Here is a 56,294-nt window from a genome sequence, read left to right on the forward strand (position 1 = left end):
GCGGTGCCGGCGCGCTCGACGAGCTCGTCCACCGCCTCCCGGCTGCCGAGGTCGAACGAGACGGTCACCTTGGAGGGGGTGCCGGGGCCGCCGATCAGGTCCTCGGTACCGCCGACGCTCGCGTACATCTCGCGGCTGCCGAGCATCACGTACTGGTCGGGCGCGATCGCGAAGCACGACACGTTGTCGTCCGACATCTCTGCGTTGAGGGTCCACCCGAGCGCGGTGTAGAAGGCGGTGGCCCGGTGGACGCTCTCGACCGGGCAGGTGATGAAGAGGCTCATGCGCTGATGCTTGCAAAATACAAGTGGCGGGTCAAGGGGTCGGACCGGTCTCACGGCCGGCAGTCGAAGCGCACCGACACGAGCTTGGGGTGCGGCGGTCGCCCCGGCTCGGGCAGCAGCCGCGCGACCTCGTCGCTCCAGGACACCCGGGTGTCGTGGGTGCTGTGGTCCGCGTAGACCGAGCGGACCACCCACTCGACCTGCGCCTCCCCCGGCCGCACGATGCCGTAGGAGCGGTACGAGCCGTGGAAGCCGCCCGAAGCCCCGCTCATCACCACGCGACAGCCTGCCCCGCTGGTCGGCTCGAGCACCCGATAGGACTCCTGCGACAGCCAGATGCCGAGGTACGCCGACGCGGCGGCCAGCACCGTGCAGCCCAGCAGCACGGGGCTGATGATCCGCACCGCGACCGCGCTCGCGCCTCGGCCGGTCCACGGCCCGAGCGTCGGCGCCACGAGCAGCGCGAGCAGCCCGAGCAGGAAGCAGACGAAGGCCACCTCCCGGATGTTCGGCACCCAGTCGCCGAGCACGATCGTGACCGCTCCGAGCGCCTCCTCTCGCAGCAGCCCCGCGGGCCAGCCCGCGTCGAGCACGATCGGCACGAGCAGGAGGCCGACACCGACCACGCGCACGACCCGAGCCGCGAATGGCCAGCGACGGGGATCGGCCGGCTCGGCCGCGTCCGTCTCGGCGACGCTGCCTTCGGCTCGAGGATCGCTCATGGAGTCATGATGCCCGCTCTGAGGCCGAGCGTGGCGGAACGGCGCTTCCGCAGCGAGCCCCGAATGAGCCATGCTCGTCTCATGAGACCGATCCTCGTCGCGCTGGTGCTCGGCGGGCTGCTCGCGTCGAGCGCGTGCGCGACAGCCGCGGTGGAGAGCGAGGCCGAGCCTGCGACGACCGCGCAGCCCTCAGCGTCGGCACCCGCTGCCGCGACCGAGACGGCCGAGCCGCTGCCTGCCGGCCCGCCTCCCAGTCCGTTCGAGGCGCACAGAAGCGGCGGCGTCGCGCACCTGACCTCGTTCGACGGGGCGGGCGACGCCGTCGCGCATGAGGTCGTCGCCACGGTCGGATCGGACGGCTGCCTCTACTTCGAGACCTCCGGACCCCATCCTGGGCCGGAGACGCAGACGTGGCTCGGCGTGATCGGCAACTCCGCGATCGAGGTCGGCGCCGAGGGCCTTCGGGCCGGCTCGACAACGATCCCCTACGGCACGCCCTTCGCTGCCAGCAGCACCGCGATCCCGCCGTTCGACGAGATCCCGACCGAGCACGCGCATTCCTGCGGCGGCGCCGACCAGGCGTGGTCGATCGACATGGATCTCGCACCGTGACGCGCCGAACAGAGACTGAGCTCGTGAGCGGCATCGCGGCTCCCGCGCCCAGGAACGGCATCACCACGCCCCTCGTCCTGGTGATCGCGCTCGCCGACGTCATGCGCGCCGACTTGCCCGGGTTCGCGAGCGCCGCCGCGCCGAGCGAGGCCGCGTGCGGCGATCGGCGCGGATGCGTCGAGGGCGTCGTCGGCGACGGCATCGCCATGTATCGGTTCGCGTCGCTCGACCTCGCGCGGCAGTCCGTCAGCCACGGCGACGCCGACGTCTACCGGTCGGACCGCCTCGTGCTCGAGCTCGACGAGGGCCTGACCGCAGACGAGCGGCTGCTGCTCGTCCAGAACGTCGAAGGGACCTGGACGGGGAGCAGCGACTGAACTCTCGGAACGATCCGTGCATGCTGCATGCCCCCAGGCGTCTGGCGCGCGGCAGTTGCGGGCGACGCCGACGGCACGTGCGGCGCCGAGCGTCAGCGCCTGCGCCTAGCCCTGTGCGTCGACAGCTCCGTCCGGCCCGATCCGAAGCCAGCGGCCCGCCGAGACGACGACCGGATCGGCCTGCGGGTCACGCACGAGCAGCGCCGACGCGTCGTCGATGAACCAGACCGTGGAGCCGCTCCGCGCCGCGCCGCGCGCTGCCCACGTCTCGCCATCGTGCGGCATCCAGTCGGCCCCGAGGTGCCCGAGGAAGATCCAGTCGAACAGCGGCACCGCCGGCTCGACCGCGGCGAGGCCGAACAGGTCGAGCTCGTCCTGGTCGTCGAAGCTCTCGGCCCAGCGAGGGAGGGCACGCGTGAAGATCATCGAACCGGCGCTCCAGCCCACGTAGACCTTCTCCTCGAGGAGCTCCCCCAGCACGGGCGCGAGCCCCGTCGCCGACCAGGCGTGCGCGAGCCACAGGTCGCTGCCGCCGTAGCCGAGGATCACGTCGGCCGAGCGCAGCCGCGACGCGACGAGCTCGCGCGGCCCGGCGAAGAGCGACGCCACGTCGAATTCCGCCCAGCCGAGCGAGCGCAGCGACTCGAGGTGCTCGACGAGGGTCGAGCTGTCGCCGGGGAAGCCGAGGATCGCGTCGATCACCACCACGACGCGGGATTCTCCGATCGGTCGATCGAGCAGGTCGACGAGGGCGTCGAGCACCACGGGCTCCGAGAGGCCGTTCGACGTCAGCAGCATCCGCATCCCGGCAGGCTAGCGAGACGCCCGATCGCTCCGGTTGCGTGGCAGTGGCGAGGGATCGACGCGGCGCCCCGTGCTCGCGGCGCTGCGAGGGATGCGTGAGCGTCGTGAGGACGGGCGTGAGGAGTTCGTGAGGCTGCGCGCCCGCAACCCATGATCGGAGTGAGATCGAGCGTGGCCCGGATCGGGCCCGGCTGCCGCGAGCGGCACCGCATGCACCTCGATTGGACTCCACATGCTCGACCTCGTCGTCGTCGCCGGCACGATCGCGATCTTCGCGCTCCTCGGCCTGCTCGTGAAGGCTGCCGACTCGCTGTGATCGCGTTCGACATCATCGCGATCGCCCTCGGCATCGCCGCCCTCGGCCTCCTCCTCCGCACGCTCGTGCACCCGGAGGGATGACCGCCGTGGACACGACCACGATCCTCGCCGGGCTCGGTCAGATCGCCGCCCTCCTGCTCCTGCTCGCCCTCGCCTGGAGGCCGGTGGGCGACGCCATGGCCCGCGCGCTCTCGAGCGAGCGCCACCTCGCCGTCGAGCGCGGCGCATACCGCCTGCTCGGCGTCGACCCGGCCCGCGAGCAGTCGTGGCAGGCCTACGCCAGGGCGCTGCTCGCCTTCTCGCTCATCAGCGTCCTGCTCGTCTACCTGCTGCAGCGCACCCAGGCGCTCCTGCCGCTCTCGAACGGGCTGCCCGCCGTGCCCGAGCCGCTCGCCTTCAACACGGCCGCATCGTTCACCACGAACACGAACTGGCAGTCGTACTCCCCCGAGCTCACGATGGGCCACCTCGTGCAGCTCGGCGGCCTCACGGTGCAGAACTTCGTCTCCGCAGCGGTCGGCATCGTCGTCGCGGTCGCGCTCATGCGTGGCATCGCCCGCGAGCGCACCGGCACGATCGGCTCGTTCTGGGTCGACCTCACCCGGGCGTGCGTGCGCATCCTGCTGCCGATCTCGGCCCTCATGGCGCTGCTGCTCGTGCTCGGCGGCGTCGTGCAGACGCTCTCGCCCTTCGGCACGACGGAGAGCCTGACGGGCGGTCAGGCGACGGTGCCGCTCGGGCCGGTCGCCTCGCAGGAGGCGATCAAGCTCCTCGGCACGAACGGCGGCGGCTTCTTCAACGCCAACTCCGCGCATCCGTTCGAGAACCCGACCGCCTGGACGAGCCTGCTGCAGGTCTTCCTGCTCATGCTCATCCCGGTCGCGCTCACCCGCACCTTCGGCACCATGATCGGCGACCGCCGCCAGGGCCTCGCGATCCTCGGCACGATGGGCGTCCTCTTCGCCGTCTCGCTCGCCGCCGCCTCGGTCGCCGAGAGCATCGGCGCCGGTACCGCGCCCGAGCTCGCCGGCGGCGCCATGGAGGGCAAGGAGGTGCGCTTCGGCATCCTCGGCTCGGCGCTCTACGGCACCGCGTCGACCCTCACCTCGACCGGCGCCGTCAACTCGATGCACGACTCGTGGACGGCGTTCGGCGGGATGATGCCGATGCTGAACATGATGCTCGGCGAGGTCGCCCCCGGCGGCGTCGGCGCCGGCCTCTACGGCATGCTCGTGCTCGCGGTGATCGCGGTCTTCGTGGCCGGGCTGCTCGTGGGCCGCACGCCCGAGTACCTCGGCAAGCAGATCGGCCCGCGCGAGATGAAGCTCGCCGCGCTCTACATCCTGGTCGGCCCCGCCCTCGTGCTCGTCGGCACCGCGCTCAGCTTCGCGATCCCCGGCGTGCGGGAGTCGGTGGTCGGCACCTCGATCTGGAACCCGGGCCTCCACGGCCTGTCGGAGGTGCTGTACGCCTTCACGTCGGCGGCCAACAACAACGGCTCCGCGTTCGCGGGCCTCACCGCCTCCACCGACTGGCTCGCACCCGCGCTCGGCGTGACCATGCTGCTCGGCCGCTACGTGCCGATCGTGCTCGTGCTCGCCCTCGCCGGCACGCTCGCCGCGCAGGGGCGGCGCCCCGTCACCGTCGGCACGCTCCCCACCCATCGGCCGCTGTTCGTCGGCCTACTCGTGGGCGTCACGCTCGTCGTCACGGCGCTCACCTACTTCCCCATCCTCACCCTCGGACCCATCGCGGAGGGCCTCCTATGACCGTCACCCAGCACACCCCGACCGACGCGGACACCGCGTCGAACCAGCCCCGCGGCACGCGCCCGAACCGTGCGCTCACCCCTGCGCAGCTCTGGGCCGCCGTGCCCGGCGCGCTGCGCAAGCTGCATCCGAAGCACATGCTGCGCACGCCGGTCATGCTCATCGTCGAGGCGGGCGCGGCGCTCACCACCGCGATCGCACTGGCGCAGCCGTTCCTGCCCGCGGCCGAGGGCCAGCCCTCGCTGCTGTTCACCTGGGCGATCGCCATCTGGCTCTGGCTGACGGTGCTCTTCGCGAACCTCGCGGAGTCGGTGGCGGAGGGCCGCGGCAAGGCGCAGGCCGACTCCCTGCGGCGGACGCGCACCACCACCGCCGCGCGCCGCCTCGCCGGCTGGTCGCCCGCCGACCGCGGCGCCGAGGGCGCGCCGCTCGAGGAGGTCGCGTCGAGCGACCTTCGGCTCGGCGACCACGTGGTCGTCGTCGCGGGCGAGGTCATCCCCAGCGATGGCGAGATCGTCCACGGCATCGCGAGCGTCGACGAGTCGGCCGTCACCGGCGAGTCGGCGCCGGTCGTGCGCGAGTCGGGCGGCGACCGCAGCGCCGTCACCGGCGGCACCCGGGTGCTCAGCGACCGGATCGTCGTGCGCATCACGACGAGGCCGGGCGAGAGCTTCGTGGACCGCATGATCGGCCTCGTCGAGGGCGCCGACCGCCAGCGCACCCCCAACGAGATCGCCCTCGAGATCCTGCTCGCGAGCCTCTCGATCGTCTTCCTCGTCGTGACGCTCACGATCAACCCGGTCGCCGGCTACGTGGCCGGACCCGTGAGCGTGACGGTGCTCGTGGCCCTGCTCGTGTGCCTGATCCCCACGACCATAGGCGCGCTGCTCAGCGCGATCGGCATCGCCGGCATGGACCGCCTCGTGCAGCGCAACGTGCTGGCGATGTCGGGGCGCGCCGTCGAGGCAGCGGGCGACGTCTCGACGCTGCTGCTGGACAAGACCGGCACCATCACGCACGGCAACCGCCGCGCGGTCGCGTTCCTGCCGCTGCCGGCCGTCGACGTCGCCGAGCTCGCCGAGGCCGCCGCGGCCGGGTCGCTCGCCGATCCGACGCCGGAGGGCGCCTCGATCGTCGACCTCGCGCGCAGCGAGGGGCACCGCGTGGGCGAGACCGAGGGCACGCCGGTGGAGTTCACGGCGCAGACCCGCATGTCGGGCGTCGACCTGCCGCACGCCCACGGCACCCGCGAGATCCGCAAGGGCGCCTCGAGCGCCGTGCTCGCCTGGCTCGGGCAGGACGCGGATGCGCCGCTGCAGGAGCTCGTCGACGGCATCGCGCGCTCGGGCGGCACGCCGCTCGTCGTCGCGGAGCGCGTGGGCGAGCTGGCTCGACCGCTCGGCGTCGTCCACCTCAAGGACATCGTCAAGGGCGGCCTGCGCGAGCGCTTCGCCGAGCTGCGCGCCATGGGCATCCGCACCGTCATGATCACCGGCGACAACCGGCTCACCGCCCAGGCGATCGCCGAGGAGGCCGGCGTCGACGACGTGCTCGCGGAGGCGACCCCCGAGGACAAGCTCGCGCTCATCCGGAAGGAGCAGGAGGGAGGCCGGCTCGTGGCGATGACGGGCGACGGCACGAACGACGCCCCCGCGCTCGCGCAGGCCGACGTCGGGGTCGCGATGAACTCGGGGACGTCGGCCGCCAAGGAGGCCGGCAACATGGTCGACCTCGACTCCGATCCGACGAAGCTCATCGACGTCGTGCGGATCGGGAAGCAGCTGCTCGTCACGCGTGGCGCCCTCACGACCTTCTCGATCGCGAACGACCTCGCGAAGTACTTCGCGATCATCCCCGCGATGTTCGCGGTCGCGCTCCCCCAGCTCGCACCCCTCAACGTCATGCAGCTGTCGTCGCCCGCATCGGCCATCCTCTCGGCCGTGATCTTCAACGCGCTCGTCATCGTCGCGCTCGTGCCGCTCGCGCTCCGCGGCGTCCGCACCCGCGCCGAGGGCGCCTCCCGGATGCTCTCGCGCAACCTGCTCGTCTACGGGCTCGGCGGCGTCGTCGCACCCTTCATCGGCATCAAGCTCATCGACCTCGTCGTGAGCCTCATCCCGGGCCTCTGAGCTCGGAACGGAGCCATCATGCGCACCCTGCTGCAGACCCACCTCACCGCCCTCCGCGCCCTCGTCGTCGCCACCCTGGTGCTCGGCCTCGGCTACACCCTGCTCATCACCGGCGCCGCGCAGGCGCTGCTGCCCGCGCAGGCGAACGGCTCGCTCGTGCGCGAGCCCGAGGGCCGTGTCGTCGGCTCGGCGCTCATCGGCCAGTCGTGGTCCGACGAGCAGGGCGAGCCGCTGCCCGAGTGGTTCCAGTCGCGTCCCTCCGCGGCCGGCGACGGCTACGACGGCGGCGTCTCGAGCGGCTCGAACCTCGGCCCCGAGAACGAGGACCTCATCGCCTCGATCGAGGAGCGACGAGCCGCGGTCGCCGCCTTCGAAGGCGTCGATCCGACCGACGTGCCCGCCGACGCGCTCACCGCCTCCGGCTCCGGCCTCGACCCGCACATCAGCCCCGCGTATGCGCAGCTGCAGGTGGCTCGCGTCGCCGAGGCCCGCGGCCTGCCCGAGGCCGAGGTCGCGGCGCTCGTGGAGCGTAGGATCGCGGGGCGCGACCTCGGGTTCCTCGGCGACCCGAGCGTGAACGTGCTCGAGCTCAACCTGGCGCTCGACGAGCTCGCGAGGGGGTGACGGCATGGCCCGAGGCGCGCTGCGCGTGCTGCTGGGCGCCGCTCCCGGCGTCGGCAAGACCTTCGCCATGCTGGAGGAGGGGCACCAGCTGCGCGCCTCGGGTCGCGACGTCGTCGCGGCCGTCATCGAGACGCACGGCCGCGAGGCCACAGCCGCGCTCGTCGACGGCCTCGAGGTCGTGCCGCGCCGCGAGGTGCGGCACCGCGGCGTCGATCTGCACGAGATGGACCTGCAAGCGGTCCTCGACCGCGCTCCCGACGTCGCGCTCGTCGACGAGCTGGCGCACACGAACGCGCCGGGCGTCCTGCACGAGAAGCGCTGGCAGGACGTGGAGGCGCTCCTCGCGGCGGGCATCGACGTCGTCTCGACCGTCAACGTGCAGCACCTCGAATCGCTCGGCGACGTGGTCGAGCAGATCACCGGCGTCCGGCAGCGGGAGACCGTGCCGGACGCCGTGCTGCGCGCCGCCGACCGCATCGAGCTGGTCGACCTCCAGCCGCAGGCGCTCCGCGCGCGGCTCGAGGCCGGTGTCGTGTACCCGGCGGCGCGCGTCGACGCGGCGCTCTCGAACTACTTCCGCCTCGGCAACCTCACGGCCCTCCGTGAGCTGGCGCTCCTCTGGCTCGCCGACGAGGTCGATCAGGCGCTGCAGCGCTACCGCGAGCAGCAGGGCATCGACGCGGCGTGGGAGGCGCGCGAGCGCGTCGTCGTCGCGCTCACGGGCGGCCCCGAGGGCGAGACGCTGCTGAAGCGCGGCGCACGCGTGGCGGCCCGCTCGGCCGGCGGCGACCTGCTCGCCGTGCATGTGCAGCGCCAGGACGGGCTGGTCGACCGCGATCCCGCCGCGCTCGCAGCGCAGCACGCGCTCGTCGAGCGCCTCGGCGGCACCTTCCACACCGTCGTCGGCGACGACGTGCCGAGGGCGCTCGTGCAGTTCGCCCGCGCGAGCCACGCCACCCAGCTCGTCATCGGCGCGAGCCGCCGCGGCTGGCTCCAGACCGCGCTCACCGGACCCGGGATCGGGCAGGCCGTCGTGCGGGAGTCCGGCGACATCGACGTGCACATGGTCGCCCACGCGGCGGCCGCGTCGGGCCGCCGCCTGCCCTCGCTGCCCGACGCCCCGCTCTCGCGCGCGCGGCAGCTGGCCGGGTGGGCCACCGCTGCCCTCGGCATCCCCCTGCTCGTCTGGGGCCTGTACCTCGGCGCCGAGGCGGCCTCCATCGCCGCCGACGCGCTCCTGCTGCAGCTCGGCGTGGTCGTCGTCGCCCTCATCGGCGGCATCTGGGCCGCGTCGTTCGCCGCCCTGCTCTCGGGCGCGCTGTTCCTGTTCGTGCTCGTCGACCCGGCGTTCAGGCTCGCCGTCGCCGAACCCTGGCACGTGGTCGCCGTCGTCGTCTTCTTCGTGTCGGCGCTGCTCGTCTCCTGGGTGGTCGACCGCGCCGCCCGCACCACACGGGCCGCCGGCCGCTCTGCGGCCGAGTCCGAGCTGCTCGCCGCGATCTCCTCGGGTGTGCTCGGCGGGCAGGACTCGATCGACGCGATCGTCGCGCGCACCCGCGAGGCGCTCGGGCTGACGGGCGTCCGGCTCGTGCAGGGAGAGCACGCGATCGCGCTCGACGGCCTGCCCGTCGACGGCGCGGGCGAGAGCGGGCGGGAGCCGCTCTCGATCGACGTGGGCGGCGGTGCTGTGCTCGAGCTCCACGGCCGGCTGCTCGACGCCGACGAGCGGCGCGTGCTGGAGGTGGTCGTCCACCAGCTGGCCGCCTCGCTCCAGCATCGCTCGGTCGCGGCCGTCGCGAGCGAGCTCGAGCCGCTCGCCGAGCAGGACCGCGTGCGCGCGGCCCTGCTGCGCGCCGTGAGCCACGACCTCCGCCGCCCGCTCGCCGCCGCGGCGGCGTCCGTCGGCGCGCTCCGCTCGGCGTCGATCCCCCTCGGCGAGGCCGAGCGCGCCGAGCTGCTCGAGACCGCCGACGAGAGCCTCGCGACCCTCGGCCGCCTCGTGACCGACCTGCTCGACGTCAGCCGCGTCGAGGCGGGCGCGCTCGCCGTCGCCGCCCGCGCCGTCGACGTGGACGCGGCGATCCTGCCCGCGCTCGAGGAGGTCGGCGCCGGCCCGGTCGCCGTCGCGCTCGAGCTGGAGGCGGTGCCCGCGGTGGTCGCCGACCCGGTGCTGCTGCAGCGCGTGCTCGTGAACCTGCTCACGAACGCGGTGCGGCACAGCCCCGCAGGGCGGGCCGTGACCGTCGCGACGAGCGCGTTCGGCGGCCACGTCGAGGTGCGCCTGACCGATCACGGCCCCGGGATCGCGCTCGCCGACCGCGACCGGGCGTTCGTGCCGTTCCAGCGGCTCGGCGACACCGACAACGACACGGGGCTGGGCCTCGGCCTCGCGCTCTCGCGCGGCTTCGCCGAGGCCATGGGAGGCTCGCTCGAGGCCGAGACCACGCCCGGCGGCGGCCTGACCATGGTGGTGCGGCTCCGCATCGCCGATCCGGAGGTGCTCGCGTGAAGGTGCTCGTCGCCGACGACGACCCGCAGATCGTGCGGGCGCTGCGCCTCACCCTGCGCAGCGTCGGACACGAGGTCGTGGCCGCCGCCGACGGCGCTGCGGCCGTGCGGCTCGTCGCCTCCGAGCATCCGGACGTCGTGATGCTCGACCTCGGCATGCCGCAGCTCGACGGCATCGAGGTGATCCAGGCGCTCCGCGGCTGGAGCGAGGTGCCGATCCTCGTCGTCTCGGGCCGCACCGGCTCCGCCGACAAGGTCGAGGCGCTCGACGCCGGCGCTGACGACTACGTGACCAAGCCGTTCGACATCGAGGAGCTGCTCGCGCGGCTGCGCGCGCTCGGGCGGCGGCGCGGCGCGGCGGAAGCGGATGCGGCACCGGTGCTGCGCGTCGGAGCGGCCGAGATCGACCTCGCTGCGAAGGCGGTCGTTCGCGACGGCGAGCGTGTGCGGCTGACCCCGACCGAGTGGCGGATCCTCGAGCAGCTCGCGCGCTCCGAGGGCCGGCTCGTGACCCGCGCGCAGCTGCTCACCGAGCTGTGGGGCACCGCCGAGGTGCGCGACACGGGATACCTGCGGCTGTACGTCTCGCAGCTGCGCAAGAAGCTCGAGGCCGACCCCGCGAACCCCGTCCACCTGCTCACGGAGGCGGGGATGGGCTACCGGCTGGTCGCGTCGGCGTAGCGCCGGCTGCGCCTCGGCACACGTCGTGGTCGCGTCCCGCCGGTAGGCCGTGAACCGAGGAACCCCCGGTCGCTGTGACCGGGGGTTCCTCGTCGTGGTGGATCTGGGGGGACTCGAACCCCCGACCCCCTGTCTGGGTGCCTTGTCTCAATTTCCGCTTCTTTCCTCTGATCTGGGAACCCGTTCCGTCCCGCTCAGTCCCACGCTAGCCCTGTCGAGCCCCTTTCAGCCCCTTTCAAAGTGGCGGGGTTTGTGGCGGGCTGGTTCTGCGGCAAGACGCGCCTCGACCCTCCCGCTCGATCCCTCACACCGCCCGTTCGAGCCCGTTCAAAGTGGACACATTTCTGGACACCCGCGCGCGCACTCGAAGGGAAAGCCACGAGCTCGAGCCACAGATCAGGCATCGCAAGTGCTGGCCGGGCCGGCTGGAACCTTGGAGCGGCCGATCCTCGTGGCTTGTCGGTGACGAGCTCAATGAACTCCTTCAGAGCCGCCTCCAACGAGAGAGCGAACCGGGGTGGCCTCCACCATCGCGAGCCAACGCGGCGCGATGCCCCGCGAGGCGCCCGCCACGAGGATCCTCTTGTCATCCAGTCCCCCATGAGTAGCCCGCCGTCGTTGACGCGTAGGGCGACAGCTCGGCCGGGAGCCTCCGCGGCAGGAGGACCTTTGCCCAACGGCCCTGAGTGGCAGCTTCTTGAAGTTCGAGGGTCGACGGCGGTAAGCATCGATCCGGAGGACCTTCAGCGTCCTTGATCGCGGCGACGGGGTGCTGGAGCTGATGGCGGGCACACCGGCTCGTTCAAGCTTATCGGCTCGACCTTCAGCTGGCGGAAGCGATCGATGGTCAGGACGCGAGATCGCCGCCTGATAGCGAGACACGACCAAGGAACCTAGACCGGGCGTCGCTGATCGAATCAGCATTCATCCAGACGCGTCCTTCGCCGTCCCATCGAGCGCCGCGCACCACTAGGCGTCCGCCCGAGAGCAATTTGGTGCGGTGCAGCGTGACGTGCCCTCCTGAATCAGCGTTCAGAACCGAGACATTAACTATGCCCCCCTCTGCAAGGCCGCCTCGCAGCGACAAGAGCCCTCTTGCTTCAACCTGCGCGGCAGTAATAAGCATCGTGCTCGACTCCCCTGCCCGCCAATGATCGATATCCAACCGCCCACGAGCGCTGACACGTGGTTTACCTACCTCCACGTGTGCCTGGTCCTGCAACCTCAATCCCCTGAGATCCACGAACCCGCGAACGCTAGGGCTTCCGATCAGTACCGATGCGCGGTCGCATGCCCGCGCCCCGCTAGCGACTAACCGGCCCTGCGACGTCACTACAGCTCGATTTATCACCAATTCTGCGTCATCTCGAAGGATCAGTCCTTTCGCCACTAACTCGCCACCTGCAGAGATAGTGGGACCCCCCAGCAATAGGTCACTGTTTCCCTGGAGAACCGCATCTGAAAGAATCAGTCGACCGTTTCGCGAGACGTCGACTCCGACAGCAGTCATCCGCGCATCGTTGCGCAACTGCGCCTCCTGCAGGTGCACTTCGCCGCCGTCTAGCACCGAAGCGCCGTTCAAACTCAGTACGGAGTCGTCGGCGACTCTGATACCCGGGAGAAGAAGCCGCCCATGCGCAAGCACCTCGATGCGCTCGAGATTCAGCTTAGTTGAGCCCTCGCAACGAATCCTGGAGAGATTGACGGTGTAGTCGATCCTGAGGCCTGTGAGGTTGAAATGCAGCCCTGCCCACAGGGGTCCGCCCTCGCCGCTATCAGTGAGGTTCGTGCGAATCTGTTCGAAACCCGCGACGCGGACCTGACGCTCGAGAAGGGCGCTCGCTTCATCATCGACCCTCGGCGCGGCCCGCAGATAGCCGCAGAGCACATCGACACATAGCTGCGCCTCTCTCGAGTTTTCCCGAGCTTTCCACTCCGAAACTAGGCCCGCTAGGAGGAACAGGCCTGTCATGCGCTTCGTTGCCGATGCGTCGGATGCCAGCAACTCGACCGCCGTCACCAGCCGAGCGCGAAGGACGCTTTCCGCATCCGCTTCCCGCCGGTCTCTCATCTCCCGCAGCCGACTGGCCTCCTTGTCACGGTCCAAGTGGTACAAGCGCTGTTGTACGAGCGAACGAGCTCGGTCGCGGTCCGCCGCCCGCAGTTCTTCGCCATGCCGAGCACCGCTGAGTGCTATTCCGGCTATCGCGATGACTCCGCCCAGGGAGAAGAGGACCACCTGCGCCGCTGGCCACAGACTCGCTGCCCGCACGTCATCGCTGACATCTGGAAACCAGTTGTTCAACAACTGGTTTGGCACCACGACGAGGATCGAACCGCCCAAGACTATGAAGAGAACGGCTGCAATCGTGAAGCAGACGGCCCAGCGCGACCGCTTCCACCAACTTTCGTCGCTTGGCAAGAAATCCGCGTCATCATTCGCCGATTCATCCGTCCCAATGTCCACGTTGAACAACCTACCAAGGCGCCCAAACCGGATGAACAGAGCGCCGATCTACCGCGGTCGCAGGCGCGGCAGGGCGTTCCGACCGTGGGTCATCGCGGAGACGGATTGCTCCTCGTGAGCCGCACTCCTGGCGCGAGCTCAACTGAAGGTGCACGAGGCTCGCTCGGCGCCAGAAGCGGGGTCGGCGGTCACGCGAAAGGCATCACGACACAGGGGTGACGCAGAGCCGATCGCCATCTCGATCTGACTTCTCCCAACTGAGCGCCGCCACCCCTCATTGAGCCCAAATGCTGGGATTGCTGGGTTCGGAACCTCCGCGTCGCACCCCGCGATGGATACAGTCACGCTGTGGACGAGGAGAAGTTGCGCTTCGAGCTCGAATTCTCCGCTCCGGAGGTCGCGAGCCTGACTGCGGCGGCCAGGCGCGCCAGCCGGCCGGTCGAGGAGTACGTGCGTTACGCCGCCTTGCGCGTGGCTGCTCAAGACACCCGCCTCCCAGACGCTGGGAGGGCAACTTCCGAGGAGCCCCTCTCCCGACGCTCGCTTCGCCCGCTTCGATTCGAGGCGAGGATGCCGACACATGAGATGGTGCGGCAACTCACCATCCACCTCGGCATCCGACTGTTAGCCCTGACGCTGGCCGCCGACGCTGAGGTCGTCGGCACATGGGCCGATGAGCAGAACCCTCCCCCGGAGCCGTACGAGCGCAGGCTGCAGGTGGCGCACGAGATATGGCAGCTCGTCTGCAGCGTGGAATCGCCGCCGACCACGCGGGCATGGTGGATGGGGATGAAGGATGGGCTCGGCGACCTCTCACCTGCTGAAGCCATCGCACTCGATCGTTATCAAGACGTGCGCGCCGTGGCCCGGAACTTCTTGGAAGCCGGGTAGGCGGCTTCAACTCCGAGCCTCACTCCGGGCCCGCGCCGCGACCTGTTCATCACGAGTCACGAGGCGGGTGAGCCCGGGCGAGCGACGGAGAAGCCGTCGCGGGCACGAACAACTACGAGCGCGCGATCAGCGCCCTCACCGCTCCGTACGACGAGCGCGGCGATGATCTCGTGGCACCGGCACAGGCGAACAACGGAACGCTGTTCGAAACCAGGCAACTCAAGGACGGAATTCCCGCAACGCTCCAAGCGACCATACGTCCGTCTTGGTGTCGGCGGGGTAGACCCCGCTGGACACTTTCCACGCGCCTCGCAGCACTGTCCAACGATGTTGGAGATACGCTGACTGGACATATCCGTCGAGGGGTCTAGACGTGGCTGGACACAACAAAGGGCAAACCGTCGGCTACGTGCGCGTCTCCTCCGACGAGCAGAATGTCGCCCGCCAGCTCGAGGCCATTGGCACTGTCGATCGGACCTTCACCGACCGCATCTCCGGCAGGAGCCGCAGCACGCGTAGGGGGCTCTCGGAGATGACGGCCTACGTGCGTGATGGCGATACCGTCCTCGTCAGTTCGATGGACCGCTTGGCGCGATCCCTGCGCGATCTCGATGACATCGTCTCCGAGCTCACTGGTCGCGGCGTCACGGTCCGCTTCCTCAAAGAGGCGCTGACCTTCTCTCCCACCGGCAACGACCACTTCGCCCGCTTCCAGATGCAACTCATCGGCGCCGTCGCCGAACTCGAGCGCAATCTCATCCGTGAGCGTCAGGCGGAGGGCATAGCTATCGCGAAGACGCGAGGCGTCTATCGTCGGACGCCGAAGCTCACGCCCTCCGCGGTCGCGGCCGCGCAAGAGCGAATCGACCAGAAAGTGCCCCTGGCGGTGATCGCTCGCGAACTCGGGGTTTCTCGTCAGACGCTCTACACCGCACTCGGGCGCCAGCAATCATCGACTGGCCAGTAGCGGGCAGCCTCTTCGCATCTCGACGTCCGTGGGCCTCGAAGCGCGATAATTGCGCGTACACACCGCCGATCGAAACGCAGCCGGCAAAGAACCGGCTCGAAGAGCGAAGCGACCTCCGGTAACGAGCGGCGCTGGGTTCACGCCCCGCTACGAAGCCATCGGGGAAGTTATCGGCTCGAAGCGACGATGCCGGCCGCTCGCGCCGCAGAGGCAAAGGCTCACGAGGATTGCTGGTCGCCGTCCAACCGCAGCCCACGCATGAGCAGCAGTGATGCGGCGACGAGCACCCCCACTGCCGCGAGCGAGGTTCCAGCACCGAACCCGGCGAGAGCCCCTGCGGCGGCCGGGATTGCGAGCTGGCTGAGGCGGTTGCCCGAGAGCCGCAGGGCGAGCGCGCGTCCGCGTTGGCCCTCAGGAGCTTGCTCGACCAGCCACGACATCGTCAGCGGCTGACCGACACCGAGTCCGAGTCCGAGCACGACAGCGATTGCGACCAGTGCCCAGAACGGGAGCGGCGCCGCGAGAGCGATCAGTCCGATGGACGACACGATTAGGCTCGTGACCATCAAGCGGCCGCGACCGAGGCGCCGCGCGAGCATCCCGAGGAGCAAGCGAGATGCCATCGACGCGACGGCGCGCGCTGCCAGTACGGCGCCGACTGCTGCCGCGCTCAGTCCCAGCTCAGCTCCGAGGGCGGGGACGTACACGACCGTCAAGTCGACTGCGGCGACGACGATGGCGCTGGTCGCAATCGCCCGTGCGACGCCTGGTGAGCGCAGCAGCATCCAGGCGGAAACACCTCCGTGCGCGTCGAGGCCCGAGTTCGCGAGGGATCGCCGCTCGATCGCGAACGTCGTGGGCATCAGCACGAGTGCGAGCACTCCGCCGATGATGAAGAGCAGCCTCGTGTCGGGGCGTACGCCGTCCCCGCCCAGGGTGAGCAGGAGGGGACCGATCGCCTGTCCGAGCGAGGCTGCGAACGTGTAGTAGCCGAAGAGCGAGTCGAGGCCGCCCGCCGAGGCTGAACGCGCGACGACGGCCTGCTGGCCCACGATGCAGCCGAGGTGGCCGGCGCCGAGCAGCGCCGTGCCGACGAGGAGCCCGACGATGGCATGCCCCCACAGCGCGAGCGCGACGCAAGCGACGATCGCGAGCGCAGACCCTCCGAGCAGCGCGACCCGCTCGCCGCGACGGTCGACGAGTCGCCCGACCACGAGTGCGAGCAGCAGCGGAACGAGGGCGAAGGCTGCTCCGATCGCTCCGACCGAGACGGCGGGCGCGCCGAGGTCGAGCGCCGCGTAGCTCACCGCGGGGCGCACGAGGAATGCGATGACCTGGATCAGGAGAGAGTGCAGGAGCAGCGCGACCAATGATGCGCGCTTCACGCCCGGTCCCTCCTGAGCACGCGCGCGCCGCGTGGACGGGCCCGCACGACGCTGCTCCGTCGATGCGGGCCCGATGCCATCGCGTGGCTCAGAACGCGGTCAGCACGTTCTGCACGTGCTCGACCCGGGGTAGCGACTCCACGTGCGGCCCGATGAGGGCGCGCCACTGCTGGAAATCCTCCGACGAGCGGAAGTCGACGGTGTGGTCCTCGATGTGCTCCCACGAGACGAAGAGGCGGTAGCGCCGGGGCTCCTCGACCGAACGCTCGAGGGTGAGGGTACGGGCGCCGTCCGCGCGCTGGAACAGCGGCGCGGCCTCGCGCACGGCCTGCTCGAAGCCGGCCTCGTGCCCCTCCTTGACGTCGACCTCAGCGATCTCGGTGACACGCGTGCGCTCCCCGGCTTCCGAGCCGGCGCTGCGCTCCGCGTCGATGCGGCCGGTCTCGCCGGTCTCGATCATAGTTCGCGTCGAGTCGACCGAGCCGTAGGTCCACAGGATCCGCATCTCCTCGGTGTCGGAGAGGTTCTCGAAGTGGTGCGGCACGTTCGCGGGCACGAACGTCGTGTCGAAGGTATTCAGCTCGTGCCGCTCGCCGTCGATGTCGACGATCGCGCGGCCGAGGATGACCATGACGGACTCGGCGACGTTGTGCGAGTGGTGGCCGATCTGCGCGCCCGGCGCGAAGATCGTCATGCCGTTCAGGTACGTCGTCGCGCCGCGCTCGGACGTCACGAGCGGCACCGTCTTGGCGCCGGCCCCGCGATCCTTCGACGGCAGGTCGTTCGGGCGGAGGACGTGGCTCGCCTGGGAGGAGATGGTCGTGGTCACAGTGCGGGTCCGATCCAGATGGTCTTCGCGTTCATGAACTCCCGGATGCCGAGGGCTCCGAGCTCGCGTCCGTAGCCGGACGCCTTGATGCCACCGAAGGGCAGTCGCGCGTCGGAGGCGACCATGCCGTTGATGAACACGGCTCCGGCGTCGATGTTGCGCGCGATGTCGCGGGCGGCCGCGACGTCGGCCGTCCAGATGGCCGCGCCGAGGCCGAACTCCGTCTGGTTGGCGAGGCTCACGGCCTCTTCGACGCCGTCGCAGCGGATGACGGCGGCGACGGGGCCGAAGGTCTCCTCGACGAAGGCCGTGTCGTCGGGCGACACCGAGTCGAGCAGCGTCGGCGCGTAGTAGGCGCCGTCGCCGGGAATCGGGGCGCCGCCGAGGACGAGCTCGGCGCCGCCGGCGGCGAGCGTCTCCTCGACCTGGCGGTGCAGGTCGTCGCGCAGGTTGCGACGGGCCATTGGGCCGATGGTCGTGCCCTCGACGAGCGGGTCGCCGACGGTGAGCGCCTGGATGCCTGCAGCGAATCGCGCGACGAACCGGTCCGCCACGGCCTCGTCGACGATGAAGCGCTTCGCATTCACGCAGCTCTGGCCGTTGTTGGTGAAGCGGGCCTTCACCGCGACCGCGGCAGCGGCTTCGACATCGGCGTCGGCGAGCACGATGAACGGGTCCGAGCCTCCGAGCTCGAGCACCTGCTTCTTGAGCGCCTTGCCCGCCTGCGAGGCGACCAGACGACCGACCTCGGTCGAGCCGGTGAGCGTGACCGCGGCGATTCGGTCGTCCTCGATGAGCGACTGCACGCGCGACGCCTCAATGAGGAGCGTCGTGAAGAGTCCCGACGGGGCGCCCGCTTCGGTGACGGCCCGCTCGAGCGCGATCGCGCACTGCGGCACGTTGTTGGCGTGCTTCAGGATCGCGCCGTTGCCCGCGGCCAGCGCGGGCGCCAGGAACCGGACGAGCTGCCAGTAGGGGTAGTTCCACGGCATCACGGCGAGCACGACGCCCAGGGGGTCGTAGACGACGCCGGACTCCGCCGCGTTCGAGGCGATCTCCTCGTCGGCGATGTAGGTGCGCGCGTGCTCGGCGTAGTGGTCGAGCGTGACGGCGCACTTCTCGATCTCGGCGCGCGCCTCGGCGAGGGGCTTGCCCATCTCGAGGGTGATGAGGCGTGCGTGCTGCTCGGCATCGCGGCGGAGGATGGCGGCGATCGACCGGAGCAGCGCGCTGCGCTCGTCGTCGTTGGAGCGTCGCCACTCGCGCTGCGCGGCGACGGCGGCGTCGAGCGCGGCGTCGACCGCTTCGGGCGTGTGGGCATCGAACGTGGCGAGGATCTCGCCGTTCGCGGGATTGATCGAAGTGATCACGTTCCGTCCTTCCGGTTCAGAACAGGGGGTATGCGAGGGTGAGTCCCCCGACGATCAGCATCACGACCGCGACGATCGTGCCGCGCCAGATGACCTTCTTGAAGTGCTCGCCGAGGCTGACGTTCGCAAGCCCGATGAGGAGCAGGAACGACGCCACGAGCGGGCTCGACTGGTGGAGCGCCTGGCCGACCAGCGACGCCCGCGCCATCTCGATCGTCGAGATGTCGAAGTGCGTGGCCGTCTCGGCCAGGATCGGCAGGATCCCGAAGTAGAAGGCGTCGTTGGTCATGATGAACGTGAACGGGATGCTCAGCAGTCCGACGATCACGGCCATGACGGGACCGAGGTCGGAAGGGATGACGGTGACGAGCCACTCGGCCATCGCCGACACCATGCCGGTGCCGTTCATCACGCCCGTGAGCACGGTCGCGGCGAAGATCATGCCCACGACGGAGATCACCGAGTCGGCGTGGGCCTTGATCTGCTCGGACTGCTCACGAACCTCCGGGAAGTTGATGACGAGCGCCACGGCGGCCGCGACCATGAAGACCACAACGGGCTCGGTGAAGTCCGCGACCAGCACGGTCATCGTCGCGAGGGTCAGCACCAGGTTGACCCAGATGAGGCGCGGGCGCGCCTTGGGACGCACGGCGAGCATGTTCTGCGTGTCGAGCGGCACGGAGAAGTCGTCGCGGATGGCGACGGAGGAGCCACCGGCCCGCGCTCCGCTCGCGGCGGCGCCCACCGCCACCGGCTCGCGCTCAGCGAGCACGCGCCGGTCGTCGAGCGAGAGCGTGCCGATGCGCTTGCGCTCCGAGATGCCCATGAAGTAGGCGAAGACGCAGACGGTCAGCAGGCCGGCCACGATGGCGGGGATCATCGGCACGAAGATGTCGATCGGCGACAGCTGCAGCGAGGCGGCGGCGCGGGACGTCGATCCTCCCCATGGCACGGTGTTCAGCACGCCGTTGGACATCGCGGCCGTCACGGTCAGCACCACTGGGCTCATGCCGAGCTTCAGGTAGATCGGCAGCAGGGCCGAGGTCACGATGATGAACGTCGTCGAGCCATCGCCGTCGAGCGAGATGACGGATGTCAGCAGCGCGGTGCCGACGACGAGCTTGACCGGGTCGTGCCCGACGAAGCGGAGGATCAGACGGATGAGGGGGTCGAACAGACCCACGTCGATCATCGTGCCGAAGTAGATGATCGCGAAGAACAGGAGCCCAGCGGTCGGCGCGAGGTTGAGCACCGCTTCGACGATCATGTCGCCGATGCCGAGGCCCGCCCCCGCGAAGAGTCCGAAGATCAAGGGGACCAGGATCAGCGTCACGATCGGTGTCGCGCGCTTGGTCATCACGATCGTCATGAACACGGCGATCATGACGAAGCCGAGGACTACGAGCATCGTTGCTCCTCAAGAAGTAGGCGGGAGTGGTGCGCCGACGAACATACCTGTCGGTATACCTGGATGTCAATGCTACCGTCGACCCATGAGCCTGGACACCGCCGTCGCCACGCAGGGCAAGGCCGCTGCCGCGTATGCGCAGCTCAAGCGCGAGATCGAGCACGGCATCCTCGCCCCGGGCGCGACACTGCCGGAGACCGATCTCGTCGCCCGCACAGGGGCGTCCCGCACCCCGGTGCGTGAAGCGATCCGGCGCCTCGCGGCGGAAGGCCTCATCGTGCTCGAGCCACGCCGAGCCCCGATGGTGTCGCGCGTCTCGATCGCTGGCGCTCGAGCGCTGTTCGAATTCCGCCGCCTCATCGAGCCGGCGGCCGCCGCTGCCGTCGCGAGGTCGCTGGTCACCGACCGAGCGGGTCGCGCCAGCGCGTTCCGAGGGCTTCGAGAGCGTCTCGCACAGCTGCACACCTCCCAGCTGTCGGCAGCGTTCGAGACGCAGTTCGGCGAGCTGACGTCCGAGTTCGACGACCTGCTCGTCGCGGCGACCCCGAACGAGCACCTGGCCCGCTCGATCCGCGAGCTGCGTCCGCACACCCGCCGCCTGCGTCTCATCGCGCATGCTGACACCGACCGCCTGCACGACTCGCTCCGCGAGCACATCGAAATGTGCGACGCGCTCGTCGGAGGGGACGAGCAGCGCGCCGCCTCGGCCATCACGCTCCATCTCGTGCACGTGGAGCAGGCGATCTTCCACCGGCTGTGGGACTCAGAGCCCGGGTCGCTCAGCGCGGTCGAGCTCAGCTGAGGGCGACGGGAGCGCCCGCTCGGCCGTGGTGACCACCTGCGAGCCCGGCACCACCGTCGCAGCGACAGCGGCCTTCCACTCGGCGTAGTGCGGAGCGCTGCGGTGCTCTTCGAAGAAGGCCCGCGCGTCTCGGTAGATCTCGTAGAACGCCCATCGACGACCCGACTCGTCGAGCCGAAGGACGTCGAAGAACCAGCACCCCGGCTCGTCGTCCAACGAGGCACGCTGGTTGCGTGCGATGGCGTCCAGGAACGCCGATTCCTGACCCTCGAGCACCTCGAGCTCGACCCAGACCGACAGCATGATGACCTCCTTAGGTATACCTGTTAGTATATCGATGACGCGTCGGCGTCAGATTGCGAGGACGACATGGGAGTCGATACGTCGATCGCCACGGAGCTGATCGAGCTCCGCGGGCTGCTGCAGGGCGCGACGGACATCGCGGAGCGCGCGGGCATGCCGCGACGCGACGCGCAGCTCCTCGCCGACACGCTGCTCCAGGCGGAGCTGTGGGGCCACCGTTCGCACGGCCTCCTCCGCCTCCCCTGGTACATCGCCCGCATCGAGTCCGGGGCGATGCAGGCACGCACCGAGCCCGAGACGCTCCTCGACACCGGCCCCCTCATGCTGATGGACGGCAAACGGGGCGTCGGCCAGGTGCTGGCGCAGCAGGCGACCCAGCAGGCCGTCCACCGCGCGAAGAGCTTCGGGGTCGGCGTGGTCGGCGTCCGCGACTCGAACCACTTCGGCACGGCGATGTACTTCACCCGCCAGGCCGCCGCCGAGGGCTGCGTGTCGATCCTCACCACCAACGCCTCGCCGGCGATGGCGCCGTGGGGTGGTCGCACGAAGGGCATCGGCACCAACCCGTGGTCGATCGCGGCCCCCTACGGCGACCGCGTCGTCGTGCTCGACATCGCGAACACGGCGGTCGCCCGAGGCAAGATCTACCTCGCGCGCGAGCGCGGCGAGCAGATCCCCGACGGCTGGGCGATGACGGCCGACGGTGCCGCGACGACCGACCCGAGCGCCGCGATCGACGGCGTGATCCTGCCGATGGCGGGGCACAAGGGCTACGCCATCTCGTTCATGATGGACGTGCTGTCTGGAGCGCTCACGGGCAGCCACGTCGGCAACCGCGTCGGTGGCCCCTACGAGGCGGGCCGCGTCTCGGGGGCGGGGCACCTCGTGATCGCGATCGACGCGGCGACGATGGACGTCGACGGCACCTATGCCGGTCTGATCGAGGAGCTCGTCGCGCAGGTCCACGGCACTCCCCTGGCGGTCGGCTCCGACGAGGTCGTCTACCCGGGCGAGCTGGAGGACCGCGCCGAGGCGGCGGCGCGCGCCGCCGGCGGCATCGCGCTGCCGGACAAGACCATCAAGGACCTGCACGACCTCGCCGCGAGCTACGGCGTCTCGCTCGGGTTCTGACCCGACCGCCCCGATGCCCCCGGCCACCCAGGGCGGGGGCATCAGGCTTCGCCGCCACGCGACGGAGGCGGCCCCTCGAGGCGTGCCAGGACCGCGTCGGTGAACGCGTCCGTGCCGAGGGCCCCTCCGATGTCGCCGGTGCGGGTCGACGGATCGGCGATCGCCGCGTCGATGGCGGTCTCGATGGCGCGCGCAGCCTCGGTCAGGTCTGGCCGCTCACCGCGCCGGCCGAGCCACTCGAGGAGCATCGCCGCCGAGAGGATCAACGACGTCGGATTGGCGATGCCTCGCCCAGCGATGTCCGGCGCGGACCCATGCTGGGCCTGCGCCGCAGCGATGCCGTCGCCCGTGTTGAGCGACCCGCCGAGGCCGAGGCTCCCGGAGAGCTCCGAAGCCTCGTCCGAGAGGATGTCGCCGAACATGTTGGTCGTCACGATCACGTCGAAGTCGTCGGGCCGCTTCACGAGGGCAGCGGCGGCAGCGTCGACGATGAGCTCGCTCAGCCGCACGTCCGGATACTCCTCCGCGACCTTCCGGACCTCACGGAGGAACAGCCCGTCCGAGAGCTTCACCACGTTCGCCTTGTGCACCGCGGTGACATGCTGACGGCGGTCACGGGCGAGCTCGAACGCCGCTCGGGCGACGCGGTTCGAGGCGGCAGCGGTGATCTTCCGAATGCTGAAGGCGCTGTCCGCGTCCGGCATGAACTCGCCTGAGCCGGCATGCATGTTGCGGTCGGAGTAGAAGCCCTCGGTGTTCTCGCGCACGATGACGAGATCCATCGGTCGCCGGAGGATCGACAGCTCCCCCCGAGACCGGCACGGTCGGATGTTCGCGTACAGGCCGAACCTGGTGCGCAGCTCCCCTGACGGGTTGATGCCGCCCTCGGCTCGCGGCGGGTATTCGTAGTGCGAGACCGGGCCGAGCAGCACCCCGTCGACCGCCAGCACGCGCTCGAGCACCGCATCGGGCAGGGTCGTGCCCTGCGCCGCGAGGCTCGCGAGACCGATGTCGGCGTGCTCGAACGAGAGACCGAGATCGAAGGCCCGGTCGACGTGATCGAGGACTCGAAGCGTGGCATCGGTGATCTCGGGCCCGATGCCGTCGCCCGGCAGCACGAGGATGGTCGTGGTCATGGTGTGGCTCCTGACACGGATGCGACGATGCTCCAGCCGGCAGGCAGCGCGACACCGAGGTCGTCCGCCAGCGTGCCGAGCTCCGCGATGGTCTGCTCGGGCAGCTCCACGCCGCCCGCGGCACGAGCGGCCGCTTCGGCGAGGTCCTCGAGCTCCCCGGGGTGGTGGATCCTGTCGTGGCCGACTGCGAGGGGCGTCTCCCTGACCTCGCGCACCATGGCGTCGACGCGCGAGTCGTAGTCCTCGACCGGACCCAGCGCCGCGACGTCGATCGCGATCATCAGGTGGCCGGCGCCGCTGCTGCCGTCGGGCATATACGGGCCGATGACGCCCGTGCCGACGGCGCTCCCCGTCAGGGCGCCCGAGAGCAGGTCCATCATGAAGCTGATCGCGTAGCCCTTGTGGCCGGCCATCGGCATGATGGTGCCTGCGATCCCGGCGACCGCATCGGTCGTCGGCGCACCTTCGCTGTCGAGCGCCCAGTGCGACGGGATCGGCTCGCCACGCTGCTTCGCGAGGTACAGCTTGCCTCGCGCGACCGCCGTGTTGGCGATGTCGAGGGCGACCACCGAGTCGCGCCAGGGGCCGGCGATGGACCAGGGATTCGTCCCGACCCGCTTCTCCTTGCCGCCCCATGGCGCCATGGCGGGAGACGCATTGGTGGTGAGGAGCGCGACGCAGCCCTCGCGTGCCGCACGGCGCGTGAAGTACATCGCGGTGCCGAAGTGGTTGGAGTTGCGCACGCCGACCGCTCCGATCCCGTGCACGCGCGCACGTTCGACCGCGAGGTCGCGAGCGCGCTCGGCCATCACCTGCCCGAGACCGTCCTGCCCGTCGAGCAGCACGAGCGCGCCCGTGTCGATGAGGACCTCGCCGGCGGCGGTCGCCTTGGTCGCACCGCTCCTCAGGCGTGCGACGTACCACGGCAGACGCAGCAGCCCGTGCGAGTGGTGCCCCCACAGCTCAGCCTGGACGAGGCTGTCGGCGACGAGCGTCGCCGAGGCCCCAGGGACGCCGACCGCCCGAAGGATGTCGGAGGCGAGCCGGAGCAGCGCATCCGGCTCGAAGCGGCGCGCGCTCACCGCTCGCGCCGCTCGTCGGCGCGGTCGTCCCGGTCGGCCTGGTCGCGCTCGTCGTCGTGAACCGCAGGGATCATCGCGGTCGCGAACCCGCGATCGATGTCGTCGGCGCCCACAGCCTCGGCCGTGCGCCGCTCCCATCGCTTGAGGAAGCGAGGGACGATCGCGACGAGGATGACGAGCACGTAGCAGACGATCGAGAAGGGAGATGCGACGAGCGCCGACGCGTCGCCGTCCGAGATCGCGAGCGCGCGGCGGAGCTGCTGCTCCGCGATGGGACCGAGGATCACCCCGATGATGAGGGGCGCGATCGGGAAGCCGTACTGGCGCATGAAGTACCCGAGGATGCCGATGACGAGGAGCGTGAACACGTCGAAGATCGAGCCGCTCACGGCGTAAGCGCCGAGCAGTGCGAACGTGACGATGCTCGCGTACAGGTACGGCGTCGGGATCTTCAGCACCTTGGCCCAGACCCCGGCGAGCGGCAGGTTGAGCACGAGCAGCATGAAGTTGCCGATGAGGAGCGCTGCGATGAGCCCCCAGACGAGGTCCGGCTCAGTGCTGAGCAGGCGCGGTCCCGGCTGGATGCCGTACTGCTGGAAGGCGATGAGGATGACGCCGGCGGTCGCCGACGTGGGAACGCCGAGCGCGAGCAGCGGCATCAGTGCACCGGCGGCGTTCGCGTTGTTGGCCGCCTCCGGCCCGGCGACGCCCTCGATCGCGCCCTTGCCGAACTCGTCCTTCCGCTTCGACAGCCGGCGTTCGGCCGCATAGGACAGGAAGGTCGGCACCTCCGAGCCCCCGACCGGCACGGCGCCGAGGGGCCAGCCGATCGCGGTCCCGCGCAGCCACGCAGGCCACGAGCGTCGCCAGTCGTCGCGAGTCATCCAGAACTGCCCCTTGGGGAGGTCCATGACCTGGAGCTTGCCCTTGCGCATGCGGGCGGCGAGGTAGATCGCCTCACCCATGGCGAAGAGGGCGACGATGACCACGACGCTGTCGATGCCGTCGAGCAGGCGGGGCACGCCGAAGGTGTACCGCGCGACTCCGCTCTGCGAATCGAACCCGATGAGCCCGATGACGAGGCCCACCGCGACGGCGGCGAAGCCACGTGCCGCGGAAGCGCCGAGCAGCGCACCGACGGTCATGAAAGCGACGACGATGAGTGCCAGGTAGTCAGCGGGGCCGAGCAGGATCGCCACGCGGACGACATAGGGCGCGACGAAGGCGAGCAGGACGGTGGCGATCGTGCCGGCGATGAAGGAGCCGATGGCTGCGGTCGCGAGCGCTGACGCCGCTCGACCGGAGCGTGCCATCTTGTTGCCGTCGATCGCGGTCATCATCGAGCCGGACTCGCCGGGCGTGTTGAGCAGGATCGACGTGGTCGACCCGCCGTACATCGCGCCGTAGTAGATGCCGGCGAAGAGGATGAGGGCCGCTTCCGGAGCGACCGTGTAGGTGAGCGGCAGCAGGAGCGCGATGGTGAGCGCGGGTCCGATGCCGGGCAGCACTCCGACGAAGGTGCCGGCGACGACGCCGACGAACGCCCAGAGCAGGTTGATGGGGGTCAGCGCGAGGGCGAAGCCGTCGATGAGCCCCTGGATGCCTTCCATGGCGTCCCTTTCAGAGGATCCCCGCGAAGACGCCCTCGGGCAGGTAGATGCCCAGCGTCTTGGCGAAGAAGAGGTAGACGAGCACCGGCAGCACGATCGAGACGAGCGCCATCGCCCACCACCGTCGTGCGCCGAACGCGAGGAGGAGGCCGAAGAACGCGAGCGGCGCCGCGATCAGGTAGCCGAGGGGGTCGAGCAGGACCGCGAATCCGATCACGGACGCCAGGAGGATCGCGACCCGCACGGCGTTGAAGCGCTGCGTCGGGTCGGTCAGCTCCGACTCCTCCGGCGCGACGGAGTGACCTCGGAACAGCTCGATGATCGTCCATCCCGCGGCCAGGATCAGGAGGCCGCCGGCGAAGTGGGGCATGAACCGAGGCCCGACGTTGCTCGACGCGAGCGGAATCGGGATGAGGGCGGCCTCGATGACGACGAAGATGCCGAGGGCGAGGAGGAGCCCGCTGAACGCGAGCTCCCCCTTGCTGTGCGCGGTCAGCTTCACACCAGACCCAGGTCCTCGAGCAGCTGACGGGTGGACTCCGTCTGCTCCTGCAGCTCGGCGGCGAACTCCTCGCTGTCGAGGTACTCGTCGGACCATCCGTTGGTCGTGCGGATCTCGTTCCAGGCGTCCGACTCCACGAGCGTCGCGAAGCCCTCCTCGAGCGTCGCGAGGTCCTCGTCCGAGATGCCCGGGGGCGCGAAGATGCCTCGCCAGTTCACCAGGGCCGAGTCGGGGTACCCGGCGTCGGCGATGCTCGGCAGGTCCGGCGCCACTTCGAGGGGCTCGTCCGAAGCGGTGGCGAGGACGCGCAGCTCGCCGGTCTCGATCGAGTCGGCGAACTCGCCGTACCCGGAGATGCCGGCAGCGACCTGGTTGCCGAGCAGGGCGATGAGTGCCTCGCCGCCGCCGTCGAACGTGACGAAGTTCACATCGGTCGCCTCGAGGCCCGCATCCTGGGCGAGCAGCCCGCCCCACATGTGGTCGTAGCCGCCCTGGTTGCCGATGGCGATCGGATTGTCGCCGGGCGACTCCGCGAGCGCGTCGAGGAAGTCCTGCAGCGTCTCGTAGGGGCTCGCGTCGGGGACCACGATGACGTCGTACTCGCCGATGAGGCGGGCCACCGGCGTGAGCTCCGTGAGGTCGTTCGGTGCGTCGTTCGTGATGCTCGCGCCGACGAGCGACAGGCCACCGATCATGAGGTCGTCCGGCGAGCTCATCCCGACGAACTCCGCGAGCGCGACCGTCCCGCCGGCACCTTCGGTGTTCGTGACCTGCACCCGCTGGGCGAGGCGCTCTGAGGTGAGCACCTGCTCGATCGCTCGCGCGGTCTGGTCGTACCCGCTGCCGGCACCCGAGGGTGCGTCGATCGAGAGCGCGCCGAGGACGGGCCCTTCCTCGGGTGCGCCGGAGCTGCCGGTCCCGCCCGCAGAGCAGCCCGTTGCGAGCAGTCCGACGGCGACGAGTGTGCCGACCGCCACGGCCGTGCCGCGTCGCTTGCGAATGTTCATCTTCATCGATCTCCATCCAGGAGCACAGGGCGTGTCGCGTCCTTGCGACTGCCGCGCCCGAGGGTGCTCGGCGCCAACATAGCGAACTGTGCACGTGTATACAAGTGCACTAGCGAACAAGTATGCGTAGTGCCACACTTGCCGCATGCGCGGGTCAGGAAGCCAGTTCGCCTACGACGAAGTACGGCGGCAGATCGTCACCCTCGAGCTGCGCCCGGGCGCGAGGCTCTTCGAAGAGGCGCTCGCCGCCTCGCTCGGAGTCAGCCGGACCCCTCTGCGAGAGGCGCTTCGCCAGCTCGAGTCCGAGCGTCTGCTCGAACGCCTGCCTGCCGGCGGCCTGTCCGTGCCGGTGCTCGACGCGCGCGAGATCTCAGAGCTGTACGACTGCCGCGCCGCTCTCGAGGGTCTGATGGCAGGCGAGGCGGCGCGCGTGGCGACCACCCCCGACATCGACGACCTGCAGCGACTCGTCGCGAGGAACGAAGCGCTCGTGCACCTGCCCGAGGACGCGATGCTGTCCGGCAAGGCGATCCACAGCGCGATCTCCCGGATCGCGGACAACGCCTGGTCTCTGCGGCTCCACGAGCAGGTCGCGGGTCAGATGGAGCGCTACCGCCGCTACACCAATCAGAGCGCCGACCGCAGAGATCGCGCGCTCGAGGAGCACCGCGGCATCGTCGCTGCGATCGCGACTGCCGATCCTTCTCGTGCGGCACTGCTCGCACACGAGCACGTCACGGCTGCCCGCGACGAAGTGCTTCGGGTCATAGACAGCGTCGGCCTCTCCGTGAGTTGATGCGGGCGAGCGGCGATCGCGGACCACTGACAGCGGCTATGAGCGAGCTGCGCCGCCTCGACCTAGGGATCAGGTCTAGCTGCGGGTCGCCTCATCCGCGGCATCGCGTCACACCGACGCTATGCGTGAGTGAACGGCGCCTGCGACAGACTCCTGCGTACTCGCGCCGACAGCCCATCTGAAGCGTCGGGTGGACGACCCGGGACGTGCCGGGACGCCGACGCGGAGTCGTGCCGCCCGATCGTTCTTGGACGCGTTCCTGGACACTCACGACAACGACGAAGGCCACCTGCTCTCGCAGGTGGCCTTGCGCTTTGCGGATCTTCCGCGCGCCCGGAGGGACTCGAACCCCCAACCTTCTGATCCGGGCTCAGAGCGCGGCTTACGCAATGTCCTGTTCGCGGTCCTAGATCGATTCGAACAGCCGGGCCATCGCTTCGGCGGCCCCCGAACGATGTCAGCCACGAGATTCCAGACGGCGAACGCGCCAAGGAGCCGCTCTATCGAGCGAGCTGATGGACTGGACTCTTCCTGAGCCAACTCGCAAGCGTGCGACGAGGCACGCCAATGGTTCACGCCAGCAACGGCCCCCAAGCCCGGCGCATAGAAACGGCACGATCTCGTCGATGGTCAGAGCGGCCCTGCTTGCCTCACGCACGACCTTCGTTTTGAGCCGGCAGGATGGTGTCGTTCAGAGAGCCAACCGGCTCGCCGAATAGCGAGTCGATGAGCGCCGCAGATGCTTCCCCAACCACCGGCGCGGGCGTCACGTAGTGGCGCTCTGTCGTCAGCACGGAAGCGTGACCGAGTTGTTCCGTCGCGCGGAAGACGCCGGCTTCGTTCGCGATGAGTGTGGCCAGGGTGCGCCGGAGCAACTGCGCAGTCACCTGTCCATGCCGGATACCGGCTCGCTCCAGCGGCTCGCTCCACTCGTCGCGGAAGTTGCGCAGTATTCGGCGTACGTTGCCGGGCCGGCTCCACCCACCGCGTCGATTCGGGAACACCGGAGAACGACTCGCGCTGTCATCGACGTACGGCCTGAGCGCCGTCACCGCAAGCAATGGCAACACGATCGTGCGCTGCTGGCGCGCGTGCTTGGGGTGCGGCTGCCAAACCGGCTCGCCCTTCTCGCCGTCCGTCAGCGTCGCCGTGAGGTGGAGCGTTGGCGTGGAGTTGTCGAGGCGCAGGTCGCAGTGGCGGAGTGCAAGCAGCTCTCCGATCCGGAGACCGACGGCGAGCAATACGTCGAGCATGTCCGCGACCCGTGGATCGGGTTTGGGACCGGGCTTGTCGCGCTCGCTGAGCCATTCGCGGTACGCCCCACTCAGGATCGCCGCCTGTTCCGGGGCCAGCGTGTAGATCTCCGGCTTCGGGAGTCTAGGAGCCGCGAACGCCGCAAGCGGATTCGTCTTCCGCGCGTCAATCCGGACGGCATCGGCGATCATCGCCTTCAGGGTCCTATGCACTCGTCGGGCCAGCGGCGCGTCGCGCTTCGCGAGCGTGCGAATGATGGTCTCGCACCGGGCGATCGTCAGTTCGCTCAGTCGCAGATGACCGAAGTGCTCGACGACGTGCTTCGCATCGGTGGTGTAGTTCTCAAGCGTGCCGGCAGCGAGGGGGCCGAGCGAGCGCTTGCGGTCGAGCCACCAGAGCGCCAGTTCGTCGACGGTGGAGTGGTCGGAGACATAGGCGTCTTCCCGCGTGAGGAATGCCGTCCGAGCGCGCAGCGCCGCCTCTGCTGACTCCGGGGTATCCCCGATCGCGCTCGGCCGGCGGTCGCGGCCGTCCAGCTCGCGAAAGTGCCCGCGCGCCTGATAGCGACCGTCCGGCAGCGGAGTGATGCTGACCACGCCCCAGGTGCCCGGCTCGAGTCGTGGCCTAGGCACGATTCGCCTCGATCCAGGCGACCACGTCGCCGGCGTAGTACCGCACGTGCCTTCCCAGCCGCACAAAGCGAGGGCCGGTCCCACGCTGCCGGTGGTACTGGAGCGTCTTGACGCTGATGTAGAGGGCAGCAGCTACGTCGCGTTCGCGTAGCAGGACGCCAGGCGAGAGCTGGAGCAGGTCGATCGGCACGAGGAGGACTCCGGTGGGAGCGGATGGGGCGCTGGTCACGCTAACCGCATAGGCGGTGCGCGCCAGGCCGCTCCGGCGAAGTCGAGGAGCTACCGGTAGTGGAAGGGCGTGGCCGGGACGTACCGGGACATCAGCGCGGGACCGCGCGAAACCTGCCGAGAATCCTGACTTCAGGCCGTCGCACGAGCAGGTGCTCTCAGGGAAAAACCCCCGGTCAGACGGGGGTTCTTGGTGGATCTGGGGGGACTCGAACCCCCGACCCCCTGCATGCCATGCAGGTGCGCTACCAGCTGCGCCACAGACCCTTGCTCGTGCTCCTCGGAGCAACCTGAACAGCATACGACAGCTCGCGACCGTTTGTCACATCGAGCGGTTCAGCGGGTCGCGGGCGCCGCTCTCGCGCCCTCGAGCGCCTCCGGACCGGGCACCACGAGCGCCGCGATCGCGGTCGTCGCGGGGATCGCGAGCACGAGGCCGATCGAGCCGACGAGGGTGCGCACGATCTCCTCGACCACCTCGCCGGTGGTCAGCTGGATGCCGAGCGGCGCATCCGTGAGCGAGAGCACCATGAGCAGCGGCAGCGCGGCACCGACGTAGGCGAACGCGATCGTGTACACGGTGGAGGCGATGTGGTCGCGGCCGATGCGCATCGCGCGCGCGAACAGCTCGCGCCGGGTCGCGCCGGGGGCGACGGCCCGCAGCTCCCACACCGCCGACGCCTGCGTGATCGTCACGTCGTTGAGCACGCCCATGCCGGCGAGCACGAGACCGCAGATGAAGAGGTCGGAGAGGTCGACGCCCGTCTGCGACAGCAGCAGCCGCGACTCCTCCCCCGCCGTGCCGAGGATGCGCGCGCCGTCGGTCGCGAGCACCGCGAGCACCGCCGTGAGCGCGAGGCCGATGAGCGTGCCGAGCAGCGCCGTCGTCGTGCGCGCCGTGAGGCCGTGCGCCACGTAGAGGACGACGAACATGATGATCGAGGCGGTCACGAGCGCCACCGGCAGCGCCGGCCGCCCGGAGAGGATCGCCGGCAGGGCGAAGCCCCAGATGGTCGCGAACGCGCCCGCGAGACCGACGATCGCGGCGAGGCCCCGCCAGCGCGCCACGAGCAGCACGACGAGCACGAAGCCGGCCGCGAGCAGCCCGAGCGGCAGCTCGCGCGCGAAGTCGACGAAGACGTAGGTGGATCCGTAGCCGGCCGCCTCGGGCACGTCGAAGACCTGCAGGCGGTCGCCCGCCCCGACCTCCCCGAGCGCCTCGGGCGGCACCACGACCTCCACGAGGCTGCCGTCGTCGAGCCGCGCCGCGGCGAGCCCCGATGCCTCGTCGGCGGGCCCGATCGCGGTCGCCTGCAGCACGGCGGCGCCCTCGCCGAGGAACGGCAGCCGCTCGGGCATCGAGCCCGACTGCGGCCACAGCAGCACGAGCCCGCCGAGCGTGAGCGCGAGCACGGGCGCGAGGATCAGCCAGAGGATGCGGCGGGTGCGAACGCCGGCGCGCGGCGCGGGGCCCTCGTGCAGGTGCGCGTGGCCGCGAGCGCCGCCGAAGCCGTCGTCGGCGTGGCCCGGTCCCTGGAGGTCGTCGTGCCCCGCGTCGTCCCACAGGTCGCCCGCGGATCGCGGCCGCCGCCGCACCGGCGCCTCGAGCGGCTCGTCGCCGTCGCCGCCGCGCCCGTCGAAGTCGTCGCCCGTGCGCGCCACGCCTGCTCCCCCGTCCGTGCCGCGCGCCGTGCGCGGCACCGCGAGGCTATCGACGGTGCCGGGCTCCCCCGCACCGCCCACGCCGGGCGCCGCCGCACGGGTGCCCAGCAGCCCGCTCGGACGCCGAGTTGCGCCGACGCCGCGCGGGCGTATGCTCATCGCTCGTGCAGGCGATCCGCCGGCCCCGATCGGGCCTCATCGCGCTCTGGGAGCGACAGCATCCCGCCCGTCGCATCTTCGGCGGCTTCGTCGTCCTCAACCTCGTCGGCTGGGGGCTGCTCATGCTGCCGATCTCGCGGCAGGGCGACGGCGCGGCCACCTGGATCGAGGCGCTCTTCACAGCGGTCTCAGCCGCATGCGTGACGGGGCTCACGGTCGTCGACACGGCGCTCTACTGGACGCCGTTCGGGCACGTCGTGATCCTGCTGCTCATCCAGCTCGGAGGCCTCGGCGTCATGGTGTTCGCGAGCCTCATCGGGCTGCTGGTGCTGCGTCGCCTCTCGGTGGGCGTGCGCCTCACCGCCGCGCAGGAGGCGCACACCGGCCTCGGCGACGTGCGCCGGGTGGTGCGCACGATCCTCACGATCGCGCTCGTCGTCGAGGGCGTCGTCGCGGTCCTGGTCGCCGGGCGCTTCCTCGCGCGCGGCGAGGAGCTCGGGCACGCGCTGTGGCTCGGCGCCTTCCACGCCGTCTCGAGCTACAACAACGCCGGCTTCGCGCTCTTCAGCGACAACCTCATGGGCTTCGTCGACGACCCGTGGATCCTCCTGCCGCTCGCCGCCGCGACGATCGTCGGCGGCCTGGGCCTGCCGGTGATCGTGGCGCTGCTGCGGCAGTGGCGCACGCCGCGCCGCTGGAGCATGCACGTGTGGATCGTCGTGGTCGGCACGGGCGCGCTGCTCGTCGGCGGCACCGGAGCCATCGGGCTGCTCGAGTGGACGAACCCGGGCACGCTCGGCCCGCAGTCGACCGGCACGCGCGTCCTCGAGTCCTTCTTCCACTCCGTGCAGACCCGCACCGCCGGCTTCAACGCGCTCGACATCGGGCAGATGCGCCCGGAGACCTGGCTCGTCATGGACGCGCTCATGCTCATCGGCGGCGGGCCCGCTGGCACCGCGGGCGGCATCAAGATCACCACCTTCGCGGTGCTCGGCGCGATCATCCTCGCCGAGGTGCGCGGCGACCCGACCGTCACCCTGTTCGGCAAGCGCCTCTCGCGCGCGGTGCACCGCGAGGCGCTCACCGTCGCGCTCCTCGCGGTGGGCGTCATCGCCGTCGCGACCTTCGCGATGATGCTGCTCACCGAGCTCGAGCTCGACCGCGTGCTGTTCGAGGTGATCTCCGCGTTCGGCACCGTGGGCCTGTCCACCGGCATCACCGCGAGCGTCGGCACGCCGAGCCAGCTCATCCTCGTCGCCCTCATGTTCCTGGGCCGCGTCGGCACCATCACGGTCGCCACGACGCTCGCCCTCCGCCCCCGCACGCTCGCGTTCGAGCTGCCGAAGGAAAGGCCCATCGTTGGCTAGGCTCCGCAACCCCTTCGATCCCGCGACCCTCGCCGGATCCGCCCGCGCCGTCGCCGTCATCGGCCTCGGGCGCTTCGGCACCGCGCTCGCGCTCGAGCTCATGGACTACGGCACCGAGGTGCTCGGCATCGACGGCGAGGAACGGGCACAGGAGCTCAACGGCCGGCTCACGCACGTCGTCATCGGCGACGCGACGAAGCCCGAGCTCCTCGACCAGCTCGGCATCGGCGACTTCGACCGCGTCGTCGTGGCGATCGGCAGCGACGTCACCGCGAGCATCCTCGTCACGAGCCAGCTGCTGCGGCTGGGCGTGCGCGACATCTGGGCGAAGGCCGTCAGCGAGCAGCACGCGACGATCCTCGACCAGCTGGGCGTCCAGCACGTGGTGCGGCCGGAGGCCGACATGGGCCGCCGGGTCGCGCACATGGTGCAGGGATCGCTCGAGGACTTCATCGAGATCGAGACCGGCTACGCGGCCATGAAGATCCCGGCGCCCCTCGACCTGCTCGCCGTGCCGCTGCGCGAGCTCGGCATCCACAGGCACGGGGTCTCGATCGTCGCGGTGAAGCGCGGCGAGGACTGGATCCAGGCGAACCAGGAGACGCGCTTCGAGCGCGGCGACGTCGTGCTCGTCGCGGGACCGACGCCCAAGCTCGAGGCCTTCGCCGCCCGGAAGGCCGCGAAGCAGGCGTAGCCCCGCTCCGGGCGGCCAACCCCGTTTCGCAGGAGATCAGCCCGGTCCGAGGGAAGCGCTCCCTCGAGACGCCCGGATCGCCTGCAGAACGGAAGGGCACCCGAGCGTCGCGGCCGCGGCTCCGGCTGACGCTGAACGGCCGCGGCGCCGCCCGCCGGCCTCGAGGGGTCGGGAGCGGCGCCGCGGCCGTCAGCGTCGGTGCGTCAGGCGCCGAACGACTTCTCGAAGCCGAGGCTGCGCGCGATGATCGCGAGCTGCACCTCGGTCGAGCCCTCGCCGAGCGTCAGGATGCGGCAGTCGCGCAGGTGGCGCGCCACGACGTTCTCGTTCATGAAGCCGGCACCGCCCCAGATCTGGGTGGCGTCGTTCGCGTTCGCGACCGCCGCCTCCGAGCCGATGAGCTTCGCGAGCGAGGCCTGCTCCGTGAACGGCATCCCGGCGTCGATGCGGCGCGCGGCGTCGTGCATGACGGCGCGGGCGGCGGCGACGCGCGAGCGCATCCGGGCGATCGTGAACGCGACGTGCTGGTTGTCGCCGATCGGGCGGCCGAAGACCACGCGCTCCTTCGCGCGCAGGATCGCCTGCTCGAGGCAGCCCTGCGCGGCGCCGACGCACAGCGCCGCGAACGCGACGCGGCCCTCGTCGAGCACCGACAGGAAGTTCGAGAAGCCCTTGCCGCGCTCGCCGAGCAGGTTGCCCTCCGGCACCCGCACGCCGTCGAGCACGAGCGGGTGCGTGTCGGACGTGTGCCACCCGATCTTGTCGTAGGGCGGCAGCACCGTGAAGCCCTCGATGGGCGTCGGCACGATGATCGTCGACAGCTCCGGCTTCGTCGTGCCGTCGCGGCCCTCCTTGTGGCCCGTGACCGCGGTGACGGTGACGAGCGACGTGATCGGGGTGCCCGAGTTGGTGATGTACTGCTTCGTGCCGTCGATGCGCCACCAGCCGTCCTCGAGCACGGCGCGCGTCTGCGTCGCGCCGGCGTCGGAGCCAGCCTGCGCCTCGGTGAGGCCGAAGCCGGCGAGCGCCTCGCCGCGCGCGAGCGCCGGCAGGTAGGTGCGCTTCTGCTCCTCGGTGCCGAAGCGGAGGATCGGCATCGCGCCGAGGCCGAGGCCCGCCTCGAGCGTCACGGCGATCGACTGGTCGACGCGCGCGAGCTGCTCGACGGCCACGCAGAGCGACATGTAGTCCTTGCCCTGGCCGCCGTACTCGGTGGGGATCGGCAGGCCGAACAGGCCCATCCGCCCCATCTCGGCGATGATCTCCATCGGCAGGCGGCGCGCCGTGTCGTACTCGTAGCTCGCGGGCGCGACGACCTCGTCGGCGAAGCGGCGCACGGTGCGGGCGAGCTCCTGGTGCTCGGGGGTGAGCATCTCGGTGCCGTCGACGACCTCGTCGACGGGCGCGGATGCGGTGGTGACCTCGGTGGCGGTCATGCGGTGCTCCCATTCGTGGTGGTGGCTGCCCGGGCGGCGTCGGCGGTGGCCGACGCGCCCCTCGCGACGACGCTCCTCGCGTGGCGGAGGATCGGCTCGTCGACCATGCGCCCCTCGAAGGAGAAGACGCCGGGCGTGGTCTCGGCCGCGGCGAGGATGCGCCGCGCCTCGTCGAGCTGCGCCTCGGTGGGCGCGAACGCGCGCCGGTAGGGCGCGACGTGGCTGGGGTGGATCGCCGCCTTGGCGCCGAAGCCGCTCGCGGCGGCGTCGGCCGCCTCGGCCTCCGCGCCGTCGAGGTCTGCGATGTCGGCGCGGATCGCGTCGATCGCGGTGCGGCCGAAGGCGCCCGCGGCGAGCAGCACGCGGCTGCGCGCGTGCATGGCGACGTCGCGGTAGGCGCCGCCCGCGTGGCGGCTCGCGGTGCCGCCGAGCGACGCGACGAGGTCCTCGGCGCCCCACATGAGGCCGACGACCGACGGATGCGCGGCGAGCGCCTCGGCGGCGAGCACGCCCCGCGCCGTCTCGACGAGCGCGACGACACGGGCGTCGGGCAGGGCGGCGACGACGCGGTCGACCTCGTGGGCGCCCTCCGCCTTCGCGAGCATCACCGTGCGGAACGGCGAGCGCGCGACGGCGGCGAGGTCGTCGTCGAGGAGGTCGGTGGATGCGGCGTTCACGCGCACGATCGTGCGGGCCGGGTCGAGCTCAGCGCTCGCGACGGCACCGCGCGCGCCCTCCTTGGCGTCCGGGCCGACGGCGTCCTCGAGGTCGAGGATCACGGCGTCGGCGCGGTCGGCGGCCTTGCCGAAGCGGTCGGGGCGGTCGCCCGGGCAGAACAGCAGCGCCGGGCCCATGCCGAGCGCATCCACGCCGGCGCTCACGAGGCAGCCTCCGCGGAGCCGGGCTCCGCCGTCGCCGCGTCCGCATCCGGGTTCGACCGCATGAGCACCTGCCGCACCGCCTTCGCGACGACCTCGCCGTGCTGGTTGCGCGCGAGGTGCTCGAAGGTGGCGATGCCCTGGCCGGGCCGCGAACGGGAGGCTCGTGCCTCGATGACGCGGGTCTCGGCGTAGATGGTGTCGCCGTGCCGCACCGGCGCCGGGAACGACACCTCGCTGAAGCCGAGGTTCGCGACGATCGTGCCGAGCGTCAGCTGCGAGACCGAGAGGCCGATGAGGGTCGAGAGCGTGTGCATCGAGTTCACGAGCGGCTCGCCGAACTCGGTCGTCTCGCTCCACGCGCGGTCGAGGTGCAGCGGCTGCGTATTCATCGTCAGCGTCGTGAACAGCACGTTGTCGGCCTCGGTCATCGTGCGCCCGGGGCGGTGGTCGTAGACGACGCCCGTCTGGAGCTCGTCGAACCAGAGGCCGCGCTGCACGATGCGGCGCTCGGTGGTGGTCTCGGCGCCGCCGGTGCCGGTCCCGTCGATCATGCTGCCTCCCCCATCGGCGTCACGGTCGCGAGCTCCTGCCCGCGCTGCACCTGCTCGCCGGCGCCCGCGCGCACGTGCACGACGCCCGCGACGGGCGCGCGCAGCACGTGCTCCATCTTCATCGCCTCGACGCTCACGATCGCCTGGCCCTCGGCGACCTCCGCGCCGTCCTCCACGTGGAGCGCGACGACGGTGCCGGGCATCGGGGATGCGAGGGTCGGCTCGGCGGCAGCGCGGCCGCGGCGGGCGCGCGCGGGCGCCTCGACGAGCACGTCGCCGTCGCGCGTCCACACCCATGTGCCCTCGGGCGCGACGAGCATGGGCCGGTGCAGCGGCAGGCGCTCGAAGCGCTCGACGCTGCCGTCCTCGCGACGCACCTCGACGTCGACGTCGCGCACCTCGAGGTGCGGGTTCGCCTGCGGGGCGTCGACCTCGCGCACCCGCACGGTCGCGACGCCCTCGCCGTCGGCGAAGCGGGCGACGCGGCCGACGGCGCCGCCGATGCGCCAGCCGTCGTCCGTCCAGGCGCCGAGCCGAAGGGGCAGTCGGTGCTGCAGCGCCGTCGCGGCGACGGCGAACGCCTCGCCCGCCGCACCGCCTGCCGCGATCCGCGCGCCCTCGCGGTCGATGAAGCCCGTGTCGAGGTCGCCCTCGCGCACGACCGGCTCCGCGAGCAGCGCGCGCAGGAACCCGCGGTTCGTGGTCACGCCGAACAGGTGCGAGTCGCGGAGCGCGCCGCGGAGGCGCTCGATGGCCTCCTCGCGCGTCGCGCCGTGGGCGATGACCTTCGCGATCATCGGGTCGTAGCTCGAGCCGACGGCGGTGCCGTGGTCGACGCCCGCGTCGATGCGGATGCCCTCGCCCCACGCCCAGCCGAGGTCGAGCACGGTGCCGCCGGTCGGGAGGAAGCCCGCGGCGGGGTCCTCGGCGTAGAGCCGTGCCTCGACGGCGTGCCCGTGCAGCGCGATGTCGTCCTGCTGGAGCGCGAGCGGCTCCCCCGCCGCGATCCGCACCTGCTGCTCCACGAGGTCGACGCCCGTGACCATCTCGGTCACCGGGTGCTCCACCTGCAGGCGCGTGTTCATCTCCATGAAGAACGGCTCGTCGGGCCGGTCGCCCGCGACGATGAACTCGACCGTCCCCGCGCCCACGTAGCCGACGGAGCGGGCGGTCTCGACGGCCGCCTGCCCGATCGCGGCGCGCTGCGCCTCCGTGAGCAGGGGGCTCGGCGCCTCCTCGATGACCTTCTGGTGGCGGCGCTGCAGCGAGCACTCGCGCTCGCCGAGGTGGATGACGTGGCCGTGCGCGTCGGCGAGCACCTGCACCTCGATGTGGCGCGGGTTCGTGACGAAGCGCTCGATGAAGAGCGTGTCGTCGCCGAACGATGCCGCCGCCTCGCGGCGCGCGGTCGCGAGCGCGTGCGGCAGGTCCGCCGCGTCGTCGACGCGGTGCATGCCCTTGCCGCCGCCGCCCGCGGCGGGCTTGATGAGCACGGGGAAGCCGACGCGCTCGGCGCCCGCGATGAGCGCCGCGTCGTCGAGCCCGGGCTCGGCGATGCCGGGGACGGTCGCGACGCCGCGCGACTCGACCGCGTGGCGGGCCGAGATCTTGTCGCCCATCGTCTCGATCGCGCTCGCAGGCGGTCCGATGAAGGCGATGCCGGCCTCCTCGCACGCCCGCGCGAAGGCGGCGTTCTCGCTGAGGAAGCCGTAGCCCGGGTGGATCGCCTGCGCACCCGTCTCGCGCGCCGCGGCGATGATCCAGTCGATCGAGAGGTACGTGTCGCGCAGCGGTCCGCTGCCGAGGTCGACGACCTCGTCGCAGTGCTCGCCGTGGGGCGACGGGTCGTCGGCGGCGCGGACGCCGACGACGCGGATGCCGAGCTCGCGGAGCGTCCGCGCGATGCGGATGGCGATCTCGCCGCGGTTCGCGATGAGGACCGTGCGGAACGGGGCGTCGGGTGCGGTGTGGTGCATCGCGATCACATCCGGAAGACGCCGAAGCGCGGCTCGGGCATCGGCACGGCGGTCACGACGTCGAGCGCCATGCCGAGGATGCGGCGGGTGTCGGCGGGGTCGATGATGCCGTCGTCCCAGAGGCGGGCCGAGGCGAAGTACGGGTTGCCCTTGCGCTCGTACTGCTCGCGCACGGGCGCCTCGAAGGCGTCCTGCTCCTCGGCCGACCACTCCTGGCCGGCCGCCTCGAGCTGCTCGCGCTTCACGGTCGAGAGCACGGATGCGGCCTGCGGGCCGCCCATGACGCTCACGCGCGCGTTGGGCCAGAGCCACAGGAACCGGGGGTCGTACGCGCGGCCGCACATCGAGTACGTGCCGGCGCCGAACGAGCCGCCGACGACGACGGTGAGCTTGGGCACGCGGGTCGTCGCGACGGCGGTGACCATCTTCGCGCCGTGCTTGGCGATGCCGCCGCGCTCGGCCTCCGAGCCGACCATGAAGCCGGTGATGTTCTGCAGGAACACGAGCGGCACGCCGCGCTGGTCGCACAGCTCGATGAAGTGCGCGCCCTTCATCGCCGACTCGGCGAAGAGCACGCCGTTGTTGGCGATGATGCCGACGGTGTGGCCGTGGATCTCGGCGAAGCCCGTGACGAGCGTGTCGCCGTAGCCGGCCTTGAACTCGTGGAAGCGGCTGCCGTCGACGACGCGGGCGATGATCTCGCGGGCGTCGTACGGCGTCTGGAGGTCGGGCGGGATCGCGTCGTAGAGGGTGCCGGGGTCGACCTCGGGTGCGCGCTCGTCGGCGCCCGGGTCGAGCGGGGCGTGCGCCGTCCAGCCGAAGGTGCGCGTCATCGCGGGCAGCGCGTCCGACGCCGCGGCACGATCCGTCGGCGGCAGCGCCGCCACCATGTCGCGCACGATCTCGAGCGCGTGCGCGTCGTCGTCGGCCAGGTGGTCGACGACGCCCGAGACCTCGGCGTGGAGCTGCCCGCCGCCGAGCGACTCCGCGTCGATCACCTCGCCCGTCGCCGCCTTCACCAACGGCGGGCCGCCGAGGAAGATCGTGCCCTGCTCGCGCACGATCACCGTCTCGTCGCTCATCGCCGGCACGTACGCGCCGCCCGCGGTCGACGAGCCCATGACGGCCGCGAGCTGCGGGATGCCGAGCGCCGAGAGCTGCGCCTGGTTGAAGAAGATGCGGCCGAAGTGCTCGCGGTCGGGGAACACCTCGTCCTGCATCGGCAGGAACGCGCCGCCCGAGTCGACGAGCGCGATGCAGGGCAGGCGGTTCTCGCGGGCGATCTGCTGGGCCCGCAGGTGCTTCTTCACCGTCAGCGGGTAGTACGTGCCGCCCTTCACCGTCGCGTCGTTGGCGATCACCATCACGTGGCGGCCGTGCACGAGGCCGATGCCGGCGACGACGCCGGCGCTCGGCGCATCCTGGCCGTCCTCGCCGTACACGCCCCACGCGGCGAGCGGCGCGACCTCGAGGAACGGGCTCCCCGGGTCGAGCAGCGCGTCGATGCGGTCGCGCGCGAGCAGCTTGCCGCGCGCGACGTGCCGCTCGCGGGCGCGCTCCGCCCCGCCGAGCGAGACCTGCGCGAGGCGCTCGCGCAGCTCGCCGACGAGCGCCTCCATGGCCGCGCGGTTCGCGGCGGAGGCGTCGGCGGTGGTGTCGACCGCGGTGGTGAGGGTGTGGGAGGGCAGCGCCATGCGTCCTACCGTGCCAGCGCGAGGGCGGGACGCTCGAGCACCGCGGCGATGTCGGCGAGGAAGCCGGCCGCCTCGCGGCCGTCGAGCACGCGGTGGTCGAACGAGACCGTCACGGTGCACACGTCGCGCAGCACGACCTGCCCCTCGTGCTCCCACGGCAGGCGGCGGATCGCGCCGAGCGCGATGATCGCCGACTCCCCCGGGTTGAGGATCGGGATGCCGCCGTCGACGCCGAAGACGCCGACGTTCGAGATCGTGATGTTCGACGAGGTGAGCTCCGCCATCGAGAGCGAGCCCTCGCGGGCGCGCACGGCGCGGTCCTTGATCGCGGCGGTCAGCGCCGACGCATCCATCGCCTCCGCCTCGTCGATGCTTGCGACGACAAGGCCGCGGTCGGTCGAGACGGCGATGCCGAGGTTCACGTGCGCGAAGCGCTCGAGCTCGTTCGTGTCGGCGTGGAACGACGCGGTCACGTCGGGCCAGCGCTTCGCGGCGAGCAGGATCGCCCGGGCGGCGAGGGCGAGGAACGACGCGTCGCCGGCCTTCGCGAGGGCGAGCGTCTCGGTGACGTCGACCTGGTGGAAGGTCGCCGCGTGCGGCACGGTGAGCGCCGACTGCGTCATCGCCGCCGCCGTGTGCTTGCGCAGGCCCGTGACCTTCTCGCGCGTCGACGCGGGCGCGGCGACGGGGGCGGATCCGTGGCCCTCGACGTCGGCGCGGGTCACGAGGCCGTCGGCCCCGGAGGCGCGCACGGCCTGCAGGTCGATGCCGCGGTCCTTCGCGAGCTTCCGCACCGGCGGCATGGCGCGGTTGGGTCCGCGCTTCTCCTCGCGCACGAACGGCTCGACCTCCCAGGCGCGCTTCGCGCGGACGGGCTTGCCGCCGTGGACGGTGATCGAGCCGACGAGCACCTGCACCTTCTCGGGCTTCGCCTCGGCACCATCGGTCGCTGCGGGCTCCTCGGCCGCGGGCGCGGCGGCCGACCGCTCCTCGGCCTCCGCCTGCTCCCCCGTCGCCTCCGGCGCCTCGGGCGTCGCGACCGGTCCCGCCTCGGGCGAGGGCGCGGCCTCGTCGGCGGGCGCGGCGGGGGCGCCGCCCGTGCCGTCGACGTCGAACTCGATGAGCGGCGCGCCGACGGCGACGGTCTCGCCCTCGCCGGCGTGCAGCTTCGAGATCACGCCCGCGTACGGGCTCGGCAGCTCGACGACCGCCTTCGCGGTCTCGATGTCGGCGAGCGGCTGGTTGAGCTCGACGGTGTCGCCCTCGGCGACGCGCCAGGCGACCACCTCGCTCTCGGTGAGGCCCTCGCCGAGGTCGGGCAGCAGGAACGTCTTCATCGGGCGCCCTCCAGGACGAGGCCGTCGCGGGAGCTGCGGCGGCCGAGCGTGCGGTCGACGGCGTCGAGCAGCCGGTCGAGGCTCGGCAGGTAGTCGTGCTCGACGGCCGACGGCGGGTACGGGGTGTCGTAGCCGGTGACGCGCGCGGGCGCGGCCTCCAGGCTCGAGAAGGCGCGCTCGACCACCGAGGTGATGAGCTCCGACGAGACGGAGCCCTCGCCCGGCGCCTCGTGCGCCACGACCAGGCGGCCGGTGCGGCGGACGGAGTCCACCACGGTGTCGACGTCGAGCGGCGAGATCGCGCGCAGGTCGATGACCTCCACCTCGATGCCCTCGTCGGCGGCGGCGATCGCAGCGCGCATCGCCGTCTCGACCGTGGGGCCGTAGGCGGCGATCGTCACGTCGCGGCCCTGCGCGACGATGCTCGCGGTCTCGAGGTCGCGGACGACCGTGCGGTCGACCTCGCCCTTCATGTAGTACTTGCCCTTCGGCTCGAAGAACAGCACGGGGTCGTCGCTCGCGATCGCCGCGCGGAGCGTCGAGTACGCCTCCTGCGGCGTCGACGCCGTCACGACCCGCAGGCCCGCGGTGTGCGCGAAGTACGCCTCCGGCGACTCCGAGTGGTGCTCGACCGAGCCGATCGCGCCGCCGTACGGCACGCGGATCGTCAGCGGCACGCTCGCGCGTCCCTTCGAGCGGTAGCGCAGCTTCGCCACCTGCGCGACGATCTGGTCGAACGCGGGGTAGATGAAGCCGTCGAACTGGATCTCGGCGACGACGCGGAAGCCGCGGTAGCCCATCCCGATCGCCGTGCCGATGATGGCCGACTCGGCGAGCGGCGCGTCGATGACGCGCTGCGTGCCGAAGCGGGCCTGCAGTCCGTCGGTGACGCGGAAGACGCCGCCGAGCTGGCCGATGTCCTCGCCCATGAGCAGCACGCGGTCGTCGCCCTCGAGCGAGTCGGCGAGCGCCGCGTTGACGGCCTTGGCGAGCGTGAGCGTCTCGGTCATCGGTTCCCCTCGATGCTGGCGGTGAAGGCGCGGTGCTCGGCGCGCTGGCGCTCGAGGCGCTTCGTCGGCTGCGCGTAGACGTGGTCGAAGATGCTGTCGACCGTCGGCGGCTCGGCGTGCTCGGCGGCGTGGCGGAGCTCCTTGGCGAGCTCGTCGGCGCGGATCCTCGCCTCCTCGCGGACGGCGTCCATGTTGGCGCCCATCGCGGCGAGGGCGCGCTCGACGCGCTCGATCGGGTCCTTCGCGGTCCACGCCTCGACCTCGGCCTCGTCGCGGTAGCGCTTGGGGTCGTCGGTGGTGGTGTGGGGGCCGCGGCGGTAGGTGACGGCCTCGATGAAGGTGGGGCCACCGCCGGAGCGGGCGCGCTCGAAGGCGATGCGGGCGGCGGCGTGCATCGCGAGCACGTCGTTGCCGTCGACGCGCATCGAGGGGATGCCGAAGCCGGTGGGGCGCAGCGCCAGCGGCGTGCCCGACTGCACGCGCACGGGCTCCGAGATGGCGTACTGGTTGTTCTGGCAGAGGAAGACGACGGGCGCCTGGAACGCGGAGGCCCAGACGAGCGCCTCGTTGACGTCGCCCTCGCTCGTGGCGCCGTCGCCGAAGCAGGCGAGCGCGACGTCGTCCGACTCGTCCATCTTCGAGGCCATCGCGAAGCCGGTCGCGTGGAGCGACTGCGCGCCGATGATGATCTGCGCCGGGGCCATGGTGATCTCGTGCGGGTCCCAGCCGCCGTGGGCGTACGCCTTCCAGACGCGCGCGAACTCGGCGAGGTCGACCCCTTTCAGCAGCGCGAAGCCGTGCTCGCGGTAGGAGCCGAAGACCCAGTCGCTCTGCCGCAGCGCGCGGGCAGGGCCGACCTGGGCGGCCTCCTGCCCGAGCAGCGGCGGCCACAGCACGAGGTGGCCCTGGCGGGTGAGCGCGAAGGCCTCGGTGTCGAGCCGGCGCACGCGCACCATGTCGACGTAGAGGTTCGTGAGCGCCGTCTCGTCGACGTCGGTCAGGTGCGGGTCGAGCACGTCGCTCGGCAGCCGAGAGCCGTCGAGGTCGAGCACGCGGAGCGGGTGGTCGAGCCCGAGCGCGAGCTGCGGGTCGGGTGCGGGCATCGTGAGCGACACGGTCGAACCTCCTCGTTCGAAGCGCCTCGTGGGCGCCGGCCTGAGCCCGGGGGCGGATCGCTCCCGAGATCGTGGGTCGACGCTACCCCCGGAACGCACCTCGCGCAATCAGCGACACTCCGGCTGAGCGATCCGCGCATTCCGCTGGAACACGACCTGCGCTAGATTGCGCAGCATGCGCATCGTCGATGACACCGACCGTCGGATCCTGCTCGACCTCACGGAGCGCCCGCGCGCGACCAACGCGGCGATCGCGGAGCGGCTCGGCCTCGCCCGCAACACGGTGCAGAACCGGGTCGCGGCGCTCGAGGCCTCGGATGCGCTGCAGGGGTTCGACCGCCGCTTCCACGCGGCGGCGCTCGGCTACCCGCTGACGGTGTTCATGGCGACGCACGTCGACCAGCCGCGCATCGACCACGTGGTCGAGCAGCTGAAGGAGATCCCGGAGGTCGTGCAGGCGTTCGGGCTGTCCGGGCAGGCCGACGTGCTCGTGCGCGCCGTGTGCCGCGACGCCGAGGACCTCTACCGGATCAACAAGCTCGTGCTCGCGTGCGACGGCGTGGAGCGCACGGAGACATGGCTGTCGATGGGCGAGCTCATCCCGTTCCGCCTCGCGCCCGTGCTCGAGCGCGACCTCGCCGAGAAGCGCTAGCCGCTCAGATCCCGCTGGTCGAGGAGCGCGCGGCCGCAGGCCGCACGCGTCTCGAGACCATCGCACCGCGGACGGCGCTCGCTGCCGCGCCTCAGGCGGGCAGCGCGCCGCTCAGCCGCACGAGGTTGCGCATCGCCATCGCGATCGTGAGCGGGCCGACGCGCGGCACGTAGACCGAGGCGCGCTCCATGATCGAGTCGTCGAAGTTCTCGACCTCGGCCACGTTCACGCAGATCGCGCCCTCGCGGATCTCGTCGCCGCGCACGAGCTCGAAGCTGCGCGACGGCACGCCCGTGATGACCACGTCGGCCTGCGCGAGCGCCTCCGCGCGGTCGATGCCGGAGTCGCGCACGTCGTGCGCCCGACGCCCGATCGCCGGCTCGAACACGACGCTGCCGGTCAGGTCGAGCGAGTGCACGCGCGCGCCGTCGTTCGCGAGCATCGCCGAGAGCGGCCGGCCGACGATGTCGCTGCGGTTGATGACGCACGCGGTGACGCCCTCGAGCGGCGCCTCGCCGCCCGTGCCGCGCATGCCGGCGTGCTGCAGCAGCTTCAGGATCGCGAGCGGCGTGCACGGCAGGATCGCCCGCCGCGTCTGCTCCTCGTCCACGAAGCGCCGGTTCTCGTAGAGCAGGCGGCTCCAGTAGGAGTGCATGCCCTCGACGTCCTTGCGCGGGTCGACGAGCTCGCGCATCCAGCGGTCGTCCTCGCGGGAGGCGAGCGGGTAGTAGAGGAAGATGCCGTCGACCTCGGGGTCGAGGTTCGCGTCGGCGATCGCGCGGGCCGCGTCGGCAGGCTCGACCCGGCGGAGGTCCATCTCGATGCCGACGGCGGCCGCGCCGCGCGTCGCGTAGTGCGCGTAGGTCGCGGCCGGACCCTCCGCCTGGCTGAGCAGGCCGACGACGCGCGGCGTGCGGCCGCTCGCCTCGACGGCGGCGCGCACCTCGGCGCGGTAGTCCTTCGCCACGGTCGACGGGTCGAGCACGGTCGCGGTCACACTGCCTCCTCCAGAGCGGCGGCGAGCGCATCGCGGCGCTCCCGGAGCCCGGCGGCGGCCGGGGCGTCGCCGCGCTCGAGCGCGGCGAGGTTGATGTCGGCGGTGCGGATCGCGGCGCGGCCGGCTCCGCGCACGAGGTCGGCGCCCGCGTGCACGTCGCTCACCACCGATCGCTTCACGAGCGGCTCGAGCTCGGCGGCGAGCGCGAGGCCCTCGACGAGCGTCGCCACGAGGTCGAGCGGCTCGACCGTGGCGCGCACGGAGGCCGCCTCGACGGCGCTCGCGCGGGCCGCCTTCGAGGCCTCGTCGTCGCGCGGCATGCCGTACGCGTCCATGAGCGCGCCGAAGGCGGCGACGTCGGCGTCCGCTGCCGGCACGACGCGCGCCAGCAGCGCCTCGCCGCGCTCGCGGCGGGCGTCGAGGGCGGGATCGCCGGTCACGGCGACGGCCATGAGCACGAGACCGAGGCCGAGGGCGCCCGACACAGCTGCGATGGAGCCTCCGCCCGGCGTCGGGTCGGAGGAGGCAGCGCGCCGCAGCAGCTCGTCGGCCGGCAGGGACCACAGACTCTCGCTCACGTGCTCCGATCCTACCGGCGGCCGCGGAATGCCGCGGCACGGGCGGCGTTGCACCCGGCGGAGGTTCCCCGCATGCACACGAACGACCTGCTCCCCGCTGCGACCGCCATGGGCCCGGTGATGCTCAAGACCGCGACGCTCTCGGCGCTCGTGCCCTGGTACACGGCCGGCGTCGGCCTCGAGCCGATCGCGGAGCGGCAGGTCGGCGGGCGCCGGGTCGTCGAGCTCGGCGTCGGCGGCCGCGTGCTGCTCGTGCTCGAGGAGGCGCCCGACCTCCGCGGCCCGAACCCCTCGGACGCGGGCCTGTTCCACACGGCGATCCTCTATCCCACGCACGCGGCGCTCGCCGCGGCGATCGTGCGCATGTCGCAGCAGCCGGGCGTCCGCTTCGCCGGCACGGGCGACCACGCGGTCTCTGAGGCGTTCTACTTCGCCGACCCGGACGGCAACGGGGTCGAGCTCTACGTCGACCGCCCCCGCGAGACCTGGACGTGGCGCGACGGCCACGTGCACATGACGACGGAGTACATCGACCCGAACGCGTTCGTGCAGCAGCACCTCGAGCGCGGCGCCTTCGGTGTCGCCCAGACCGCGCCCGTCGGTGCGACCGTCGGGCACGTGCACCTGCAGGTGGGCGACATCGCGACGGCGCGCGACTTCTACGTCGACGCGCTGGGCTTCGCGGAGACCGCAGCGCTCGGCAATACGGCGCTCTTCGTGAGCGCCGGCGGCTACCACCACCACATGGCGATGAACGTGTGGAACTCGCGCGGCGCGGGCCGCCGCGTCGACTCGCTGGGCCTCGGCAGCGTCGAGATCGCGGTGCCGGATGCGGAGGCGCTCGGCGCCGCCCGCGAGCGCCTGACGTCGCGCGGCGTCGCGGTCGCGGACGACGGCGCGGCGATCCGCTTCGAGGACCCCTGGGCCAACCGCATCACGCTGACCCCGGTCGGCTAGCGCGTCCGCTGGTCGAGGAGCGCGCGGCCGCAGGCCGCACGTGTCTCGAGACCACCCACGCGGGGAGCAGCCCGCCACGCTGTGGTCTCGACTCGGGCGGCGCCTGCGGCGCCGTCCGGCTCGACCAGCGAAGAAGGCCCGTCCGGCGGAACGGTCGGCTACGCCTGCTCGGCGGCGGGGTGCTCGGGCACCTGCAGGTCGACGACCGCGGCATCGCGCCACAGCCGCTCGAGCTGGTAGTACTGCCGCTCCTCCTCGTGGAACACGTGCACCACGATGTCGTTGAAGTCGAGCAGCACCCAGCGGCCGTCGGCGCGGCCCTCGCGGCGCACCGGCTTCGCGCCGTCGAGGATCAGCTGGTCCTCGATCTCGCGCGCGATGGCGCTCACCTGGCGCTCGTTGCGGCCCGTGGCGAGCACGAACACGTCGGTGAGCGGCAGCTGGCCGGACACATCGAGGCCCACGAGCTCGGTCGCGAGCGCCTTGTCTGCGGCGGCCGCGGCCGCCCGTGCGAGCGCGATCGCCCGCTCGTCGGCGCTCATCGGCCGACCTCCTTCTGGACCATCACGGGGTCAGAGCACCCCCGACGAGATCGCCCACACGAGGAAGCCGCCGACGGCGGCGACGAACGCGCCGGCGCCGACGCCGATCGCGATCGGCCAGGCGTTCGAGGGGGCCTTCGTGGGTGCGATCTGGACACGGGCGTTCGCGTACGACGACACGGCCTTGGAGGCGCGTACCGGGGCATTCTCGGGGCTCGTGACCTCGGCCTCGCCGCCCTCGGCGTCGAGCTCGCTGCCGTCGATCGTCGCGCGGCCGCGGCCCGACGTGGCGAAGCCCTCGGGCACGTCGATCGAGCCGGTGACGAGCAGGCCGTCGTCGCCCTCGAGCTGGAACTCGGGCGCGTCGGAGCCGGCGGGCAGCACGAGCGCGTTCGCGGTGATCGCCGACGTCGAGGAGCCGCCGGTGCCGGCGACGCCCTGCTCGCGCAGGTCGGCGATGTGGTGCTCCGAGGTGTCGGAGACGACGTTGACGATGACGGGCAGGCGCTGCGACTGGCCGCGCGTGGGGCCGGTGGGCGTCGGCTCGTCGACGACCGAGGGGTCGATGACGCGGCGGTCCTCGAGCTGCGCGGGCGTCGTCTCCGACACGCGCAGCGCCGAGATCCGGCGGCCCTCGACCTGCACCTCGTCGATCTCCAGGTCGTCGACCTCGTGGTCGTCGACGGTGTCGAGGCCCTGGACGTCGTCGATGCGGACGCTCGAGCGGCGGGCGGACGACGGCGCGGGCACCGAGCGGCGGGCCTCGGCGGGCTGCTCCGGCTCGGGCGTCGGCTCGAGCTCCGCCTCGATGACGTCGAGGTGCTGCGTGGCCGGGCCGTCGACGTCGACGCGCTCGATCGCGACCGTCTCCTCGACGGCCGGCGCCTCCTGGGCCTTGCGGCGGCCGAAGAACCGGCCGGCGGGCTTGGGCGCGGGGGTCTCCTCGGCGGGCTGGGAGGGCGCGGCGGGCTGCCCGGCGGCGGCCTCGGCCTCCGCCTCCTCGAGCTCCGCGAACGGGACGCTGGGCGTGGAGTGGCGGCCCGTGCGGGTCGGCTCGTCGCTCAGGCTGCGCTGCGCCTCCTCGTCGGGGACCGGCGGCGGGCCGCCCGTCCTGGCGAGCTCCGCAGCGCGCTCGAGCTCACGAAGCTGCCGTCGCGTGAGCGGACGGTCTCCGTTTGCGTCGGTCATGCGGTGTCTCTCCGGTAGAGGTCGTGCTTGCTGATGTACTGCACCACGCCGTCGGGCACGAGGTACCAGACGGGGTAGCCTGCGCGGACCCGCGCACGGCAATCGGTCGAGGATATCGCAAGTGCGGGGATCTCGAGCCGAGAGACGCGCTCGGGCGGGTAGTCCGTCGCCTCCATCTCGTGCCCCGGCCGGGTCACGGCGACGAAGTGCGCGAGCTCCCACAGCTCGTCCGCGTCCTTCCACTCGACGATCGACGCGAAGGCGTCGGCGCCGGTGATGAAGAACAGCTCGGCGTCCGGATGCGCGTCGCGCATGTCGCGGAGCGTGTCGATCGTGTACGTCGGGCCGCTGCGGTCGATGTCGGCGCGGCTCACCCGGAAGCGCGGGTTCGAGGCCGTCGCGACCACCGTCATGAGGTAGCGGTGCTCGCTCGGGCTCGCCTGCCGCTTCTGGTACGGCTGGCCGGTCGGGACGAACACGACCTCATCGAGGCCGAAGTGCTGCGCGACCTCGCTCGCGGCCACGAGGTGGCCGTGATGGATGGGGTCGAACGTGCCGCCCATGATGCCCAGGCGGCGGGGGCGCTGCGCCACGCGCGTCAGACGTGGTCGGTGGAGCCCGTCTGGCCCCCGACGGACCGGTTGCTGACATCGCGGTAGGCGCGGAGCACGATGGCCGAGACGAGGAACACGGCCGCGGCGATGGCGCCGGCGATGAAGGGCGCGGGGCCCGTCTCGTGGTGGCCGGCCTCCGCGGCGGCGGCGAGCAGGGTGAGCGTCATGGGTCCAGCCTATCGCGGGCGCGGGCCCTCAGGACCGCACCTGGCCGGAGCCGCGGACGATCCACTTCGAGCTCGTGAGCTCCGGCAGCCCCATGGGGCCGCGCGCGTGGGCCTTCTGGGTCGAGATGCCGACCTCGGCGCCGAAGCCGAACTCGCCGCCGTCGGTGAAGCGGGTGGAGGCGTTGTGCATGACGACCGCGGAATCGACCTCGGCGAGGAAGCGCTCGGCCGCGCCGGCGTCATCGGTGATGATCGTGTCGGTGTGGTGCGTGCCGAATCGGTTGACGTGCTCGATCGCGGCGTCGAGGTCGTCGACGACGCCGATCGCGATGTCCATCGAGAGGTGCTCGGTCGACCAGCCGCCCTCGCCGAGCGGCGCGGCGGCCACGCCGCCGGGCAGCGCGGCGTCGGCGTGGATCGCGACGCCGGCCTCGGCGAGCGCCCCCGCGAGCGCGGGCACGGCCTCGTCGGCGATGTCGCGGTGCACGAGCAGCGTCTCGAGCGAGTTGCACACGCTCGTGCGCTGGGTCTTGGCGTTGAGCACGATCTCGAGCGCCATCGGCAGCGACGCGGCGCGGTCGACGAAGGCATGCACGACGCCCGCGCCCGTCTCGATGACCGGCACCGTCGACTCCGTGACGACGCGGTCGATGAGCGCGGCGCTCCCCCGCGGCACGAGCAGGTCGACGAGCCCGCGGGCGCGCATGAGGCGGCCCGCGCCCTCGCGGCCGAAGCGGTCGATCGTCTGCACGGCGAGGCGCGACAGCCCCGCGCCCTCGACGGCGTCCTGCATCGCGGCGACGAGCACCGCGTTCGTGCGCTCGGCGGCCGAGCCGCCGCGGAGCACCACGGCGTTGCCGGAGCCGAGCGCGATGCACGCGAGGTCGACCGTCACGTTGGGCCGCGCCTCGTAGATGACGCCGATGACGCCGAACGGCACGCGCACCTCGGTGAGCTCCAGGCCGTTCGGGAGCGTGCGCTCGCGCAGCACCTCGCCGACCGGGTCGGGCAGCGCGGCGAGGTCGCGCGCCGCGGCGGCGAGGCCCGCGATGCGGGCCGGGTCGAGCAGCAGGCGGTCGAGCAGGCCCGTCGCGAGGCCGTTCGCGCGGCCGCGCTCGAGGTCCTCGGCGTTGGCCGCGAGGATCGCGTCGGCGGCACCCTCGATGCCCGCCGCGATGGCCTCGATCGCCGCGTGGCGCCGCGGCGCTGGCACGATGGCGAGCGCCCGGGCGGCGCGCTGCGCGTCGTGCAGGAGGGCGTCGAGGTCGTCGAGGGCTTCGGCCATGGTCCGAGCCTAATCGGGCGCGGATGCGCCGCGCGGCCGCGTCAGCCGTCGAGGCGCCGGCCCAGCACGACCGTGTCCTGCACGTCGTAGCCGAGGCGCTCGTAGAAGGCCGCGGCATCCGCGTTGTCGCCGCGCACCATGAGCTGCGCCTTCACTCCCCCGCGCGCCGCGATCCACGCCTCCGCCGCCGCCACGAGCGCGCGCCCGAGCCCCTCGCGCCGCCGCGCGGGGTCGACGGCGAGGTAGTAGAGCCACCCGCGATGGCCGTCCTCCCCCACCATCGCCGTGGCGACGAGCGCCCCGCCGTCGCGGATGCCGAGCACAGCGGATGCGGGGCCGGCGACGGCGCGGTCGAAGTCGGCGCGGGGCGGGTTCCACGGGCGCGTCAGCCCCGCGGCCTCCCAGAGCGCGATCGCCGCGTCGGCGTCGGCGCGGCCGAGCTCGACGACGATCACGCGGTCCGGGGCGCGGCAGCCGGCGCGGGGTTCGGCTCGAACTCGGTGCCGAGCCGCTCGCCCGCGATGAGGCGCTCGAGCAGCGGCGTCGCGGTGAGCGTCACGCGCACGCCCGCGTCGGCGGCGAGCCGCGCCGCGTCGACCTTCGTCATCGCGCCGCCCGAGCCGACGTGCGAGCCCGAGGCGCCCAGGCGGACGCCCTCGAGCGCGTCGCCGTAGGGCACGCGGTCGATCGGCTCCGAGCCGGGCTCGTCCGGCGGCGCGGTGCGCAGCGACGCGATGTCCGAGAGCAGGATGAGGCGGTCGGCACCCACGAGGCGCGCTACGAGCGCCGCGAGCCGGTCGTTGTCGCCGAAGCGGATCTCGTGCGTCGCGACCGTGTCGTTCTCGTTGACGATCGGCAGCATCCGCAGCTCGAGCAGCCGCTCGATCGCGTTCCGGGCGTTGCCGCGGTGCGAGTCCATCTCCATGTCGGAGGCGGTGAGCAGGATCTGCGCCGCGACCACGTCGTGCCGCGTGAGGCTGCGCTGGTAGCGGTTCATGAGCACGTTCTGCCCGACCGCCGCGGCCGCCTGCTGCAGCGGCAGGTCGGTGGGGCGGTCCTCGAGGCCGAGGAACGGCATCCCCGTCGCGATCGCGCCCGAGGAGACGAGGATCACCTGGCCGCGGGCGTGGAGGCGCGCGAGGCCGTCGACGAGCGGCTCGATCTGCGCGCGCCGGTCGCCGGAGATCGACGAGGAGCCGACCTTGACGACGATGCGCTCGCCCCGGCCCGGGTCGAGCGTCGTCATGCGTCCTTGCCCTCGTCGTACCGCTGCACCTCGAAGCCCTCGTCGTCGGTCCACATGCCGGCGTCGCGCTCCACACCGAGGGCGTCGCGCGCGGCCTGCTTCGCGTCCATCCGCTCGTGGTACTGCTCGCGGCGCTCGGCCGTCGTGCGGCGCACGTTGCGGTCGAGGCGCGGGTCGGTGCCGCGGTTGCCGACGAGCTCGGCCGCCGAGGCGATCGTGGGCTCCCAGTCGAAGACGATGCCGGCGCCGGGGCCGATGACGACGGTGGCGCCGGCGACGGCGCCCGCCTTGAGCAGCGCCTCCTCGATGCCGATCTTCGCGAGCCGGTCGGCGAGGTAGCCGACCGCCTCGTCGTTGCGGAAGTCGGTCTGCGCGACCCAGCGCTCCGGCTTCGCGCCGAGGATGCGGTACACGGGGCCCTCGTGCGAGCCCTCGACCTTGATGCGGAACCCGGCGTCGTCGATCGCCTTCGGCCGCAGCACGATGCGCTCCGGCTCGGCCTCGACGGCCTTCGCGGCGCGGTCGCGCTCGACGATGTCGGCGAGCGCGAACGACAGCTCGCGGAGGCCCCGGTGGGCGATCGTCGAGATCTCGAAGACGCGGAAGCCCATCCCCTCGATCTCCTCGCGCACGAACTCGGCGAGCTCGAGCGCCTCGGGCACGTCGACCTTGTTGAGCGCGACGAGCTGCTGGCGCTCCAGCAGCGGCGTCTGCCCCTCGGGCACCGGGTAGGCGGCGAGCTCGGCGAGGATGACCTTGAGGTCGCTCACCGGGTCGCGGCCCGGCTCGAGGGTGGCGCAGTCGATGACGTGCAGCAGCGCCGAGCAGCGCTCGACGTGGCGCAGGAACTCGAGACCGAGGCCCTTGCCCTCGCTCGCGCCCTCGATGAGGCCGGGCACGTCGGCGATCGTGTAGCGGGTCTGGCCCGACTCGACGACGCCGAGGTTGGGGTGCAGGGTCGTGAACGGGTAGTCGGCGATCTTCGGCCGCGCGGCGCTCATGGCGGCGACGAGGCTCGACTTGCCGGCGCTCGGGAAGCCCACGAGCGCGACGTCGGCGACGGTCTTCAGCTCGAGCGTGACGTCGCCCTCGAAGCCTGGGGTGCCGAGCAGCGCGAAGCCGGGCGCGCGTCGCTTCTGGTTCGAGAGCGCCGCGTTGCCGAGGCCGCCCTGGCCGCCCTCGGCCACGACGATCCGCATGCCGGGGTGCGCGAGGTCGGCGAGCACCTCGCCGTCGGCGGACGTGACGACGGTGCCGACGGGCACCGGCAGCTCCAGCTCACCGCCCGTGGTGCCCGCGCGGTGGTCGCCCATGCCGGGCTGGCCGTTGTCGCTCGAGCGGTGCGGGGCGCGGTGGTAGCCGAGGAGGGTGGTGACCTGCGGGTCGGCGACGAGCACGATGTCGCCGCCGTCGCCGCCGTTGCCGCCGTCGGGGCCGGCGAGCGGCTTGAACTTCTCGCGGCGCACCGACACGCAGCCGTGGCCGCCGTGCCCGGCGCGCAGGTGCAGCGTCACGCGATCGACGAAGGTGGCCACGGGAACTCCTCTGGTGGAAAGCGAGAGCGGGGCGGGCCGAAGCCCGCCCCGCTCATCGGAAGTGCTGGATCGTGCGGTCCTACTGGGCCGCGACGATGTTGACGACCTTGCGGCCGCCCTTCTGGCCGAACTCGACCGAGCCCGCCTCGAGGGCGAACAGCGTGTCGTCGCCACCGCGGCCGACACCGGCGCCGGGGTGGAAGTGCGTGCCGCGCTGACGGACGAGGATCTCGCCGGCCTTGACGACCTGGCCGCCGAAGCGCTTCACGCCGAGGCGCTGCGCGTTCGAGTCACGGCCGTTGCGGGTGGACGATGCGCCCTTCTTGTGTGCCATGTCTGGTCAGCCCCTTACTTGATCTCGGTGACCTTGAGGCGCGTGAGCTCCGAGCGGTGGCCCATGCGGCGCTTGTAGCCGGTCTTGTTGCGGTAGTGCTGGATGCGGATCTTCGGGCCGCGCAGGTCGGTCACGACCTCGGCGGTCACGGTCACCTTGGCGAGCGCGTCGGCGTCCGACGTCACCTTGTCGCCGTCGACGAGCAGCACGGGGGCGAGCTCGACGTTGCCCTTGTCATCAGCGGCGATGCGGTCGACGACGAGCACCGAGCCGACCTCGACCTTCTCCTGCCGGCCGCCGGCGCGCACGATTGCGTACACCACGTCTGGATCCTCACTGTTGGAACGACTCCCGACCGAGGCCGGGACGAAGCTTGATGGCGCGCGCTGAACGCGACTGGCGCCAACCGACAACATTACATGCGGTCCGGCGTTCGGGTCAACACGGCGGGGCCGTGTCGCGCGGGTCTACCGTGGGCGGATGGCCATCCTCGTCGACGACCCGCTCTGGCCCAACCACGGCACCACGTGGGCGCACCTCGTGAGCGACGCCTCGCTCGACGAGCTGCACGCGTTCGCCCGCCGCGCGGGCCTGCCGGCCCGCGGCTTCGACCACGACCACTACGACGTGCCGGCCGAGCGCATCGACGAGCTCGTGGCGCTCGGCGCGGAGCGCGTCGGCCCCAAGGAGCTCGTGCGGCGCCTCATCGCGAGCGGGCTGCGCGTGAAGGAGCGGGACCGGCCGTAGCCGATCCCGCTCCCCTGCAGTTGCGCGAGGGCCTCAGCGGCCCTGCTCGTCCGGCTTCGCGGTGATGATGCCCGAGGAGGCGCGGCGCGAGCGGCGCTGGCTGCGCGCGGCCGCCTTGCCGGTGCCCGCCTCCGGCGCCTTGAGCGCGTCGAGCGCGCCGCCCAGCAGGCCGTCGAGCTCCTCGGCCGTCGCGTGGCGGCCCTCCTGCTCGCCCGCCGCCTCCACCGGGATGTCGAGGATCGTCACGACCGGCTCGGCCGCCGCCTCCTCGGCCACGGCCTCGACGGCCGCCGCCGACGGCGCCACGATGCCCGACACGGGCTCGGCGTCGCGGTGCTCCTCGGCCGGCTTGCGGCCCGCGGAGGCGATCTGCGAGAGGCCCTTGCGGAGGTCCTCCGTGATCGCGTGCGTGCCGCCGTGCGACTGGTGCTGCTGGCTCTGCTGCGACTCCGTCTGCGACTGCTGGTGCTGCTGCTGGTCGCCGCCCTTGCCGCCGCGGCCGCGGCGGCGCCCGCCGCCGTTGCCGCCGCCCTGCTCCGACTGCTGGCGCTGCGGCTTCGAGACGGGCTCGTGGTGCACGATGATGCCGCGGCCGGCGCAGATCTCGCACGGCTCCGAGTACGACTCGAGGAGGCCCAGGCCGAGCTTCTTGCGGGTCATCTGCACGAGGCCGAGGCTCGTGACCTCGGCCACCTGGTGCTTCGTGCGGTCGCGCGAGAGGCACTCGACGAGGCGGCGCAGCACGAGGTCGCGGTTCGACTCGAGCACCATGTCGATGAAGTCGATGACGATGATGCCGCCGATGTCGCGCAGGCGCAGCTGGCGCACGATCTCCTCGGCCGCCTCGAGGTTGTTCCTCGTGACGGTCTCCTCGAGGTTGCCGCCGGCGCCGACGAAGCGGCCCGTGTTGACGTCGACGACCGTCATCGCCTCGGTGCGGTC

55 protein-coding genes and 1 tRNA gene (2 of these 56 only partly in view) are annotated in these 56,294 nt (G+C 71.7%); 17 read left to right on the forward strand and 39 right to left on the reverse strand.

The window, feature by feature from the left end; all coding sequences use genetic code 11:
• Together IEW90_RS08680 and IEW90_RS08685 are read right to left on the reverse strand one after the other, a co-directional pair.
• A protein-coding gene (locus IEW90_RS08680) for a VOC family protein (RefSeq protein ID WP_188717751.1) crosses the window boundary here: on the reverse strand, positions 1-284 show its 5' portion. The gene continues 118 nt to the left of window position 1, outside the view; the window shows 284 of its 402 coding nt (coding positions 1-284); its start codon is at positions 282-284; its stop codon lies off the left edge, out of view.
• Positions 285-334: 50 nt separating this feature from the next.
• A complete protein-coding gene (locus IEW90_RS08685; RefSeq protein WP_188717752.1) occupies positions 335-1,006 on the reverse strand; it encodes a hypothetical protein in 672 nt (223 codons plus the stop codon).
• 81 nt (positions 1,007-1,087) lie between these two features.
• Here IEW90_RS08685 and IEW90_RS08690 point away from each other — a divergent pair, with 81 nt between their 5' ends.
• Entirely contained in the window at positions 1,088-1,618 is a 531-nt protein-coding gene (locus IEW90_RS08690; protein ID WP_188717753.1) for a hypothetical protein, read from the forward strand.
• Between the two features lie 23 nt (positions 1,619-1,641).
• Positions 1,642-1,995, forward strand: a complete 354-nt coding sequence (locus tag IEW90_RS08695) for a hypothetical protein (RefSeq protein WP_188717754.1) — start codon at positions 1,642-1,644, stop codon at positions 1,993-1,995.
• A 105-nt stretch (positions 1,996-2,100) separates the two neighbouring features.
• On the opposite strand, the gene IEW90_RS08700 is transcribed toward IEW90_RS08695, so the two are convergent.
• Positions 2,101-2,799, reverse strand: a complete 699-nt coding sequence (locus IEW90_RS08700) for a Type 1 glutamine amidotransferase-like domain-containing protein (RefSeq protein WP_188717755.1) — start codon at positions 2,797-2,799, stop codon at positions 2,101-2,103.
• 395 nt (positions 2,800-3,194) lie between these two features.
• Between IEW90_RS08700 and kdpA the strand changes: the two genes are divergently transcribed.
• Genes kdpA through IEW90_RS08725 form a run of 5 tightly spaced genes read left to right on the forward strand, consistent with a single transcriptional unit; the run spans position 3,195 to position 10,828 of the window.
• Positions 3,195-4,886 carry a potassium-transporting ATPase subunit KdpA gene (kdpA, locus tag IEW90_RS08705; RefSeq protein WP_373284742.1) on the forward strand — a complete coding sequence of 564 codons (1,692 nt, stop codon included), beginning with the start codon at positions 3,195-3,197 and terminating at the stop codon, positions 4,884-4,886.
• Positions 4,883-7,015, forward strand: a complete 2,133-nt coding sequence (kdpB, locus tag IEW90_RS08710) for a potassium-transporting ATPase subunit KdpB (protein ID WP_188717757.1) — start codon at positions 4,883-4,885, stop codon at positions 7,013-7,015. Before kdpA ends, kdpB begins: the two co-directional genes overlap by 4 nt.
• Before the next feature lie 18 nt (positions 7,016-7,033).
• The gene (kdpC, locus tag IEW90_RS08715; RefSeq protein ID WP_188717758.1) at positions 7,034-7,639 is read left to right on the forward strand and encodes a potassium-transporting ATPase subunit KdpC; all 606 of its coding nucleotides are present in this window, start codon (positions 7,034-7,036) and stop codon (positions 7,637-7,639) included.
• Positions 7,640-7,643: 4 nt separating this feature from the next.
• Positions 7,644-10,148: a sensor histidine kinase gene (locus IEW90_RS08720; protein ID WP_188717759.1), complete on the forward strand. Its 2,505-nt coding sequence runs from the start codon at positions 7,644-7,646 to the stop codon at positions 10,146-10,148.
• Complete coding sequence (locus IEW90_RS08725; protein WP_188717760.1) at positions 10,145-10,828, forward strand: response regulator; 684 nt, start codon at positions 10,145-10,147, stop codon at positions 10,826-10,828. Before IEW90_RS08720 ends, IEW90_RS08725 begins: the two co-directional genes overlap by 4 nt.
• 847 nt (positions 10,829-11,675) lie before the next feature.
• On the opposite strand, the gene IEW90_RS08730 is transcribed toward IEW90_RS08725, so the two are convergent.
• On the reverse strand, positions 11,676-13,295 hold the full coding sequence (locus tag IEW90_RS08730; protein ID WP_188717761.1) for a hypothetical protein: 1,620 nt from the start codon (positions 13,293-13,295) through the stop codon (positions 11,676-11,678).
• Positions 13,296-13,643: 348 nt separating this feature from the next.
• On the opposite strand from IEW90_RS08730, the gene IEW90_RS08735 reads away from it, so the two are divergent.
• Both IEW90_RS08735 and IEW90_RS08740 read left to right on the forward strand, forming a co-directional pair.
• Positions 13,644-14,186, forward strand: coding sequence for a hypothetical protein (locus IEW90_RS08735; protein WP_188717762.1), 543 nt, complete (start codon positions 13,644-13,646; stop codon positions 14,184-14,186).
• Positions 14,187-14,559: 373 nt separating this feature from the next.
• Positions 14,560-15,153, forward strand: a complete 594-nt coding sequence (locus IEW90_RS08740; RefSeq protein ID WP_188717763.1) for a recombinase family protein — start codon at positions 14,560-14,562, stop codon at positions 15,151-15,153.
• A 218-nt stretch (positions 15,154-15,371) separates the two neighbouring features.
• Here the strand turns inward: IEW90_RS08740 and IEW90_RS08745 are convergent, their stop codons facing one another.
• From IEW90_RS08745 to IEW90_RS08760, 4 genes are all read right to left on the reverse strand, one after another.
• Positions 15,372-16,538: an MFS transporter gene (locus IEW90_RS08745; RefSeq protein WP_188717764.1), complete on the reverse strand. Its 1,167-nt coding sequence runs from the start codon at positions 16,536-16,538 to the stop codon at positions 15,372-15,374.
• A gap of 88 nt (positions 16,539-16,626) precedes the next feature.
• Positions 16,627-17,367: a cupin domain-containing protein gene (locus IEW90_RS08750; protein WP_229679564.1), complete on the reverse strand. Its 741-nt coding sequence runs from the start codon at positions 17,365-17,367 to the stop codon at positions 16,627-16,629.
• Positions 17,364-18,737 carry an NAD-dependent succinate-semialdehyde dehydrogenase gene (locus IEW90_RS08755; protein WP_188717765.1) on the reverse strand — a complete coding sequence of 458 codons (1,374 nt, stop codon included), beginning with the start codon at positions 18,735-18,737 and terminating at the stop codon, positions 17,364-17,366. The genes IEW90_RS08750 and IEW90_RS08755 overlap by 4 nt, the downstream gene beginning before the upstream one ends.
• Positions 18,738-18,753: 16 nt before the next feature.
• Positions 18,754-20,145, reverse strand: a complete 1,392-nt coding sequence (locus tag IEW90_RS08760; protein WP_188717766.1) for a CitMHS family transporter — start codon at positions 20,143-20,145, stop codon at positions 18,754-18,756.
• Between IEW90_RS08760 and IEW90_RS08765 the strand changes: the two genes are divergently transcribed.
• On the forward strand, positions 20,105-20,947 hold the full coding sequence (locus tag IEW90_RS08765; RefSeq protein WP_229679565.1) for a GntR family transcriptional regulator: 843 nt from the start codon (positions 20,105-20,107) through the stop codon (positions 20,945-20,947). The two genes, IEW90_RS08760 and IEW90_RS08765, sit on opposite strands and share 41 nt — an antisense overlap.
• Here IEW90_RS08765 and IEW90_RS08770 read toward each other — a convergent pair.
• The gene (locus IEW90_RS08770; protein ID WP_188717767.1) at positions 20,909-21,250 is read right to left on the reverse strand and encodes a putative quinol monooxygenase; all 342 of its coding nucleotides are present in this window, start codon (positions 21,248-21,250) and stop codon (positions 20,909-20,911) included. The genes IEW90_RS08765 and IEW90_RS08770 overlap by 39 nt on opposite strands.
• A 66-nt stretch (positions 21,251-21,316) precedes the next feature.
• Between IEW90_RS08770 and IEW90_RS08775 the strand changes: the two genes are divergently transcribed.
• Entirely contained in the window at positions 21,317-22,381 is a 1,065-nt protein-coding gene (locus IEW90_RS08775; protein ID WP_188717768.1) for an Ldh family oxidoreductase, read from the forward strand.
• Between the two features lie 41 nt (positions 22,382-22,422).
• On the opposite strand, the gene IEW90_RS08780 is transcribed toward IEW90_RS08775, so the two are convergent.
• Genes IEW90_RS08780 through IEW90_RS08800 form a run of 5 tightly spaced genes read right to left on the reverse strand, consistent with a single transcriptional unit; the run spans position 22,423 to position 27,724 of the window.
• The gene (locus tag IEW90_RS08780) at positions 22,423-23,517 is read right to left on the reverse strand and encodes an isocitrate/isopropylmalate dehydrogenase family protein (protein ID WP_188717769.1); all 1,095 of its coding nucleotides are present in this window, start codon (positions 23,515-23,517) and stop codon (positions 22,423-22,425) included.
• Positions 23,514-24,599 (reverse strand): Ldh family oxidoreductase, encoded by a 1,086-nt coding sequence (locus IEW90_RS08785; RefSeq protein ID WP_188718122.1) that lies wholly within the window; start codon positions 24,597-24,599, stop codon positions 23,514-23,516. Before IEW90_RS08785 ends, IEW90_RS08780 begins: the two co-directional genes overlap by 4 nt.
• Entirely contained in the window at positions 24,596-26,209 is a 1,614-nt protein-coding gene (locus IEW90_RS08790) for a tripartite tricarboxylate transporter permease (RefSeq protein WP_188717770.1), read from the reverse strand. Before IEW90_RS08790 ends, IEW90_RS08785 begins: the two co-directional genes overlap by 4 nt.
• Before the next feature lie 10 nt (positions 26,210-26,219).
• Positions 26,220-26,711 (reverse strand): tripartite tricarboxylate transporter TctB family protein, encoded by a 492-nt coding sequence (locus tag IEW90_RS08795; protein WP_188717771.1) that lies wholly within the window; start codon positions 26,709-26,711, stop codon positions 26,220-26,222.
• Entirely contained in the window at positions 26,708-27,724 is a 1,017-nt protein-coding gene (locus IEW90_RS08800; RefSeq protein ID WP_188717772.1) for a Bug family tripartite tricarboxylate transporter substrate binding protein, read from the reverse strand. Before IEW90_RS08800 ends, IEW90_RS08795 begins: the two co-directional genes overlap by 4 nt.
• Positions 27,725-27,863: 139 nt before the next feature.
• Between IEW90_RS08800 and IEW90_RS08805 the strand changes: the two genes are divergently transcribed.
• Positions 27,864-28,514, forward strand: a complete 651-nt coding sequence (locus tag IEW90_RS08805; protein WP_188717773.1) for a GntR family transcriptional regulator — start codon at positions 27,864-27,866, stop codon at positions 28,512-28,514.
• A 650-nt stretch (positions 28,515-29,164) separates the two neighbouring features.
• Here IEW90_RS08805 and IEW90_RS08810 read toward each other — a convergent pair.
• The 4 genes from IEW90_RS08810 to IEW90_RS08820 all read right to left on the reverse strand — a co-directional run bounded on the left by IEW90_RS08810 (position 29,165) and on the right by IEW90_RS08820 (position 32,290).
• Entirely contained in the window at positions 29,165-30,364 is a 1,200-nt protein-coding gene (locus tag IEW90_RS08810) for a tyrosine-type recombinase/integrase (RefSeq protein ID WP_188717774.1), read from the reverse strand.
• Positions 30,365-30,392: 28 nt separating this feature from the next.
• The gene (locus IEW90_RS13970) at positions 30,393-30,629 is read right to left on the reverse strand and encodes a helix-turn-helix transcriptional regulator (protein ID WP_373284743.1); all 237 of its coding nucleotides are present in this window, start codon (positions 30,627-30,629) and stop codon (positions 30,393-30,395) included.
• Positions 30,630-30,819: 190 nt separating this feature from the next.
• A tRNA-Ala gene (locus tag IEW90_RS08815) sits at positions 30,820-30,895 on the reverse strand.
• Positions 30,896-30,964: 69 nt separating this feature from the next.
• Positions 30,965-32,290, reverse strand: a complete 1,326-nt coding sequence (locus IEW90_RS08820) for a YibE/F family protein (protein ID WP_229679566.1) — start codon at positions 32,288-32,290, stop codon at positions 30,965-30,967.
• 164 nt (positions 32,291-32,454) lie between these two features.
• Here IEW90_RS08820 and IEW90_RS08825 point away from each other — a divergent pair, with 164 nt between their 5' ends.
• Positions 32,455-33,816, forward strand: coding sequence for a TrkH family potassium uptake protein (locus IEW90_RS08825; protein ID WP_229679567.1), 1,362 nt, complete (start codon positions 32,455-32,457; stop codon positions 33,814-33,816).
• Positions 33,809-34,510 carry a potassium channel family protein gene (locus IEW90_RS08830; RefSeq protein ID WP_188717776.1) on the forward strand — a complete coding sequence of 234 codons (702 nt, stop codon included), beginning with the start codon at positions 33,809-33,811 and terminating at the stop codon, positions 34,508-34,510. The genes IEW90_RS08825 and IEW90_RS08830 overlap by 8 nt, the downstream gene beginning before the upstream one ends.
• A 203-nt stretch (positions 34,511-34,713) precedes the next feature.
• Here the strand turns inward: IEW90_RS08830 and IEW90_RS08835 are convergent, their stop codons facing one another.
• Genes IEW90_RS08835 through pdhA form a run of 8 tightly spaced genes read right to left on the reverse strand, consistent with a single transcriptional unit; the run spans position 34,714 to position 44,498 of the window.
• Positions 34,714-35,883, reverse strand: a complete 1,170-nt coding sequence (locus tag IEW90_RS08835) for an acyl-CoA dehydrogenase family protein (RefSeq protein ID WP_229679619.1) — start codon at positions 35,881-35,883, stop codon at positions 34,714-34,716.
• 59 nt (positions 35,884-35,942) lie between these two features.
• Entirely contained in the window at positions 35,943-36,800 is an 858-nt protein-coding gene (locus IEW90_RS08840; protein ID WP_188718099.1) for an HpcH/HpaI aldolase/citrate lyase family protein, read from the reverse strand.
• 23 nt (positions 36,801-36,823) lie between these two features.
• Positions 36,824-37,378, reverse strand: coding sequence for a MaoC family dehydratase (locus tag IEW90_RS08845; protein WP_188717778.1), 555 nt, complete (start codon positions 37,376-37,378; stop codon positions 36,824-36,826).
• Positions 37,375-39,354, reverse strand: a complete 1,980-nt coding sequence (locus IEW90_RS08850) for an acetyl/propionyl/methylcrotonyl-CoA carboxylase subunit alpha (RefSeq protein WP_188717779.1) — start codon at positions 39,352-39,354, stop codon at positions 37,375-37,377. The genes IEW90_RS08845 and IEW90_RS08850 overlap by 4 nt, the downstream gene beginning before the upstream one ends.
• Positions 39,355-39,359: 5 nt before the next feature.
• Complete coding sequence (locus IEW90_RS08855) at positions 39,360-41,048, reverse strand: carboxyl transferase domain-containing protein (RefSeq protein ID WP_188717780.1); 1,689 nt, start codon at positions 41,046-41,048, stop codon at positions 39,360-39,362.
• A 5-nt stretch (positions 41,049-41,053) separates the two neighbouring features.
• Positions 41,054-42,385 carry a dihydrolipoamide acetyltransferase family protein gene (locus IEW90_RS08860; protein WP_188717781.1) on the reverse strand — a complete coding sequence of 444 codons (1,332 nt, stop codon included), beginning with the start codon at positions 42,383-42,385 and terminating at the stop codon, positions 41,054-41,056.
• Positions 42,382-43,395, reverse strand: coding sequence for an alpha-ketoacid dehydrogenase subunit beta (locus IEW90_RS08865; RefSeq protein WP_188717782.1), 1,014 nt, complete (start codon positions 43,393-43,395; stop codon positions 42,382-42,384). Before IEW90_RS08865 ends, IEW90_RS08860 begins: the two co-directional genes overlap by 4 nt.
• Entirely contained in the window at positions 43,392-44,498 is a 1,107-nt protein-coding gene (gene pdhA, locus IEW90_RS08870; protein WP_188718100.1) for a pyruvate dehydrogenase (acetyl-transferring) E1 component subunit alpha, read from the reverse strand. The genes IEW90_RS08865 and pdhA overlap by 4 nt, the downstream gene beginning before the upstream one ends.
• Before the next feature lie 187 nt (positions 44,499-44,685).
• Here pdhA and IEW90_RS08875 point away from each other — a divergent pair, with 187 nt between their 5' ends.
• A complete protein-coding gene (locus IEW90_RS08875; protein ID WP_188717783.1) occupies positions 44,686-45,162 on the forward strand; it encodes an Lrp/AsnC family transcriptional regulator in 477 nt (158 codons plus the stop codon).
• A 91-nt stretch (positions 45,163-45,253) separates the two neighbouring features.
• Here IEW90_RS08875 and IEW90_RS08880 read toward each other — a convergent pair whose 3' ends face one another.
• On the reverse strand, positions 45,254-46,159 hold the full coding sequence (locus tag IEW90_RS08880) for a bifunctional methylenetetrahydrofolate dehydrogenase/methenyltetrahydrofolate cyclohydrolase (protein WP_188717784.1): 906 nt from the start codon (positions 46,157-46,159) through the stop codon (positions 45,254-45,256).
• Entirely contained in the window at positions 46,156-46,737 is a 582-nt protein-coding gene (locus tag IEW90_RS08885; RefSeq protein WP_188717785.1) for a cyclodeaminase/cyclohydrolase family protein, read from the reverse strand. Before IEW90_RS08885 ends, IEW90_RS08880 begins: the two co-directional genes overlap by 4 nt.
• A gap of 72 nt (positions 46,738-46,809) precedes the next feature.
• On the opposite strand from IEW90_RS08885, the gene IEW90_RS08890 reads away from it, so the two are divergent.
• Positions 46,810-47,694: a VOC family protein gene (locus tag IEW90_RS08890; protein ID WP_188717786.1), complete on the forward strand. Its 885-nt coding sequence runs from the start codon at positions 46,810-46,812 to the stop codon at positions 47,692-47,694.
• Positions 47,695-47,852: 158 nt separating this feature from the next.
• Here the strand turns inward: IEW90_RS08890 and rsfS are convergent, their stop codons facing one another.
• The 10 genes from rsfS to rplU all read right to left on the reverse strand — a co-directional run bounded on the left by rsfS (position 47,853) and on the right by rplU (position 54,928).
• Positions 47,853-48,236: a ribosome silencing factor gene (rsfS, locus tag IEW90_RS08895; RefSeq protein ID WP_188717787.1), complete on the reverse strand. Its 384-nt coding sequence runs from the start codon at positions 48,234-48,236 to the stop codon at positions 47,853-47,855.
• Positions 48,237-48,266: 30 nt separating this feature from the next.
• Positions 48,267-49,424: a hypothetical protein gene (locus IEW90_RS08900; protein WP_188717788.1), complete on the reverse strand. Its 1,158-nt coding sequence runs from the start codon at positions 49,422-49,424 to the stop codon at positions 48,267-48,269.
• A complete protein-coding gene (gene nadD, locus IEW90_RS08905) occupies positions 49,421-50,026 on the reverse strand; it encodes a nicotinate-nucleotide adenylyltransferase (protein ID WP_373284756.1) in 606 nt (201 codons plus the stop codon). Before nadD ends, IEW90_RS08900 begins: the two co-directional genes overlap by 4 nt.
• Complete coding sequence (locus IEW90_RS08910) at positions 50,023-50,205, reverse strand: hypothetical protein (protein ID WP_188717789.1); 183 nt, start codon at positions 50,203-50,205, stop codon at positions 50,023-50,025. Before IEW90_RS08910 ends, nadD begins: the two co-directional genes overlap by 4 nt.
• 28 nt (positions 50,206-50,233) lie before the next feature.
• A complete protein-coding gene (locus IEW90_RS08915) occupies positions 50,234-51,490 on the reverse strand; it encodes a glutamate-5-semialdehyde dehydrogenase (protein ID WP_188717790.1) in 1,257 nt (418 codons plus the stop codon).
• Positions 51,491-51,531: 41 nt separating this feature from the next.
• Positions 51,532-51,945, reverse strand: coding sequence for a GNAT family acetyltransferase (locus tag IEW90_RS08920; RefSeq protein ID WP_188717791.1), 414 nt, complete (start codon positions 51,943-51,945; stop codon positions 51,532-51,534).
• Positions 51,942-52,736, reverse strand: a complete 795-nt coding sequence (gene proB, locus IEW90_RS08925; RefSeq protein WP_188717792.1) for a glutamate 5-kinase — start codon at positions 52,734-52,736, stop codon at positions 51,942-51,944. The genes IEW90_RS08920 and proB overlap by 4 nt, the downstream gene beginning before the upstream one ends.
• Positions 52,733-54,271 (reverse strand): GTPase ObgE, encoded by a 1,539-nt coding sequence (obgE, locus tag IEW90_RS08930; RefSeq protein ID WP_188717793.1) that lies wholly within the window; start codon positions 54,269-54,271, stop codon positions 52,733-52,735. Before obgE ends, proB begins: the two co-directional genes overlap by 4 nt.
• A 79-nt stretch (positions 54,272-54,350) precedes the next feature.
• Positions 54,351-54,605: a 50S ribosomal protein L27 gene (gene rpmA / locus IEW90_RS08935; RefSeq protein ID WP_188717794.1), complete on the reverse strand. Its 255-nt coding sequence runs from the start codon at positions 54,603-54,605 to the stop codon at positions 54,351-54,353.
• Between the two features lie 14 nt (positions 54,606-54,619).
• A complete protein-coding gene (rplU, locus tag IEW90_RS08940) occupies positions 54,620-54,928 on the reverse strand; it encodes a 50S ribosomal protein L21 (protein ID WP_188717795.1) in 309 nt (102 codons plus the stop codon).
• A gap of 157 nt (positions 54,929-55,085) precedes the next feature.
• Between rplU and IEW90_RS08945 the strand changes: the two genes are divergently transcribed.
• Positions 55,086-55,352: a DUF4031 domain-containing protein gene (locus tag IEW90_RS08945; RefSeq protein WP_188717796.1), complete on the forward strand. Its 267-nt coding sequence runs from the start codon at positions 55,086-55,088 to the stop codon at positions 55,350-55,352.
• Positions 55,353-55,385: 33 nt separating this feature from the next.
• On the opposite strand, the gene IEW90_RS08950 is transcribed toward IEW90_RS08945, so the two are convergent.
• Positions 55,386-56,294, reverse strand: partial view of an Rne/Rng family ribonuclease gene (locus IEW90_RS08950; RefSeq protein ID WP_188717797.1) — the 3' portion only. It continues 1,671 nt past the right edge of the window; only the last 909 of its 2,580 coding nucleotides appear in the window; the start codon falls outside the window, past its right edge — the gene reads right to left on this strand; the stop codon is at positions 55,386-55,388.

Source organism: Agrococcus terreus, from assembly GCF_014645235.1.
Taxonomy (GTDB): domain Bacteria; phylum Actinomycetota; class Actinomycetes; order Actinomycetales; family Microbacteriaceae; genus Agrococcus; species Agrococcus terreus.

Excerpts from the sequence above, each read along its gene's own strand:
- IEW90_RS08860 (WP_188717781.1), bottom strand. The coding sequence starts at position 42,385 with ATGAAGACGTTCCTGCTGCCCGACCTCGGCGAGGGCCTCACCGAGAGC.
- IEW90_RS08845 (WP_188717778.1), bottom strand. The coding sequence starts at position 37,378 with ATGATCGACGGGACCGGCACCGGCGGCGCCGAGACCACCACCGAGCGC.
- IEW90_RS08780 (WP_188717769.1), bottom strand. The coding sequence starts at position 23,517 with ATGACCACGACCATCCTCGTGCTGCCGGGCGACGGCATCGGGCCCGAG.
- IEW90_RS08770 (WP_188717767.1), bottom strand. The coding sequence starts at position 21,250 with ATGCTGTCGGTCTGGGTCGAGCTCGAGGTGCTCGAGGGTCAGGAATCG.
- IEW90_RS08760 (WP_188717766.1), bottom strand. The coding sequence starts at position 20,145 with ATGCTCGTAGTCCTCGGCTTCGTCATGATCGCCGTGTTCATGACGATC.
- proB (WP_188717792.1), bottom strand. The coding sequence starts at position 52,736 with ATGACGACGCTCGACCCGGGCCGGGGCGAGCGCATCGTCGTCAAGGTC.
- IEW90_RS08835 (WP_229679619.1), bottom strand. The coding sequence starts at position 35,883 with ATGCTCACCCCCGAGCACCAGGAGCTCGCCCGCACCGTGCGCCGCTTC.
- IEW90_RS08685 (WP_188717752.1), bottom strand. The coding sequence starts at position 1,006 with ATGAGCGATCCTCGAGCCGAAGGCAGCGTCGCCGAGACGGACGCGGCC.
- IEW90_RS08855 (WP_188717780.1), bottom strand. The coding sequence starts at position 41,048 with ATGGCGCTGCCCTCCCACACCCTCACCACCGCGGTCGACACCACCGCC.
- IEW90_RS08790 (WP_188717770.1), bottom strand. The coding sequence starts at position 26,209 with ATGGAAGGCATCCAGGGGCTCATCGACGGCTTCGCCCTCGCGCTGACC.
- IEW90_RS08800 (WP_188717772.1), bottom strand. The coding sequence starts at position 27,724 with ATGAAGATGAACATTCGCAAGCGACGCGGCACGGCCGTGGCGGTCGGC.
- IEW90_RS08915 (WP_188717790.1), bottom strand. The coding sequence starts at position 51,490 with ATGGCCGAAGCCCTCGACGACCTCGACGCCCTCCTGCACGACGCGCAG.
- kdpB (WP_188717757.1), top strand. The coding sequence starts at position 4,883 with ATGACCGTCACCCAGCACACCCCGACCGACGCGGACACCGCGTCGAAC.
- IEW90_RS08850 (WP_188717779.1), bottom strand. The coding sequence starts at position 39,354 with ATGCACCACACCGCACCCGACGCCCCGTTCCGCACGGTCCTCATCGCG.
- IEW90_RS08765 (WP_229679565.1), top strand. The coding sequence starts at position 20,105 with ATGAACACGGCGATCATGACGAAGCCGAGGACTACGAGCATCGTTGCT.
- rpmA (WP_188717794.1), bottom strand. The coding sequence starts at position 54,605 with ATGGCACACAAGAAGGGCGCATCGTCCACCCGCAACGGCCGTGACTCG.
- IEW90_RS08720 (WP_188717759.1), top strand. The coding sequence starts at position 7,644 with ATGGCCCGAGGCGCGCTGCGCGTGCTGCTGGGCGCCGCTCCCGGCGTC.
- kdpC (WP_188717758.1), top strand. The coding sequence starts at position 7,034 with ATGCGCACCCTGCTGCAGACCCACCTCACCGCCCTCCGCGCCCTCGTC.
- IEW90_RS08805 (WP_188717773.1), top strand. The coding sequence starts at position 27,864 with ATGCGCGGGTCAGGAAGCCAGTTCGCCTACGACGAAGTACGGCGGCAG.
- IEW90_RS08875 (WP_188717783.1), top strand. The coding sequence starts at position 44,686 with ATGCGCATCGTCGATGACACCGACCGTCGGATCCTGCTCGACCTCACG.
- IEW90_RS08900 (WP_188717788.1), bottom strand. The coding sequence starts at position 49,424 with ATGACCGACGCAAACGGAGACCGTCCGCTCACGCGACGGCAGCTTCGT.
- pdhA (WP_188718100.1), bottom strand. The coding sequence starts at position 44,498 with ATGCCCGCACCCGACCCGCAGCTCGCGCTCGGGCTCGACCACCCGCTC.
- IEW90_RS08890 (WP_188717786.1), top strand. The coding sequence starts at position 46,810 with ATGCACACGAACGACCTGCTCCCCGCTGCGACCGCCATGGGCCCGGTG.
- IEW90_RS08910 (WP_188717789.1), bottom strand. The coding sequence starts at position 50,205 with ATGACGCTCACCCTGCTCGCCGCCGCCGCGGAGGCCGGCCACCACGAG.
- IEW90_RS08945 (WP_188717796.1), top strand. The coding sequence starts at position 55,086 with ATGGCCATCCTCGTCGACGACCCGCTCTGGCCCAACCACGGCACCACG.
- IEW90_RS08700 (WP_188717755.1), bottom strand. The coding sequence starts at position 2,799 with ATGCGGATGCTGCTGACGTCGAACGGCCTCTCGGAGCCCGTGGTGCTC.
- IEW90_RS08775 (WP_188717768.1), top strand. The coding sequence starts at position 21,317 with ATGGGAGTCGATACGTCGATCGCCACGGAGCTGATCGAGCTCCGCGGG.
- IEW90_RS08690 (WP_188717753.1), top strand. The coding sequence starts at position 1,088 with ATGAGACCGATCCTCGTCGCGCTGGTGCTCGGCGGGCTGCTCGCGTCG.
- IEW90_RS08840 (WP_188718099.1), bottom strand. The coding sequence starts at position 36,800 with ATGGGCCCGGCGCTGCTGTTCTGCCCGGGCGACCGCCCCGACCGCTTC.
- kdpA (WP_373284742.1), top strand. The coding sequence starts at position 3,195 with ATGACCGCCGTGGACACGACCACGATCCTCGCCGGGCTCGGTCAGATC.
- rsfS (WP_188717787.1), bottom strand. The coding sequence starts at position 48,236 with ATGAGCGCCGACGAGCGGGCGATCGCGCTCGCACGGGCGGCCGCGGCC.
- IEW90_RS08865 (WP_188717782.1), bottom strand. The coding sequence starts at position 43,395 with ATGACCGAGACGCTCACGCTCGCCAAGGCCGTCAACGCGGCGCTCGCC.